At 44.3% G+C, this 48,266-nt stretch carries 34 protein-coding genes and 1 riboswitch; of the genes, 22 read left to right on the top strand and 12 right to left on the bottom strand.

The genetic code is table 11. The features are described 5' to 3' along the window. Positions 1-39 precede the first annotated feature (39 nt). Positions 40-1,173 (top strand): cupin domain-containing protein, encoded by a 1,134-nt coding sequence (locus AB4167_RS09060; protein ID WP_017070025.1) that lies wholly within the window; start codon positions 40-42, stop codon positions 1,171-1,173. Positions 1,174-1,285: 112 nt separating this feature from the next. Here AB4167_RS09060 and AB4167_RS09065 read toward each other — a convergent pair whose 3' ends face one another. Next, positions 1,286-3,403 (bottom strand): methyl-accepting chemotaxis protein, encoded by a 2,118-nt coding sequence (locus AB4167_RS09065; RefSeq protein WP_372136423.1) that lies wholly within the window; start codon positions 3,401-3,403, stop codon positions 1,286-1,288. A 499-nt stretch (positions 3,404-3,902) separates the two neighbouring features. Between AB4167_RS09065 and emrD the strand changes: the two genes are divergently transcribed. The 6 genes from emrD (at position 3,903) to AB4167_RS09095 (ending at position 14,677) form a co-directional block, all read left to right on the top strand. Then, positions 3,903-5,108 (top strand): multidrug efflux MFS transporter EmrD, encoded by a 1,206-nt coding sequence (gene emrD / locus AB4167_RS09070; RefSeq protein WP_372136424.1) that lies wholly within the window; start codon positions 3,903-3,905, stop codon positions 5,106-5,108. A 333-nt stretch (positions 5,109-5,441) separates the two neighbouring features. Further along, the gene (locus tag AB4167_RS09075) at positions 5,442-7,532 is read left to right on the top strand and encodes a S9 family peptidase (RefSeq protein WP_372136432.1); all 2,091 of its coding nucleotides are present in this window, start codon (positions 5,442-5,444) and stop codon (positions 7,530-7,532) included. A gap of 170 nt (positions 7,533-7,702) precedes the next feature. Beyond that, positions 7,703-8,509 carry an exodeoxyribonuclease III gene (gene xthA / locus AB4167_RS09080; protein ID WP_372136425.1) on the top strand — a complete coding sequence of 269 codons (807 nt, stop codon included), beginning with the start codon at positions 7,703-7,705 and terminating at the stop codon, positions 8,507-8,509. Between the two features lie 156 nt (positions 8,510-8,665). After that, positions 8,666-10,351: a type I secretion system permease/ATPase gene (locus AB4167_RS09085; protein ID WP_372136426.1), complete on the top strand. Its 1,686-nt coding sequence runs from the start codon at positions 8,666-8,668 to the stop codon at positions 10,349-10,351. After that, positions 10,344-11,684 (top strand): HlyD family type I secretion periplasmic adaptor subunit, encoded by a 1,341-nt coding sequence (locus AB4167_RS09090; RefSeq protein WP_372136427.1) that lies wholly within the window; start codon positions 10,344-10,346, stop codon positions 11,682-11,684. Before AB4167_RS09085 ends, AB4167_RS09090 begins: the two co-directional genes overlap by 8 nt. 9 nt (positions 11,685-11,693) lie before the next feature. Beyond that, positions 11,694-11,776: riboswitch (cyclic di-GMP riboswitch) on the top strand. A gap of 30 nt (positions 11,777-11,806) precedes the next feature. Further along, entirely contained in the window at positions 11,807-14,677 is a 2,871-nt protein-coding gene (locus AB4167_RS09095) for a hypothetical protein (protein WP_372102512.1), read from the top strand. A 163-nt stretch (positions 14,678-14,840) separates the two neighbouring features. Here the strand turns inward: AB4167_RS09095 and AB4167_RS09100 are convergent, their stop codons facing one another. The 4 genes from AB4167_RS09100 to AB4167_RS09115 all read right to left on the bottom strand — a co-directional run bounded on the left by AB4167_RS09100 (position 14,841) and on the right by AB4167_RS09115 (position 18,019). Beyond that, positions 14,841-15,518 (bottom strand): ABC transporter permease, encoded by a 678-nt coding sequence (locus AB4167_RS09100; RefSeq protein WP_017062123.1) that lies wholly within the window; start codon positions 15,516-15,518, stop codon positions 14,841-14,843. A 2-nt stretch (positions 15,519-15,520) separates the two neighbouring features. Next, positions 15,521-16,261: an ABC transporter permease gene (locus AB4167_RS09105; RefSeq protein WP_017062124.1), complete on the bottom strand. Its 741-nt coding sequence runs from the start codon at positions 16,259-16,261 to the stop codon at positions 15,521-15,523. Positions 16,262-16,340: 79 nt separating this feature from the next. Beyond that, positions 16,341-17,111, bottom strand: coding sequence for an ABC transporter substrate-binding protein (locus AB4167_RS09110; protein WP_017062125.1), 771 nt, complete (start codon positions 17,109-17,111; stop codon positions 16,341-16,343). 137 nt (positions 17,112-17,248) lie between these two features. Continuing rightward, positions 17,249-18,019, bottom strand: a complete 771-nt coding sequence (locus AB4167_RS09115) for an ABC transporter ATP-binding protein (RefSeq protein WP_004736532.1) — start codon at positions 18,017-18,019, stop codon at positions 17,249-17,251. Positions 18,020-18,818: 799 nt separating this feature from the next. On the opposite strand from AB4167_RS09115, the gene AB4167_RS09120 reads away from it, so the two are divergent. From AB4167_RS09120 to AB4167_RS09160, 9 genes are all read left to right on the top strand, one after another. Beyond that, the gene (locus AB4167_RS09120; RefSeq protein ID WP_372051810.1) at positions 18,819-20,360 is read left to right on the top strand and encodes a DUF3360 family protein; all 1,542 of its coding nucleotides are present in this window, start codon (positions 18,819-18,821) and stop codon (positions 20,358-20,360) included. 307 nt (positions 20,361-20,667) lie between these two features. Then, complete coding sequence (pflB, locus tag AB4167_RS09125) at positions 20,668-22,944, top strand: formate C-acetyltransferase (protein ID WP_017063492.1); 2,277 nt, start codon at positions 20,668-20,670, stop codon at positions 22,942-22,944. 200 nt (positions 22,945-23,144) lie between these two features. After that, positions 23,145-24,146, top strand: coding sequence for a lipid A deacylase LpxR family protein (locus AB4167_RS09130; RefSeq protein WP_017063491.1), 1,002 nt, complete (start codon positions 23,145-23,147; stop codon positions 24,144-24,146). Positions 24,147-24,310: 164 nt separating this feature from the next. Beyond that, positions 24,311-25,051: a pyruvate formate lyase 1-activating protein gene (gene pflA, locus AB4167_RS09135; protein ID WP_010437353.1), complete on the top strand. Its 741-nt coding sequence runs from the start codon at positions 24,311-24,313 to the stop codon at positions 25,049-25,051. A 224-nt stretch (positions 25,052-25,275) separates the two neighbouring features. Beyond that, positions 25,276-25,776, top strand: coding sequence for a YfbU family protein (locus tag AB4167_RS09140; RefSeq protein WP_017070032.1), 501 nt, complete (start codon positions 25,276-25,278; stop codon positions 25,774-25,776). Between the two features lie 57 nt (positions 25,777-25,833). Beyond that, complete coding sequence (locus AB4167_RS09145; RefSeq protein ID WP_372122641.1) at positions 25,834-26,112, top strand: hypothetical protein; 279 nt, start codon at positions 25,834-25,836, stop codon at positions 26,110-26,112. A gap of 322 nt (positions 26,113-26,434) precedes the next feature. After that, positions 26,435-28,369 (top strand): PrkA family serine protein kinase, encoded by a 1,935-nt coding sequence (locus AB4167_RS09150; protein WP_017062132.1) that lies wholly within the window; start codon positions 26,435-26,437, stop codon positions 28,367-28,369. A 143-nt stretch (positions 28,370-28,512) separates the two neighbouring features. Further along, a complete protein-coding gene (locus AB4167_RS09155) occupies positions 28,513-29,784 on the top strand; it encodes a YeaH/YhbH family protein (RefSeq protein ID WP_017062133.1) in 1,272 nt (423 codons plus the stop codon). Positions 29,785-29,795: 11 nt separating this feature from the next. Continuing rightward, the gene (locus AB4167_RS09160; RefSeq protein ID WP_372136428.1) at positions 29,796-31,358 is read left to right on the top strand and encodes a SpoVR family protein; all 1,563 of its coding nucleotides are present in this window, start codon (positions 29,796-29,798) and stop codon (positions 31,356-31,358) included. Between the two features lie 221 nt (positions 31,359-31,579). Here the strand turns inward: AB4167_RS09160 and sohB are convergent, their stop codons facing one another. After that, positions 31,580-32,641, bottom strand: a complete 1,062-nt coding sequence (gene sohB, locus AB4167_RS09165; protein ID WP_009849001.1) for a protease SohB — start codon at positions 32,639-32,641, stop codon at positions 31,580-31,582. A gap of 143 nt (positions 32,642-32,784) precedes the next feature. Here sohB and AB4167_RS09170 point away from each other — a divergent pair, with 143 nt between their 5' ends. The 4 genes from AB4167_RS09170 (at position 32,785) to AB4167_RS09185 (ending at position 39,063) form a co-directional block, all read left to right on the top strand. Next, a complete protein-coding gene (locus tag AB4167_RS09170; RefSeq protein WP_017062135.1) occupies positions 32,785-33,525 on the top strand; it encodes a YciK family oxidoreductase in 741 nt (246 codons plus the stop codon). Between the two features lie 151 nt (positions 33,526-33,676). Beyond that, a complete protein-coding gene (gene imuA, locus AB4167_RS09175; protein WP_017063488.1) occupies positions 33,677-34,384 on the top strand; it encodes a translesion DNA synthesis-associated protein ImuA in 708 nt (235 codons plus the stop codon). Between the two features lie 3 nt (positions 34,385-34,387). Beyond that, entirely contained in the window at positions 34,388-35,857 is a 1,470-nt protein-coding gene (locus AB4167_RS09180) for a DNA polymerase Y family protein (RefSeq protein WP_372136429.1), read from the top strand. Positions 35,858-35,970: 113 nt separating this feature from the next. Continuing rightward, positions 35,971-39,063 carry an error-prone DNA polymerase gene (locus AB4167_RS09185; protein ID WP_372136430.1) on the top strand — a complete coding sequence of 1,031 codons (3,093 nt, stop codon included), beginning with the start codon at positions 35,971-35,973 and terminating at the stop codon, positions 39,061-39,063. Between the two features lie 333 nt (positions 39,064-39,396). Here AB4167_RS09185 and AB4167_RS09190 read toward each other — a convergent pair whose 3' ends face one another. Further along, the gene (locus AB4167_RS09190) at positions 39,397-40,338 is read right to left on the bottom strand and encodes a chemotaxis protein CheV (RefSeq protein ID WP_372136431.1); all 942 of its coding nucleotides are present in this window, start codon (positions 40,336-40,338) and stop codon (positions 39,397-39,399) included. A gap of 168 nt (positions 40,339-40,506) precedes the next feature. Then, entirely contained in the window at positions 40,507-41,724 is a 1,218-nt protein-coding gene (locus AB4167_RS09195; protein ID WP_017062140.1) for an ROK family protein, read from the bottom strand. 319 nt (positions 41,725-42,043) lie between these two features. Between AB4167_RS09195 and pyk the strand changes: the two genes are divergently transcribed. After that, entirely contained in the window at positions 42,044-43,492 is a 1,449-nt protein-coding gene (gene pyk, locus AB4167_RS09200; protein WP_017067208.1) for a pyruvate kinase, read from the top strand. Positions 43,493-43,651: 159 nt separating this feature from the next. Here pyk and AB4167_RS09205 read toward each other — a convergent pair whose 3' ends face one another. Both AB4167_RS09205 and AB4167_RS09210 read right to left on the bottom strand, forming a co-directional pair. Then, positions 43,652-44,866: a patatin family protein gene (locus AB4167_RS09205; RefSeq protein WP_017063485.1), complete on the bottom strand. Its 1,215-nt coding sequence runs from the start codon at positions 44,864-44,866 to the stop codon at positions 43,652-43,654. 41 nt (positions 44,867-44,907) lie between these two features. Continuing rightward, complete coding sequence (locus AB4167_RS09210) at positions 44,908-44,997, bottom strand: YnhF family membrane protein (RefSeq protein ID WP_100214626.1); 90 nt, start codon at positions 44,995-44,997, stop codon at positions 44,908-44,910. 145 nt (positions 44,998-45,142) lie between these two features. Between AB4167_RS09210 and AB4167_RS09215 the strand changes: the two genes are divergently transcribed. After that, positions 45,143-45,736 (top strand): outer membrane beta-barrel protein, encoded by a 594-nt coding sequence (locus tag AB4167_RS09215; protein ID WP_017062143.1) that lies wholly within the window; start codon positions 45,143-45,145, stop codon positions 45,734-45,736. A gap of 92 nt (positions 45,737-45,828) precedes the next feature. Here the strand turns inward: AB4167_RS09215 and AB4167_RS09220 are convergent, their stop codons facing one another. Both AB4167_RS09220 and ptsG read right to left on the bottom strand, forming a co-directional pair. Continuing rightward, the gene (locus AB4167_RS09220; protein WP_017070535.1) at positions 45,829-46,233 is read right to left on the bottom strand and encodes a hypothetical protein; all 405 of its coding nucleotides are present in this window, start codon (positions 46,231-46,233) and stop codon (positions 45,829-45,831) included. 228 nt (positions 46,234-46,461) lie between these two features. After that, entirely contained in the window at positions 46,462-47,892 is a 1,431-nt protein-coding gene (ptsG, locus tag AB4167_RS09225) for a PTS glucose transporter subunit IIBC (RefSeq protein ID WP_017062145.1), read from the bottom strand. Between the last annotated feature and the right edge of the window lie 374 nt (positions 47,893-48,266).

Consider the following 48,266-nt stretch of genomic DNA (forward strand, 5'->3'; position numbering starts at 1 on the left):
TAGCATCTAGCATCTAGCATAAAAATATACAGGATTCACATGTACCAACTCAGCTTTTCTATGCCCGAGTTTCTTGAAAACTACTGGCATAAAAAACCAACCATCTTAAAGGGTGGCTTCCAAAACTTCGTCGACCCAATTTCGCCGGAAGAACTTGCTGGTTTATCGATGGAAGAAGAAGTGGATTCTCGCTTTGTCTCTAACCTCGACAATCAGTGGACTGCTGAACACGGCCCATTCTCTGAAGAAAAGTTTGGCGAATTAACCGAAACTCATTGGCAACTGATCGTTCAAGCAGCGAACCACTGGCACCAAGGCGCAAATCAGCTGACTGAGGCGTTCCAAGCGTTACCAAACTGGTTATTCGACGATCTCATGATCTGCTACTCAGCACCTGAAGGCGGCGTAGGCCCACATATTGATCAATACGATGTCTTCATCATTCAAGGTCAAGGCAAACGTCAATGGAAGGTTGGCGCTAAAGATGTTGGCCAATACAAAGAGACTGTTCAAGCGTCTGCACTTCGTCAAATTGAAGGTTTTGACCCAATCATTGATGAAACTTTAGAGCCGGGCGATATCCTTTATATCCCACCAGGTTTCCCACATGAAGGGAGCACGTTAGAGCCGTCAATGAGCTACTCTATTGGCTACCGCTCGCCTAAAGAACAAGAACTGATCAGCAACTTTGCCGATTTTGTGCTTGCTCATGATATGGGTGACGTACACCTGCACGATCCAGAATTCAAAATGCAAGAAGGCTACGGAAAAATTCGTTCATCGGATTTAAGCAATCTCACAGACATGTTGAAATCTGCACTAGAGCAACCTGAAACCATCAGTGAATTCATGGGTTGTCTGCTAAGCCAATCACGCCACCAGCTTGATATCGTTGCTCCAGAGCCACTATGGACTCAAGAAGAGATCGCTCAACACTTAGAGTCTGAAGGTGAGATTCACCGAGTATCAGGCTTAAAAGCGCTCTACCACGAAAATGAAAGCAACACAGCTTACATTAATGGTGAGGTGGTTAAGGTTGATGAAGCGGATTCTTCGTTACTCAACATACTTTGCGATGAGACCATGATTACCTCGGCTACTGCCCTATCTCCTTCGGGCATAACTGTCGTGACTGAATTGGTCAACAAAGGCTACTGGTTTATCGAAGAGTAAGCAGCGTCAACCGCTGGTTATTGCATAGCCTCTAAATAAACAATTAAAAAAGGGACAAATGAAATCTTCATTTGTCCCTTTTTCTATTCAAGAACTGGTTAAGGCTTAATGCTTATACCTTGAACTGATTGACCAACTTCTGTTGTTGTTGAGACAGTTGGTCAATTTCATTGCCGACTTGCTCAGAAGCCGCGGCTTGCTCCAAGATCTTCGCACTCAAATCGCGAATATTAACCACGCTTTGATTTACTTCACCGGAAACCGATTGTTGCTCTTCGGCTGCTCGAACGATCTGACTGTTCATATCACTGATCGCCTCAATAGAAGTAAAGATCGACCCCAGATCTTCAACTGCTTTCTGAACGTGTAGTGCTGTATCGTTAGCTAGGATATTGCCTTCTTGTATTGCTTCAACGACATCTTGAGTTCCAGCATGAACCTTGTCGATCACCGCTCTGATCTCACCAACCGATGACTGGGTGCGACTTGCGAGGTTTCTTACCTCATCCGCAACAACAGCAAAACCTCGACCTTGTTCGCCAGCACGAGCCGCTTCAATCGCCGCGTTCAATGCCAGTAAGTTAGTTTGCTCAGAGATCCCTTCAATCACACTTAAGATCTCGGTGATGTTTCCGTTATTTTTTGCCAATTCTTCAACAATAGGAACAGCACTCGACATACGCTCCACCAGCTTTCTCATTTCACCTGCTGAAAGTTCGATGACTTGTTGCCCTTGTTGAGCAGAACGATTCGCTTCGCACGCTGCATCAACGGCCACTTCTGCATTTTGTACCACTAAGCCCGCAGTTTGAGTCATCTCTTCGGCCGCTGTCGCGACTAGATCTACTTCTTTAAATTGAGACTCGCTGCTTTCACGAGTACTTGATGCTGATGCTTTCGCTTGGCTGGTAGTATTTGCCACTTGTTCTGTGGTGTGAATGACTTCTTTGATTGTGTGTTGCAGCTTATCTAGGAACAGGTTAAATCCTTTTGACAACTGACCGATTTCATCTTGAGACTTCACTTCCAAGCGCTGCGTCAAATCACCTTCACCTGAAGCGATGTCATTCAACCTTTCCACAACCTGACGAATCGGCTTCACAATAGACAACGAGGCAAACGCGATAATGGCTAAGCCAAAGATAATAAACACTGTACCGGCGATCACTTCTGTTTTGATGCCTTCACTTAGCTTAGTGCTAATGATGGAATCCAATTTATTTGCGTCAGCGACGACACTGTCTCTTGGGATCTCAAACAACACCCCCCAAGTTTGGTTAGCTGCAACAACAGGTGCAAAGGCAAGTAACCACTCACCGTTCTCGCTCCATTGCGTTGTCACTTCACCACCAAAGATAAAGTCGGTCATTAAATCACTGTTTGTATTGCCACTTTGGAAAGTTGAACCGACTGCAATGCTTGAATCATCAGAAGCGATGACCGAACCATCTAGACTAACCACGTAAGCTTTACCCGCACCGTTAAACAAGCTCTGGTCAGATTGAGTAATCACACTGGTTAAACCATCAAGTCTTAGATCAATACCAAGAAAACCAATAGCAACGTCGTCAACCAAAATAGGGACTGAAATAGAGGACGTAAGTAGTGCTACACCACCGCTGTTCACGACTCTCGGCGTACTAATACACGTTTGCCCTGAAGACAAAGGACAGTAAAAACGTTCGCTATTGCTGTCATCATTCAAGATAGATTCTGAAAGAACGTCTGCTAGAACATTTTCACCGTTATCTGCCACCTTCCAGTAAGGAGCAAAACGACCTTTTTCGTTAGAACCAACATAATCAGCATCGACATAATTCGCATCTTCACTATCGAGCAAGTCAGGCTTGAAAACTAGATACGCTCCTTGAATAGAGTCGAAGTTTAAAACCGAGCGACGAACCATTTCATCCAAGGCGGTACGAAGCTCTTCACTTGGTGTAAAGTTTTCGTCTGCATTGTTTTTTAGAAACTGAGCACTGGCCGCAAGCATCTCTGCGCGGTAAATAGCTTCGTCTACATAACGTTGAGTTTCTTGAGCGTTTAGCTGAGAAACAGACGCCAGCAACTGCTGAGTTTTATTGATAACTGATTCTGAACTTTGAGATTTGATGACTTGTTGATTGCTCGTCGCGTTGTAGATCGAGAAACCAATAAGAGACAGTGACGTAATGATTAAACAACAACCTGCTAAGAGGGTTATTTTCCACTGTACCGATAGAGAGCGCATTTAATATCCTTATTTAAGCCAAAAGACTTCCATAACCATAACTATCACATCGACAACGAATTGCTGTACACAATGTAAATGAGTTAGACGAATAGCTTAGCGGATAATTACAGCACAAATTGCTTACATATAAAACGAAAGTTTATACAAATGTTAATAGAGCGTGTTTTCTTCCTTTTTTCTGTGATTTCAAATGATGTACTCATATAATCATTAGCTGTGTTGCTTAGGTTTTAGCGCTTTGGACATAGCCAGAACATCGATATTTAAAGGAAGCCCACTCCACCCTCTCCCTCTTTAAAATGCAGTAACTTCGGATTAGTTTTTATAATCCAAGTTATAGATTTTTATCTTGCTCAACTTCACACTTTTTGATTGCTAAGCCCGCAATCAAGATCTAATATCTCGCGCCTAGATTCCCTGAACACTTTATTCATTTGGCTCTCCTTTAATGGAGCGCTAAGGCTTTTTACGTCTTAATTTTTGGAGAGATACGCAAATGTCCGCCTCGTTTCCATTAGCGAAACTTACCTTTTTAATCGCTATTCTGACTGCCGTAGGTCAAATGACTCAAACGATGTACGTGCCTTCTATCGGTCATATGGCAGGTGAGTTCTTAGTTTCGGCATCTTCACTGCAGGCAGTGATGGCGTGTTACTTGATCCCTTATGGTCTGTCGCAATTTGTTTACGGCCCACTTTCAGATCGCCTAGGTCGTAAACCGATCATCGTGATTGGTTTGATCATCTACATCATCGGTACTTTGGTAGCATTGTTCGCTCACGAATATGAATGGTTCTTAGCGGGCAGCTTTATCCAAGGTTTGGGCATCGGTTGTGGTGGTGCGATGTCTCGTACATTGACTCGCGACTGTTTTGAAGGCGCAGAGCTGCACCGTGCAAACAGCTTGATTAGCATGTGTGTGATTTTCTCACCATTGATGGCTCCTGTACTGGGTGGTTACCTAACAGAAGTTTTCGGCTGGCGTTCTAGCTACTTATTCCTTGCGCTGTTTGGTATTGCTGTTGTGATCACTATGATGACGAGCATGATGGAAACACTGCCGAAAGAACGACGCAAGCATGAATCGGTTGCCAACAGCTACAAGTTCGTTCTGTCTGATAAACGTTTCCAAGGTTTCTTATTGGTATTAGTCGCAACCTTTGCTGGTGTAGCCGTATTTGAAGCAGCGGCAGGTGTGTTGCTTGGTGGCGTACTTGGCTTACCGGCAACCACAGTAAGCTTGCTGTTTGTCTTGCCTATTCCAGGTTACTTAGTCGGTGCAGGCTTATCTAGTTACATCGCACAACGTCGCTCTGAGCGCCGTGCATTGAATGTTGGTCTGGTTGCGATATTGGTAGGCTCAACAGTGGTATTGATACCGGGTCTGTTTGGTCAAACAACAACATTAACTTTGATTGGCGGTGCCACAATTTACTTCTTGGGCGCTGGCATATTATTCCCAGCAGCAACAACAGGGGCACTTTCGCCATTCCCGTACCACGCTGGTACTGGAGGTGCGATTTTAGGTGGTATGCAAAACCTAGGTGCTGGCATCGCAACACTATTGGCATCGTTCTTCCCAGCTCAAGACCAACTGCCACTCGGTTGCCTGATGATTGCTATGTCATTCATCGCTATGCTTGGTTTACGTTGGGTTAATCGTAAACCTGACCACTCAAACGAAATGCCATTGGCTATTTAACGTAAAACTCGAATCTTGCTAAACAAAGGAAAGGGACATACTGAAAAGTGTGTCCCTTTTTGTTGCACATTTATTCCTTCCACTCTCACGTATCAGTAATTTCATTTAACATTACTTTGATTTTTTGAAAACAATAACAGACACTTACGATGAAGGTGCATATCCAGAATCCAATTATAAATAATATCACTGGAAGATACCCAACCAACAAAGGATGCTGGCATCAAAAAGAGTAAGGTGCACACTAGGGATATATAGATGCGTATCGCTTTAACCACATTAGTCGTATCAATAGCGCTTGTCGCCGGATGCAGCAATCAAGGAATATCAACCATGAACCACTACTCTCAATCACAGCTCGTCGCTCAGCAAACCCAAGCACCCGTTGCTAAGAAAGTCCCTCACGCAATGACGATTCATGGTGACTCCCGAATCGATGATTACTACTGGATGCGCGATGATGCACGCCAAGATCCAGAGATTTTGCAACAGCTTGAGCAAGAGAATCAGTACGCAGATACAGTGTTAAAACATACAGAAGCAGCACAAAAACAATTATTTCAAGAGATCAAAGGCCGAATCGCAAAAGACGACAATTCGGTACCGGTTCGCAAAGGCAGTTACTACTACTCGAATAAGGTCACAGGCGACAACGAATACCCAGTTCACCTGCGTGAAAAAAACTTTTTAGGCACAGACAAGCAAGTCATCTTAGATGTTAACGAGCTAGCAAAAGAGCATGAATTCTTCAGTATTGGTGGCTTAACGATCAGCCCAGACGAAAACTTGTTGGCCTATGGCGAAGATACGCTGAGCCGACGAATTTACACCATCAAGATCAAAGACCTCACAACAGGTGAATACCTAAAAGATGAAATTGAAGGCGCTTCAAGTGCAATCGCGTGGCAAAACGACAACCAAGCCTTCTACTACATCAAAAAAGATCCACAAACATTGCTGGGTTATCAAGTTTACCGCCACGTTTTAGGCAGCGCTCAAGCAAGCGATCAGTTAATCTACGAAGAAGCCGATAGCGCTTACTACACCTCTTTGAGTAAAAGCAAAGATGGTGAACAGGTCTACATTTGGCATTCGAGCACAGAAACCAGCGGTGTCTCAGTCATCGATGCCAACAACCCAAAGGCTACAGCTGAGGCTTTCTACCCAAAAGAGACCGGCATAGAGTACAGCATCGCTAAGCTAGGTGATTTGTATTACATCTACACCAACTACCAAGCGGTCAACTTCCGTTTAATGAAAGTCACAACCAAAGATATGCACGACCGTTCAAAATGGGTCGATGTCATTCCAGCTGATGATAATACTCAACTTGTCGATTTCGAGTTGTTTGATGACCATCTTGTTTACGAGCAACGTGCAAATGGCTTATCTACAGTGAAAGTTCGTCAACTCTCCACGAGCAAAGAGTTCCCACTCGAGTTCAATGACGCCGCTTTTGCCGCTTACCTGACTGGTAACTATGAATTAGACAATTCAAAAGTTCGTGTCTACTACAGCAGCTTAACCACGCCAGGCACTTACTATGATTTCGACCTAAATACAGGCGAATCCGAGCTAATGAAGCAAACACCTGTATTGGGTGATTTCGAAGCGGACAACTACCAATCAGAGCGAATCATGGTAACGGCTCGAGATGGTAAGCAAGTACCTGTCTCTTTGGTTTATCGTAAAGACTTATTCAAGAAAAACGGTACTAACCCAATCTACCAATATGGCTATGGATCTTACGGCTCGACGATTGAACCTACCTTCCGCTCAGCTCGCCTAAGCCTACTTGATCGAGGCTTCGTTTATGCAATCGCTCATATTCGCGGTTCAGAAATGCTTGGTCGCCCTTGGTATGAAGACGGCAAGAAACTGACCAAACAAAACACATTTAACGATTTTGTCGATGTAACCAAAGGACTTGTTGACGAAGGTTACGGCGCTCAAGATAAAGTATTTGCGGTGGGCGGCTCTGCTGGCGGTCTATTGATGGGCGCAATCATCAACCAAGCACCAGAACTGTACCGTGGTATTGGTGCACATGTTCCGTTTGTAGACGTGGTGACGACAATGCTTGATGAATCGATTCCTCTCACCACAAACGAGTATGACGAATGGGGCAACCCCAACGATAAAACCTACTACGATTACATGCTAGGTTACTCGCCATATGACAATGTGAAAGTTCAAAGCTACCCGAACATGTTAGTAACAACAGGCCTGCATGACTCACAAGTACAGTACTTTGAACCAATGAAGTGGGTGGCGAAACTGCGTGAAATGAAAACAGACAATAATGTATTGTTGTTCAAAACCGATATGGAAGCTGGTCACGGCGGGGCTTCTGGTCGATTTAAACGACTCAAAGAAGACGCACTTGAATACGCCTTCTTTTTAGACTTGCTAAAAACTCAGTAGGCTCAACGTAACTGTAGGTATTCACACCATTTAACGTCGCCATTTTGTCTTTATAAAGTGGCGACAGAAATTATTAAGCATGGTTAAATACGATGAACCATGAAATCAACCAAATCAAAAAATCTTTGAAAGCTCGTAGTGACAAAGATTTCTGAGAGGTATAAAAACAAATGAAAGTTATTAGCTTCAACATCAATGGCCTTAGAGCCCGCCTTCACCAACTGCAAGCGATTATCGACAAACACCAACCCGACGTGATTGGTCTTCAAGAAATTAAAGTGCACGATGAAGCCTTCCCGCTCGCTGATGTTGAAGCGATGGGCTACAAGGTTTACTTCCACGGCCAAAAAGCACACTACGGTGTGGCAATGTTGTGTAAGCAAGAGCCTATCTCTGTGCAGAAAGGTTTTCCTACAGACAATGAAGACCATCAAAAGCGTATGATCATGGCTACGTTTGAAGATGAAAACGGTGAAAAGGTAACGGTACTAAACGGTTACTTCCCTCAAGGGGATAACATCAAGCACGAGACTAAATACCCATACAAGCGTCAGTTCTACAAAGACTTGATGACTTACCTAAATGACTACCACAACAAAGATGAACAAGTCATTGTGATGGGCGACATTAACATCAGCCCTACCGATATTGATATCGGTATTGGTGAACCTAATGCGAAACGTTGGTTGAAAACAGGTAAGTGTTCTTTCCAACCAGAAGAGCGCGAATGGTTGAAAACACTGATGGATTGGGGTTTTGTGGATAGCTTCCGCTTACTGCACCCTGAAGTGAACGATCAATACTCGTGGTTTGATTACCGCTCAAAAGGCTTCGTGGACAACCGCGGCCTACGCATTGATGTAGTACTTGCGACTCAGAAGCTTGCTGATAAGTGTTTTGAAGCTGGCATCGATTACGAGCTACGCGGCATTGAAAAACCGTCAGATCACGCTCCGATTTGGTCAACGTTTAAATAAAATCCAAATTAAATTTCAAATCAAAAATGCACAAGCTTTTGTTTAGCTTGTGCATTTTTTTTACGTAGCTCAAATCCACTCAAAAAGCTTGAGATAGTTCACATTCTCGCCTCTGCCCATCTATACTATTTGGACAACCAATGGAGAGAGTTTTGTATGGACGCAAAGCCTTGGGCCGGTATAAATCCAATTAATCTGCGTAGTTTACTTCCGATGATGGTGGTCAGCGGAGCGATCAGCGTATTGATGTTAGTCGTTCCCTTATTCAGCCTTCAAGTGTTTGATCGAGTCCTCTCAAGTCAAAGTTTAGATACGCTTCTATTCTTGGCTTTCATTGCTGTGTTCCTACTTACAGCCCAAGCGTTCCTTGACGCGTCTAGAGCCAAGTATGCACAAAAGAAAGCGATCAAATTTGAATTTATCGCGTCTCAGCAGCTATTTGAACAAACCTCCTTCTCATCGAAATCAAAAGAAAAACATCTGTTCAACGATATAAGTGAGGTAAAGAGCCTACTCTCTTCTCCAGCCTACTTTGTCATGTTTGATCTGCCATTCACTCCCCTTTTTCTTATTATTATGTTTGCGATTCATCCATATATAGGATTAGTCGGTGTGGGTGCCGTTGTTTTTATTCTCATGACAACATTGCTTTCTCATTGGGTTAAATCTAAGCACTTTAAAACCACTTACTTAAGCCAGCTCGCAACACAAAGAAAAAACGACGAGTGCTTTCAAAAACACGCCACGATCTTTAGCCAACATCAACAACAAGGTTTAAGTCAGACCTACCAAGAAATATTGGCGGAGAAGAGCTGGTCTCGAAGCCATTTAGATCAAGCCACCTGTTCACTGAGTGCATTTTCTCGTTACATACGTATGGTCCTTCAACTCATCATCATGGCTGTCGGAGCAAGTCTAGTCATTCAAAATGCCATGTCTGCTGGTGGAATGATTGCGGGTTCAATCCTAATGGCGAGAGCACTCCAGCCAATTGAGATGCTCTCTAGTGGTATTCAAGCATGGAAAACTGGTTTGGATGCAAACAAACGCTTAGCTAAGGAATTTGCTTCTCATACTAAACATACCGAGCGAACCGAGTTGGAAACAATTAAAGGTGATCTGGTCATCGACAACGTCACATGGTTCGCGTCTGAAAAACTTAACAAGCCGACTCTTAATGGTTTGAAGCTAAGACTGGAATCAGGAAATCGAGTCGCATTGATAGGCCCTAGCGGGTCAGGTAAGTCTTCCCTCTGCAAAATGATCACTAACGGCATATCGCCCTCAAAAGGTGGCATTTCTATCGATGGACTCAATGTTGAGTTGTGGAATCTGAATCAGTTCAAACACACCGTCGGTTATGTTCCTCAGCACATCGACTTTTTACATGGCACTGTAAAACAAAATATCGCCCGATTTGATTCCAACGTTACGGATAGCCAAATCGTCAGATCCGCTATTCAAGCCGGTGTGCATGACGCTGTTGTCGCCTTACCGAATGGATATGAAACGATTATCGGTTCTTTTGGTCATCAGTTATCTGGTGGACAAGCCCAGAAACTTGCCATCGCAAGAGCATTAGTTTTCTCACCTAAGCTACTCGTGCTTGATGAGCCCGATTCACATCTCGACAAAGAAGGCGAAGAGTTTCTTGTTTCGCTATTACAATTGGCGAAAGAGAAATCCATTTCTGTCGTGATGGTAACGCATAACCCAAGCTTACTCAGACATGTCGATTGGGTTGTTGAATTGAAAAACGGCCAGATAACACAAGCAGGCGAAGCGAGTAAAGTGGTTCGGTCGCTCTTCAATGTCGCTTCTCCGGAGGTGTCGAATGGCTAGTATTCATCATGACGACAAAGGTATTCACTTCGACGATGGTAGAAAACTGATCTTTTCTACATTCAAAATACAGGTGTTCATCTGGTTAGTTCTTGTGACTACTCTAGGAGGCTTTTCCGCTTGGGCATACCTAGCCCCGCTTTCTTCTGCTGCCATCGCGCCTGGCGTGATTATCGTAGAATCAAAGCGAAAACCCATTCAACATTTAGAGGGCGGGATTGTAGAAATCGTCCATGTTTCTGACGGCGATCATGTTCAAAAAGGCGAACTACTCATCACGTTAAGTCACACACAAGCTCAAGCATCGCTTCTAAGGCTAAGAGCTCAGTGGCAAAGTGATTTAGCGCGGCTGAACCGCTTACAATCAGAGTTAGCGAGCCATCAAGAAATTAAATTTGATATGAGATTACTCTCCCTCATGAGCGACCCAAACGTATCAAGCTTACTTGATACGCAGAGTAAGCTTTTCAGCAAAAGACAATCGTTAAAATCAGGTGAATCCGATGTGTTACAGCAAAAAGTCGAGCAATCAAAACTTGATCTGCAAGGCTTCCAACAACGATTCTTAGCCGGAAACCGAAGCCTGAAGTATTTAGAAGAACAGGTACAAATGCACCAAGATTTGCTTGTTTCCGGTAACACATCCAAATCTCGGTTATTGGATTTACAGCGAGAACGCTCTCAATTACAAGGTAACGTTGCTGACCTCAAAGCTAGGATTGGCCACGCCAAACGCACCATCGCCGAAGCGAAATTAGAGCTGATTAACGCCGATTATACTTACGCCAAAACGCTCGGCGAAGAGATACAAGATTTAGAAAGAAAGCTGAATGAAACCAGAGAGGCTATGGTCAATGCTCAAGATATTCTTACCCGGGTTGAAATAAGAGCACCTCAAAGTGGTGTGGTGGTTGGACTTAATGTGGTCTCCGAAAATGCCATCGTTCCACCCGGTGAAACCTTGATGGAATTGGTTCCGCAAAATGACGAGTTGATTGTAGAAGCGTTAGTGAAGCCAGAAGACATCGAAGCCTTACGAATTGGCTTGGATACCCAAGTAAGACTGACTGCATACAGTTTCCGTAAAACACCACCGATTCGTGGAAAGTTAGTCCATATTTCGGCTGACCGCATTAGCGATCAAGCCACAGGATCTTCTGCTTACTTAGCGAGAGTATCGTTAGATAAGTCTGAGCTAGAAGCATTAGAAAACATCTCATTGTATCCGGGCATGCCCGCAGAAGTGATGATTTTACTTGAGCAACAAACACCGCTCGAGTATCTACTCAATCCACTCTCTGTGAGCGCCTATAAGGCAATGAGAGAAATTTAACCAAGCGCGAGAAGAAAAAGCCAAACTCATCGTGAGGTGAGGACGGAAAGCCGCAGATCTCAAGGATGAAGCGAGATGGCTGGGCTGCCTCTATGTATCGAATGATATGTGAGGAAAAAACGATGGCAGAAGTAACCAATACAGCAGCAGGACTGAAAAGTAATGGTAGCAATGATACCAATATACTAGTAGATGGTCCTAACCTCCCCACCCCAGAATCTAGAGATGTCAACAATGACCTTTCTAACCTCAGCGGCGATAACCTCGAAGTACGAGCCGGTAAAGGCGACGACATTGTGCATGCCGGCAGCGGCGATGACTTTATCGCTGCTGGACGTGGATCGGACACAATTAAAGCAGGTGCCGGAAACGATGTGGTTGAAGCTTGGAATCATTCGCTCAATGCTGGTGATGAAGCCGGCGTTAACCGCGATTTAAGCGCGGCACGCGATAAAGATTTAGAAGCGCTAGGAGAAGAGTGTGTTGACGACATTGTGGTTGCAGGTGCCGGTGATGATTATGTTGAAGGCGGTGCGAACAATGACATTATTTATGGTGACAGAGGCGCTGGTGCAGAATTTGGCGAAAACCTAATCAGCGATGGTGATTTTGAAGCTTTTGACCTTGGCAATACATGGGGAACAGCGCCAAGCGCCGGTGCATGGAACGCCGAGGTTGGCAGTATCGAGATTCAAGAACAACTGCATGGCGGTGTCCCAGCTGATGGTTACGGGACTGATATCGCCAGTGGTCACTTCCTAGAATTAGACTCGCATGGCGCGAATTCAAATTCAACCGTCTCCCAAACATTTACGGTCGATGACGACGGTATATATCAACTCGATTTTTCCTACGCTTTCCGTAATAAAGGAGGCGATAGCACCACCGCTCCTTTCACAGTCCAAATAATGGCGGGCACCGACGTTGTATTCGAGAAGTCTTTCCAAGACATTGACGGCGTCGATGATGATTGGGATCTGTTTAGCGAAGATGTCGATCTCTCTTCAGGAAATTACTCACTCAATTTTATTGCCGACGGCGCAGAAGACACCTTTGGGGCTCTGATTGATAATGTGTCATTGAAGCAGGTACTGCATAACGATGTGCTCATTGGTGATAACGGGCCAGACGCTGCAAATGAAGGCGCCGCTGGGAACGACTTGATTCGAGGCGGTAAAGGGAATGACGTAATTATCGGCGATAACTTTGAAGCGCTGTCGTTTAACGAAGGAACCGGCGAGTTTGAATTAGCGGAGCCAACGACATCCGTCGACCTATCAGCAAATTCAACCGCCTACAACGCTGATGGATCTGTCGGTACCGTTGATACAGGTAATGCAAGTTCTGGCGGTACAGGTTATGGGGTAGATGGCGCAGCAGAGGCTGGCGTGCTTGCTCAAATTGGCTTCAGCTACGACGGCGTTACCGGTGAAGGTGCATCAGAGATGTTTTCCGTCAGCTTAGACGAACATACAATGATTGCTAAAGTCGGCATTTCCAACCTCTACTTAAATGAAGGCGACAATGGCGTAGATGAGGCAGGCCATTGGGCAGCATATCGGGAAGGTATTCTGGTCGCTGAGGGCGATTTCATTGCGAGCGATTTAGCGGATGGCAATAACAACAGCGGTTATCTAAACATCGGTCCTGATGACACTGGCTTTAAAGCCTTTGATGAACTTCAGTTTACTGCCGTTGGTCCTGCATTTGACAAAAACGGAGACGCTAATGCCGATTCAAGTGACTACTACGTCACTTCTGTTACCACCGATGGCCTAACGGGTGACGGAACCGATATATTGCGCGGTGGTCGTGGGGACGATGTCATTCTTGGTGGTGACAACGCCAAAGGTGGCATACCTGAACTCGATCCTGAGACGGGTTACTACGATGTAAGTAGCTTCAGAGGGACTATTGACGTCACTATGGAAGGCACCGAAGCGGGCTTCGAAAATTCGTTTGGTTACTTCACAAAAGACAGTGAAGGCAATGTAAACGCTGAAGTCATTTGGGGGAATGTGAAAGATCACCTTCCAAACTCTGAAGCTGGCAACAGCTTTAGTCTCGATTTGGGGCACTGTGATGATTGCGTTGATACGCTCGGGTTCTTCATTATCCCAGATGGCGGGAATGACGGTTTCGTCTCAGGCGAAAGTATCGCAATTGACTTAAACACTCAACAAGCGACCAGCTCTAACAATAGTGACCACCCCTTCTTGCTGGGCGTACAAAATTTAGTCGGTAGTAACGGCAACCTTACCTTAGATGTTAGCGGCATTAACAACTTCAATCCGGGTACAGAACTCGGAAATCAGTTCTGGAATGACAACCCTGGCGGTGATGGTGACTTCGATGATGTGGTAACCACCGTTGAAATCGACGACCAACCAGAGCAATTGTTTGGTGGTAAAGGCGATGATTGGCTTGATGGCGGAGACGGAATCGACCATATCAAAGGCGGTAAAGGCGATGACATCATCATTGGTGGTGGTGGTGCAGACGAAATCCGTGGGGGTAAAGGCAACGATACAGTAGCCTTTGATGCAGAGGATACTCTAATTCATGGTGGTAAAGGGTTCGATGTACTGGTCGCCAATGACCCTGGTGGTGTCGATATCGACATGTCGAAGGGGTCAAACATCAATGGGTTTGAAGCAGTCATAGGGGGAGACTCAGCTAATGACAAACTGACTATTTCTCTAGGTAAAACCTTCAATCAAAACCATGACCTTGATGGTAATAGAGCAAAGAACGACGACCAAGTTGCTGAATTCTTTGCTTTAGGAATTGAAGATATCGACGCAAGTCATCTTCAAGGATTCCAATACCAAACCGCAACATCAGTGACGCTAGACCAAGATATGCAAGATAAACTTGGACTCGATGGAACTGAAACGATTACCGCTTATAGCTTCACCAAAGGAGGCAAAGAAGTCATCATCTACACTGATGCATCCTTTGATGGTGATTTCATTGGCGTTAATGAAGTTTAATTGCTTTTTGAACTAGTAAATCAGAAGCAAAGTTAAAGGACTTATTGCTTGTGTAATAAGTCCTTTTTGCTTCAAAGAGCTACTCAACTAATTCCTATACAAACCCTAAATAAGAACGGCGCTCAATGAGCGCCGTTTTGTTAACTGTGTGAATACCGTGCAATTAGCTAAGGGGTCTTAGATAAGCAAGGAAACGCTTCTCTGCGAATTTGAAAATCGCGATGATGATGAACGTTAGTGCCATGTAGAACAGACCTGCCGTTAGGAAAGACTCGAATGGGGCATAGTAACGAGAGTTAACCAAACGAGCTGCACCGGTTAGATCCATAATGGTTACGATACCCGCTACCGCAGAGCCGTGAAGCATGAAGATAACTTCGTTACTGTAAGCCGGTAATGCACGACGTAGAGCACTTGGCAAAATGATGCGGCGGTAAGTCTTTGGTGTGCTCATGCCGTACGCTTTTGCTGCTTCAACTTCACCTTTAGGTAAGCCGTTAATGGCACCGCGAATGATCTCTGCCGTATATGCTGATGTGTTAAGAATGAATGCTACTAGAGCACAGAACCAAGCGTTTTCCCATAGCGTGTCTTTTACTGGGAAGAACTGATCCATACCGTAGTAAATCAGATACAACTGAACCAATAACGGTGTACCACGGAAGAAATAAATGAACGACCAAGCCGGAGCGTTAATCAGCATATTTGGGCTGTTACGAGCAATCGCTAATGGTATGGCTACGAATAAGCCAATAATCAAAGCGACACAAACCATCCAAGCCGTTGTCCATAAACCACCAAGGTAAATCGGTAGGCTTTCAATTATCAATGAAAAGTCCATAACTACCTCGCGTGGATACTGAATTTACGTTCAACCAGCTTAAGCAGGCCCGTTGAAACACTGGTGAAGAATAAGAAGATAATCGCCACTGTCATATAGAAGGTAAATGGCATTTTGGTTGAACCCGCTGCCAGTGCGCTAACACGCACCATATCTTCTAGGCCAATAATGGAAACCAACGCAGTGGTTTTAAGTAATACCAGCCAGTTGTTCCCAAAACCCGGTAATGCGTGACGAATCATCTGCGGTAGCAGTATGCGGTGAAACGCCTTTACAGGGCTCATACCATAAGCTTTTGCCGCTTCCATTTCACCGCTGTCGACAGCCATGATGGCACCACGGAACGTTTCTGCCATATAGGCACCGAAAATAAAGCCTATGGTTAAGACACCAGCAACAAATGGGCTGACATCAATATAATCAGGTAAGTAAGCGGTCCATTCGTGGTTAGGATCACTGGATGCAAACCACTCGTTGAGCCACTCGTTGATGGAATACAAACTGTTGTTTAAAAGGATTTGTCCACCAAAGAAAATCAGCATCATCAGTACGAGATCTGGAATGCCTCGAATGACGGTTGTGTAGAGGGTTGCAATAGCACGAGCCCAGCGATAAGGCGCGAGTTTTGCTAAGGCACCTAGCATACCAAGAACCATAGCTAAAATTAGCGACAGCAAGGCAACTTCGATTGTGAGCACCGCCCCTTTCAGGATCGACGCTTCATATCCTTGTAAATCAAACATAATGGATTCCAACAGAACTGCGAAAAAGTTGGTAAGACAGGGAGAGGAGAACCTCTCCCTTAAGAATTGACGCTAAAGATTACTGACCGTATACGTCGTAGTTGAAGTATTTAGCCGCGATATCTTGGTAGATGCCTTTTTCACGTAGTGAAAGGATTGCCGCATCTAATTGCTTAGTCAGATCTTTGTCTTGCTTACGAACAGCAATACCCATACCTTCACCGAACCACTTAGGATCCGTTAGAGAGGGGCCAACAAACTCGTAGTCTTCACCACCAGCTTTGTTCAGCACGCCTTCTTCTAGAGCAGATGCATCACCTAGTACAGCAGCAACACGACCGTTTGCTAGATCAAGGTAAGCTTCGTCGAATGAACCGTAACGAACGATCTCTACTGTATCGCCGTAGTTGTCTGTTAGGTATTTATCGTGAGTTGTTGCACGTTGAACTGCAATCTTTTGACCGCTTAGATCATCAAAGTTAAGGCCTGCACCTTTCTTAGCGATGAACTTGTTTGGGATAAGTGCGTATTTACCAGTGAAGTCGATTTTTTTCTTACGCTCTTCCGTGATAGACATTGCCGCGATGATCGCATCATATTTACGAGCAAGTAGAGAAGGAATGATACCATCCCAGTCTTGTGCAACGATCTTACACTGCACCTGCATTTCAGTACAAAGTGCGTTAGCCATATCGACATCGAAGCCTTTCAGTGACCCGTCAGCTTCTGTCCAGCTAAATGGAGGGTAAGCACCTTCAATACCAAAGCGTACTGTTTTCCATTCTTTTGCTTGAGCTACGCCCGTTGCAGCAGTTGCAGCAAGTGCCGCGACTAATAACCACTTTTTCATATCCCTACTCCTGTGATTTAGGTTTTTATGTTTTGCTAGTTTTAATATTGTGTTTGTTGTTGCTTATTAACTTACTTGTTGTGTTTTATTGTTCACACCGTCGCTGTTTACCGTTGGCAACGGCGTTTCAATTCTGATTAGTAAATCGATGAGATAAATTGTTGTAAACGTTCAGATTCAGGTTCCGTAAACAGTTTAGCTGGATCGCCCTGTTCTTCCACTAGACCTTGATGCAGGAACATCACATGGTTTGATACGTCACGAGCAAAAGCCATTTCATGTGTTACCACAAGCATGGTTCTTCCTTCTTCTGCTAGATCTCGCATTACACCGAGTACTTCCCCTACTAACTCAGGGTCAAGTGCTGATGTTGGCTCATCAAACAGCATCACTTCCGGATCAACCGCTAACGCTCGAGCAATTGCCGCTCGTTGTTGTTGTCCACCGGATAAATGACCTGGGTAGTAATCTTTGCGCTCATACAAGCCTACTTTTTTAAGTAGTAGTTCTGCATTTTCAATCGCTTGAGCTTTAGGTACACCTAATACGTGAACGGGTGCTTCGATAACATTTTCGAGAACGGTCAGGTGAGACCAAAGATTGAAGCCTTGAAAAACCATCGCTAAGCGTGAACGGATACGCTGTACTTGTTTTTCGTTGGCAGGAACAGATACGCCTTGGCGGTTGTTTTTCATTTGAATTAATTCGCCATTAACCCAAATCTCGCCTGCAGTTGGTGTCTCTAAAAGGTTGATACATCTAAGGAAAGTACTTTTACCCGACCCTGAAGATCCGATAATCGATACAACATCGCCTTTATGCGCAGAAAGTGAAATTCCCTTTAAAACTTCATTTTGACCAAACGTTTTGTGTAGATCCTTTATGTCCAGCGCTGGTACATCTTTCATGCGCTTTCTCTCCCAAGTTTGTGAAAATGCAAGGTACTCCGACCTTTTCATGCGATACAAACTAGCACCACACGAAACAACATGCAACAAATTATTAACCTGATAAATTGGAATAAATAGCGATTCACTCTGACTTATTATGCAAAAGGTAGCGTTTTCGCCTCAATTTAATGAATGAGTTCTATCAATAAGCTGCAATTACACCCCTTACATTGTTTAAATAAAGTTAATCAAAATGAGATTCACGTAGCTTGATGTCTCACAAGAAAAACAAGTTTTGTGAACTTAGATACGCCGAGATCTGCAAAATATAATCTGCACGCTCAACACTACATACACACCGTAAGGCACAATTATTTTAAGGTTATTACATTGTAAACATTTCACTCGGAACAGTTGGGAAGCAAGTAATAGTGAAATAACTCAGTAAGAATTGAGTATTGAACTCGAGCCATGACGACAAAGGCTCGAAGAAGATAGGTAAACGTCAATTTGTGAAAACTAATTACACGATTCATCAATGGGAAGTTAATGAATCGCTGCGTTTTGTAGCTTTCTTTCACATATACTCATAAAGTGATCAAGATCAATCACCCTAAAGGGTAAGCTTGTTAGACTCCTCAGCAAAGAATAAGGCATTAAAAATGCCAAACATTTCTTTTAACTTAGCTGCATAAAGCACAGCAAAACCGTGCAACATAATGTTAATGAGTTATAACTAAGAAATAACGCAATTACGCAATTACGCGAACTTATAGAATTCAATTTTAGAATTACTAACAAAAAATATGAGGAATCTATGTCAGACGTTGTCAATAATGCGAACTCTGAAGTAGAAGAGAAAAGCTATAAAGAGCTACACCGTCCTGCTTCTGAATTTGAGAGCCGCTCAGATTATCTAGATCACGAACTTCAAATCATGAAGCCTCGCCGCTTCGGTTTAAACCTTCCAGGTCGTGACTTCCGCTTTGAACTTGAAGATCTTGTTCCTGCACTTGCTGGTACTATTGGTATCATTGCGATGTACTCTGCAGTAATGATGTCGTGGGCTGATGGCCTAACTCAAGCTTGGGATCACGTAAACCTAGGTAAAGACTTCGCAATTGAAGTCGCTCGTGTAGAAATGCTTATTCCTGCACTACTGTTTTGTATCCTTGCTTCTGGTTTCTTTAACCCTAAAGCAAACCTTGCCGGCAACCACGGCCCAATGATCCCTCTTATCGGTACCATCGCTCTCGCTGGTGCTCACCCTCTTGCATTGGCCATCCTGATCGGTGTGTTCGGTCTCATCCTAAGTTTCCTAAAAGGCGGATCTAAACTTGTTAACCTAACTTCTGAAGGTACAGCAGGTGGCTTGCTCATATTCTTAGGCTTAACCGGTACCATGAGCCAAATCAACTCAATTCAAGAGTGGGCGGTTGGTCTTCAATCTTCTACCGTTGAAGCGGGCAGCATGGGTTACGTTGGTTTAATCGTTCTTGCTATTACTATTGCTATCTACGCTTTCTTAGCAAAAGTGAACAAGCGTTGGTTAGCTATCCCTGTTTGTGCATTCACAGGCCTTGCTATTGCATTAGTTCTAGGTGCTGGTTTCGACATCGTATTCGAAACTGAAATGGGTATTCCAAACCTAAACCCAGTTTACTGGTGGGGTTCTACTTCTGAAGGTTGGATGCTTGGCTTGCCAAACGTTGAACACTTCATCGCATCTCTACCATTTGCAATCCTTGCTGTAGCAATGTGGTCTCCTGACTTCCTAGGTCACCGTATCTTCCAAGAACTGAACTACCCTAAACGCTCTGAAAAAGTTCTGATGGATGTTGATGACACAATGACTATGTGTTCTGTTCGTCAAATGGTAGGTACTGCAGTTGGTGGTGGTAACATCACATCTTCTTGGGGTACTTACATGATCCCAGCAGCAATCGCGAAACGTCCAATTCCTGGCGGCGCAATCTTGCTTGGTTCTCTATGTATTATTGTTGCGATTCTTGGTTTCCCGATGGACGTAGCAGTATGGCCACCAGTGATGCGTGTTGCGCTACTTGTAGGTGTATCTCTACCTCTACTTGAAGCAGGTATGCAAATGGTTAAGGATTCAAAAGATTCTCAAGCGGCTGGTATCTGTATCTTTGGTTCAGCGGTTGTTAACCCAGTATTAGCATGGGCACTAACTATGCTTCTTGATAATAATGGTCTAATTGGTGATAAAGAGCGTGCAAAGCGTCTATCATTTGTAGATAAGATTGTTATCCCTGTTGGCGTTTTAGTTATCTGTCTAGTGGCAATGCTTGCAGTTGGTATGCTAGAAGGTCAGTATGGTCTAAAAGCTTGGCTATAATAGTCCTTACTACACAAAAGTAGTATTAGGATTAAAAAAAAGTTTGGGTGGCAACCCCTGCCACTCAAATTTTTTCAACTTTTTTTGGCATTTATTGATTTAGTTTAAGGTTTGCAGAAATTTTTTAGCGTAGTCTTGAATACATAGAGTAAAGACAACATATAAAAGGTAGTGACAATATATATAACCATATGATGCTTATATGCTCATATATATTGTTATTAATAAGAGTGTACTACCCTTACGAGGGGCGCTGGCTCAACAGTGTTAATGTACGTATTTTTTCTACTAAAAAGGTAGGTATGTCATGGCAGAGCAATTTGCTAAAGCTTGGGAAGATTTTGCTGCAGGTGAGTGGCAAAGCGAAGTAAACGTTCGTGATTTCATTCAAAAGAACTACACGCCGTATGAAGGCGACGAGTCTTTCCTAGTTTCTGAGGGTACTGAAGCAACTAACAAGCTTTGGTCTTCGGTAATGGAAGGTATCAAACAGGAAAACGCAACTAAAGCACCTGTAGATTTCGATACTTCTGTTATCTCTACCATTACTGCTCACGATGCAGGTTACATTGAGAAAGATCTTGAGACTATCGTTGGTCTACAAACTGAGAAGCCACTAAAACGTGCAATCATCCCTAACGGTGGTGTGCGTATGGTTGAAGGTTCTTGTAAAGCATACGGTGAAACTCTTGACCCAATGGTTTCAAAAATCTACTCAGAATACCGCAAAACACACAATGCTGGCGTTTTCGATATCTACACTCCTGATATCCTAAAATGTCGTAAGTCTGGTGTTCTGACTGGTCTTCCTGATGCTTACGGCCGTGGTCGTATCATTGGTGACTACCGTCGTGTTGCACTTTACGGTATTGATTTCCTAATGAAAGACAAGCAAGCTCAATTTGCTTCTCTTCAAGAGCAATTCGAAAACGGTGAAAACCTAGCAGAAACAATGCAACTGCGTGAAGAGATCTCTGAGCAACATCGTGCTCTAGGTCAAATCAAGCAAATGGCTGAGAAATACGGTTTCGATATCTCTGAGCCAGCTCAAACAGCTCAAGAAGCTATCCAGTGGACTTACTTCGGCTACCTAGCTGCTGTTAAATCTCAAAACGGTGCTGCAATGTCTCTAGGTCGTACTTCGACTTTCCTAGACATCTACATCGAGCGTGATATCGCTGCTGGCAAGATCACTGAAGAACAAGCACAAGAAATGATCGACCACTTCGTAATGAAACTGCGTATGGTTCGTTTCCTACGTACTCCTGAGTACGATGAGCTGTTCTCTGGCGACCCAATCTGGGCAACAGAGTCTATGGGTGGTATGGGTATCGACGGTCGTACGCTAGTAACGCGTTCGAACTTCCGTTTCCTAAACTCTCTATACACTATGGGTCCTTCTCCAGAGCCAAACATCACTGTTCTTTGGTCTGAGCAACTACCTGACGGCTTCAAGCGTTTCTGTGCGAAGGTATCTATCGATACTTCTTCTATCCAGTACGAAAATGATGACCTAATGCGTCCTGACCTAGAGTCTGATGATTACGCTATCGCTTGTTGTGTATCTCCAATGATCGTTGGTAAGCAAATGCAGTTCTTCGGTGCTCGTGCTAACCTTGCGAAAACAATGCTTTACGCAATCAACGGCGGTGTGGACGAGAAACTTAAGATGCAAGTTGGTCCTGTTTCAGACAAGATCACTGACGAAGTTCTTAACTACGATGACGTAATGGGTCGCCTAGACACATTCATGGACTGGTTAGCTAAGCAATACGTGACTGCACTAAACAGCATTCACTACATGCACGACAAGTACAGCTACGAAGCGTCTCTAATGGCTCTTCATGACCGTGATGTTCGTCGTACTATGGCTTGTGGTATCGCTGGTCTATCTGTTGCAGCTGACTCACTGTCTGCAATTAAGTTTGCTAAAGTGAAGCCAATCCGTGACGAAGACGGTATCGCAACTGACTTCGAAATCGAAGGCGATTACCCTAAATACGGTAACAACGACTCTCGTGTAGATGATATTGCTTGTGAACTAGTTTCTACGTTCATGAACAAGATCCGTAAGCTTAAGACTTACCGTAACTCTATCCCTACACAGTCAGTTCTTACTATCACGTCTAACGTGGTTTACGGTAAGAAAACAGGTAACACTCCAGACGGTCGTCGTGCTGGCGCTCCTTTCGCTCCTGGTGCAAACCCAATGCACGGTCGTGATGAGAAAGGCGCTGTAGCTTCACTAACGTCTGTAGGTAAACTACCGTTTGCTGACGCACAAGATGGTATCTCTTACACGTTCTCTATCGTGCCAAACGCACTAGGTAAAGAACAAGACAGCCAACGTGCTAACCTTGCAGGCCTAATGGATGGTTACTTCCACCACGAAGCTGGCATTGAAGGTGGTCAACACCTTAACGTTAACGTTCTTAACCGCGAAACTCTTGAAGACGCAGTTAAGCACCCTGAGAAATACCCTCAGCTAACAATCCGTGTATCTGGTTACGCTGTTCGCTTTAACTCTCTAACTGCAGAGCAACAAGCTGACGTAATCGCACGTACATTTACTGAGTCTCTATAAGCTCACGCTCAATAGACAGTAAATAATATTAGCCTCGCCAATGTGCGGGGCTTTTTTATATCTGAAATAAATCGCACTACACTCACCTATCCCGCGAAATGTTAGGTTGAGCAAAAAAGCACCCTGCCATTCACTTTTTTTCCACAAATTCTGTCAAATTACGGTAATATCGCGGTTCATAATTTAAGAGTAACTGCTCCATGAAATACCTGCGTTGTTTACCCCTGATTCTTCTCTCTTTCTCATCTTTAGCCTCTGAGCGTTCTACGTTAACTTTTGCTTTAGATAATGATGGTATTTTTGGTGTCGACCAAGACTATACCAACGGCTTATTTCTGGGTTACACATCATCAAGTATTACGCCATATAACTGGGTAAAACCATTGAGTCTTTCCTACTGGGGCGCAAGCTCTCTAGACAAGTGGGAAATCACCATTGGCCACAAGATGTATACGCCTTCTGACATTGAGTTAGAAACGCCATCGCCTAATGATCGCCCATACGCAGGTTACCTTCACACTGAATTCAATTACATCAGCTTAAACCCACAGCAAGCCCAGCGTTTTAATATCACGTTTGGTACTACGGGCGAACGTGCACTGTCTGAAGATGCTCAAAAGCTGGTTCACTCAATCACTAAGTCGGATGAGCCGATGGGTTGGGAATACCAAGTCGATGATGAATGGGCGGGAAGCGTTGGTTACCTAAGCCATTTCAACCTAATGCGTAATCAAGCTCTTGCGAATACTGACTACGAAATCTCTAACGTTTCTGAAATCAACGTCGGTAACTTTAGAAGTGACATTTCAACGGGCTTCATGTTTCGTTGGGGTACAGACTTAGGCGGTAACTTTGGTGCAGCTAACATCACCACAGAAAACCCATTCAAACCGGGCATGATCGGCGCATCAAACGCTGGTTGGTTTACCTATGCAGGCCTCGAAGGTCGCTACCGATTCAACGACCTGACTATCGAAGGCGATCGCTCAGGTGTTGATGAGTACGCTAATAAAAACAACGAAGATCCAGCGATCTACGATGTGACTTTAGAGAACATTCAAGCAACTGCTGTATTGGGTGTCGCTTGGTATAACCGATACGTTGGTGCCTCTTTAGCGCTAACCGCAAAAACACCGGATTACGAAGAAGCGAAAGAGTCAGTGTACACCACTGGCGGTATCACAATGTTTGCTTTCTTCTAGCCACCAGTAAGGGCTTTCGTCCTTTACTTTTCAAGTTTAATAAAGGCAATCATCTTCACAGGTGGTTGCCTTTATTTTTAAAGGTCTCGTTACCATTTGACCCTATTTTATGTACCGTTTTTGTAATAAAATAAACGGTATAAATTCCTCTACGAGAATAGCTCATGTCTACAACTGGTCGCATTCACTCATTCGAATCTTGTGGTACTGTCGATGGCCCTGGTATCCGCTTTATTGTGTTTCTTCAAGGCTGCTTAATGCGTTGTATGTACTGTCATAACCGTGATACATGGGATCTTCATGACGGAAAGGAAGTAACGGTCGAAGAGATCATCAACGAAGCAAAATCATACCGTCATTTCATGAAAGCATCGGGCGGTGGTATCACCTGTTCTGGTGGTGAAGCGATGCTACAACCTGAGTTTGTTCGTGACTTTTTCCGCGCAGCTCAAGCTGAAGGCATCCACACTTGTCTTGATACTAATGGCTACATTCGTAAGCACACTGAAGTGGTTGACGAAGTACTAGAAGCCTCTGATCTAGTGATGCTCGATCTTAAGCACATGCGAGATGAGATTCACCACGATTTCATTGGTGTATCAAACAGACGTACTCTGGATTTCGCACGCTACTTACACAAAATCGGTAAGAAGACGTGGATTCGTTATGTGATTGTCCCTGGCTACACGGACACACCTGAAGATGCTCATCTGCTAGGCGAATTCATCAAAGACATGGATAACATCGAGAAAGTAGAACTGCTTCCATACCATAAGCTTGGTGCACATAAGTGGGAAGCACTTGGTTTTGACTACCCTCTTGAAGGTACAAATCCGCCAAGCAAAGAGAAAATGGATGAGATTGTTGCTGTTCTTAGCCAGTATCATTCAAACGTAAAATACTAATACTGCAGACGATGCTCAACCTCTATTTTAAACGCCTCAATTTCGATTGGGGCGTTTTCTTTTCTAGCGCTAACTATCCTTTCACTTTTCTTTACAACTTTTGTTTATCAATTAAAAAAATCATATTAAATCCGTGTTGAGATCATGTTTCCACGCGTAGGAATGCTGTTACTCTTACTGCAACAAAAGAATATAACATTTAGTTTTTTAGTGAGGCTCATCCCATGGAAATGACCAATGCTCAGCGTCTAATTCTATCAAATCAATACTATCTAATGTCTCAAATGAACCCTGAGAACTCGGCGAAATACCAGCGTCTACAAACGATTGTAGAACGTGGTTACGAACTCCAAATGCGTGAACTTAACAAAGAGTTTGGTTGTTTGACTGAAGCAGAATGTCGCGAAATTATCGACATCATGGAGATGTACCATGCAATGCAAGAGTCGAACAAAATGCTTGCAGAACAAGAGCGTGCTGAAGTAGACCAACGTCGCCTGCAGTTCTTAGGTTTTGATATCGCTTCTGAAGCGCAGATCGTACACTACGTGCGTTTCCTTGTTGATTCTGAAGGTCTTTACCCTCAATTCGACAAAGCCGATCACCACTTCAATAGCCAGATGCCAATGCTAGAGAAGTACCGTCGCATGCTAACAACATGGCGCAACTGCCCTCGTCAGTACCACCTATGTGCGACAGAGCTATCTCAAATCTTTAGCGCTTAATTCGTTAATAGATCAGCGATAACTTTTAAAAAGTTTCAAGAAAAAGGGTTACTCATCATGAGTAACCCTTTTTTTAATGTTCGCACACAAAGAGAAAAACCAAAGCAACTAGAAAACGTAAGCAACACCAACGTTCGCGGCCATGTTGATACCACTTTCAAGTATTGGGCTATTCTCTATATCACCTTCAAGTATTGGGCTATTCTCTATATCACCTTCAAGGTTGGTATAACGAACGCCACCAGTTACTCGAACATTTGGCGTAACATGCAGATAGCCACTATTTTGAACCCATTATTCTTCACTACATCTACCTATTTATTGAGCAATTTTTGATAACTTCGCGCATTATATGGTACTCCATTCCAAAAATCAATAGAGCCCAGTTATACATCTAATGCACATAAATCCATTGTGAGTATTGTTAAGCGACCTAAAATCTCAAAACAAACGGCCAGATCCCCTCGAATGTAAAATAATTTGATTCTACGCGCCTCAAGTTGCCTATTGCGCTCGCCACGTTTTTCACACGCAAAATTGTAAATAAATACATAATTGTTAAGCAAAATTGTGGAAGCGGGTCTAACCTTAAAATGTAGGGAGAGCCTATTTTTCAATCGCTCGTCAGTTTTGACTGGTTAACAAGGGGAATGTGACTATGAGTATCTTTGACCACTATCAATCACGTTATGAAGCAGCCAAGGAAGAAGAGCTGACATTGCAGGAGTTCTTAGGGCTGTGTAAAGACGATAAAAGTGCTTACGCTAATGCTGCCGAGCGCTTATTACTAGCCATTGGCGAACCAGAGGTTATTGACACTGCTCAAGACCCTCAACTGAGTCGTATTTTCTCAAACCGTGTCATCTCACGCTACAGCGAATTTAAAGATTTCTACGGTATGGAAGATGCGATTGAACAGATTGTTTCTTACTTAAAACATGCTGCGCAAGGTTTAGAAGAACGTAAACAAATCCTTTACCTACTTGGCCCTGTGGGCGGTGGTAAATCTTCTCTCGCTGAAAAACTCAAAGCCCTGATGCAGAAACTACCAATCTATGTATTGTCTGCTGACGGTGAACGAAGCCCAGTAAACGATCACCCATTCTGTCTATTCGACGTTAACGAAGACGGCGACTTATTGAAGAATGAATATGGCATTGAGAAACGCTATCTTCGCTCAATTATGTCTCCGTGGGCAGCGAAACGTCTGCACGATTTTGGCGGTGATATTTCCAAATTCAAAGTCATCAAACTGCGCCCTTCTATTCTCGATCAAGTTGCGATCGCGAAAACGGAGCCAGGTGATGAAAACAACCAAGATATCTCGTCTCTGGTTGGTAAAGTTGATATTCGTAAACTTGAACACTTCTCTCAAGATGATCCTGATGCCTACAGCTACTCTGGTGCGCTTTGTAAAGCCAACCAAGGTGTGATGGAATTCGTGGAGATGTTCAAAGCGCCAATCAAAGTATTACACCCTCTACTTACGGCAACACAAGAAGGTAACTTCAACGGTACCGAAGGGCTTTCTGCACTGCCATTTGACGGTATGATTCTCGCTCACTCGAACGAATCTGAGTGGCAGACCTTCCGTAACAACAAAAACAACGAAGCATTCCTCGACCGTGTGTACATTGTAAAAGTCCCTTACTGTCTGCGTGTGTCTGAAGAAGTTAAGATCTACAAGAAACTGCTTGAGCACAGTGAGCTATCCCAAGCGCCTTGCTCACCAAGCACACTCGATCTGCTATCGCAATTCAGCATTCTTTCGAGACTAAAAGAGCCTGAAAACTCATCTCTATTCTCTAAGATGCGTGTTTACGATGGTGAGACTCTAAAAGACACCGATCCAAAAGCGAAGAGCTACCAAGAGTACCGAGATTATGCTGGCGTTGACGAAGGCATGTCTGGGCTATCAACGCGTTTCGCCTTTAAGATCCTGTCTCGTGTGTTTAACTTCGACCAAGCCGAAGTGGCCGCGAACCCAGTGCACCTGTTCTACGTTATTGAGCAGCAAATCGAACGGGAGCAGTTCCCTCAAGAGACCGCCGAGAAGTACCTAGAGTTCTTGAAAGGATACCTAGTGCCACGCTACGTAGAGTTCATCGGTAAAGAAATTCAAACCGCTTATCTAGAGTCTTACTCTGAGTACGGTCAGAATATCTTCGACCGCTATGTCACCTACGCAGATTTCTGGATTCAAGACCAAGAGTACCGCGACCCAGAAACAGGCCAACTATTTGACCGTGCTTCTCTGAATGGTGAACTAGAGAAAATCGAGAAGACAGCCGGTATCAGTAACCCTAAAGACTTCCGAAATGAGATTGTGAACTTTGTGCTTCGTGCCAAAGCCAACAATAACGGTCAAAACCCAGTGTGGACGAGCTACGAGAAACTGCGCACTGTGATTGAGAAGAAAATGTTCTCTAACACAGAAGAGCTACTTCCTGTTATTTCGTTCAATGCTAAGACCTCAACGGATGATCAGAAAAAACATGACGACTTCGTTGCTCGTATGATGGAAAAAGGCTACACCGAGAAGCAAGTGAGACTGCTATCCGAGTGGTACCTAAGAGTTCGTAAATCCTCATAACCAAACCGTACTGAGCTGCTCAAGTGAGCAGCTCGTACAAACCAATAACTTTATACCCTAATAAACGAATAGCTCTAGTAAACCAATAACTCTTATACCCGTATAAAAAGTAGGATCGCGACATCAGCTGAGAGGGAGTTCTTATGGCACAATTTATCGATCGGAGGCTCAATGGCAAAAATAAGAGTGCTGTGAATAGACAGCGTTTCTTACGACGCCATAAAGAGCAAATCAAAGAATCTGTGGCCGATGCAGTTAACCGACGCTCAATCACCAATACAGAAACAGGTGAAGACGTCACTATTCCCCATAAAGACATCAAAGAGCCGAACTTTCACCAAGGTCAAGGCGGCGTAAGAGAGCGCGTTCACCCAGGTAATGATCAGTTCATCACTGGCGATAAAATCGAACGCCCTAAAGGTGGTGGTCAAGGTGGTGGCTCAGGCCAAGGCGACGCAAGCCCTGATGGCGAAGGCCAAGATGAATTTACCTTCCAAATTTCAAAAGATGAGTATCTTGATATTCTCTTTGAAGATTTAGCTCTACCTAATCTAGAGAAAAATCAGGTCAACAAAATCACCGAATGGAAAACTCACCGCTCTGGTTACCAAAGCGCGGGGATTCCATCCAACATCGCTATCGTTCGTTCACTACAGCAATCTCTGGCTCGTAGAACCGCGATGACAGCAGGTAAAAAGCGCGAGCTTAACCTACTGATGGAACAGCTTGACCAAGTTAAAATGACGGAGCCGGCACAACCTTTTGAGGAAGGTCGCCTCAAAGAAGAGATTGCCGAGTTACGTAAAAAGATTGAAAGCGTGCCGTTCATTGACACCTTCGACTTACGTTTTAAAAACTACGAGAAGCGCCCTATTCCATCTAGCCAAGCCGTGATGTTCTGTCTAATGGATGTATCGGGCTCTATGGATCAGGCCACAAAAGATATTGCGAAGCGCTTTTATGTTCTTCTGTATCTGTTCTTAAATCGCACCTACGAAAACGTCGATGTTGTGTTTATTCGTCACCATACTCAGGCTAAAGAGGTCGACGAACATGAGTTTTTCTACTCACAAGAAACGGGTGGCACCATTGTTTCAAGCGCACTGAAACTGATGAAGGAAATTGTCGCAGACCGCTACCCTGCTAATGAGTGGAACATCTATGCAGCACAAGCCTCTGATGGCGATAACTGGGCTGATGACTCTCCTCGCTGTAAAGAGTTACTGGTCAATACGCTTCTGCCAACTTGCCAATATTACTCTTACATCGAAATAACACGCCGCTCTCATCAAACACTTTGGCACGAATACGAAAAACTCGAGAGTAGCTTTGACAACTTCGCCATGAAAAACATTAAAACGGTGGATGATATTTTTCCTGTGTTTAGAGAACTGTTCCAGAAAGAGACAGCGTAAGGGAGTTTGCCATGACAGCGAAATCAAACGTTGCAGAGAAAAACAAAGCTGCAAAAAAGAAAAACGACAAGATGCTGCCTGACGGTCCAGATTGGACGTTCAACCTCTTGGAGAAATACCACGTAGAAATCAAACGTGTTGCGCAGCATTACCGTTTAGATACTTACCCAAACCAGATTGAAGTGATTACTTCAGAACAGATGATGGATGCCTACTCGAGCATTGGTATGCCTATCAATTACAACCACTGGTCTTTTGGTAAGAAATTCATTCAAACCGAGCAAAACTACAAGCATGGCCAAATGGGCTTGGCATACGAAATCGTAATCAACTCCGATCCGTGTATCGCTTACCTGATGGAAGAGAACACGGTCACAATGCAGGCGCTGGTAATGGCTCACGCTTGTTATGGCCACAACTCTTTCTTTAAAGGCAACTACCTGTTCCAAACATGGACCGATGCCAGTTCCATCATCGATTACTTGTTGTTTGCTAAGAAGTACATCAGTGGTTGTGAAGAGAAATATGGTGTTGCTGAAGTCGAGCAGCTCCTTGATTCTTGTCACGCACTGATGAATTACGGCGTAGACCGATACAAACGCCCTGAGAAGATTTCCATTGCAGAAGAGACAGCAAGACAAGAAGAACGCGAAGCTTATCTGCAATCTCAAGTGAATGAGCTATGGCGAACCGTTCCTCAAAATAAAAGTAAGGAAGAAGAGACCAAGATCCGCTTTCCTAGCGAGCCTCAAGAAAACATTCTCTACTTTATCGAGAAGAACGCACCACTGCTTGAACCTTGGCAACGAGAGTGTGTTCGCATCGTTCGCAAAGTGAGCCAATACTTCTACCCTCAAAAACAAACTCAAGTGATGAACGAAGGCTGGGCAACCTTCTGGCATTACACCATTCTTAACCACCTTTACGACGAAGGCTTGGTGAGTGATAAGTTCATCTTAGAATTCCTACACAGCCATACCAGTGTCGTCGCACAACCCGCCTACAACAGCCCTTATTTCAGCGGAATAAACCCTTATGCGCTTGGCTTTGCGATGTTTAGAGACATCCGACGCATCTGTGAAGAGCCAACCGATGAAGATAGAGAGTGGTTCCCTGAGTTAGCCGGAAGTGATTGGTTAGAAGCGGTGCACTTTGCGATGCACAACTTCAAAGATGAAAGTTTCATCAGCCAATACCTTTCTCCAAAAATCATTCGAGACTTTAAGCTGTTCTCTGTACTCGACGACGACCGTAAAAATACCATTGAGGTGAGTGCTATTCATGATGATCCGGGCTATCGCCTGATTCGTGAGAAGCTTGCGGCGCAATACAACCTAAGTAACCTTGAACCAAACATTCAGGTGCTTAATGTCGATGTTCGTGGTGACCGCTCAATGACACTGCAATATGTGCCTCACGACCGCATCCCGCTTGATAAAGGCTACGACGAAGTGATGAAGCATCTCTATCGCTTGTGGGGCTTTGATGTGATTTTGGAAGAGCTCAAAGATACGGGTCATAGAGAGATTCTGACTACTTGTCCAAAACGTAATGATTATGGAGCCAAGATTTAATATCAATCACAGTAAGTCAGTGTTTGGTATAAAACTCCGCTCCCCCTACAACATAGTGGTCACCCGCTCGGAAGTGGAGCAATAAAAAAACGCATAAGTCTGATGACTTATGCGCTTTCTTTTTAAGGCTCAAACGTCTGTAAATGAACGTAAGGCACCAAGCCTAGAACTAGAACTAGAACTAGAACTAGAACTAGAACTAGAACTAGAACTCAATAAGCTTAAACAATCGGCTTTTGACCGCGTTCAATCAGCTTCATCAACACGCTGTCTGCAGATTTACCTGCCACGCCCGCTAGTTTGTCTGAAAGCTTTTTCTTCTGTACGTAGTGGATCGCTAGAACCGTTTTGTCCTTACATGCCGCTACGACTAAGTCATCAGAAGTGCTGATCTCATCCACCAGTCCAAGTTCATGTGCTTGTGTACCAAACCAGTGTTCACCCGTTGCTACTTTTTCAAGATCTAACGCAGGACGATGGTCACGGATGAAGTCTTTGAATAGGCCATGTGTCTCTTCTAGCTCTTCTTTAAACTTCTCACGTGCTTTATCGCTGTTCTCACCAAACATAGTAAGCGTGCGTTTGTACTCACCCGCCGTTAGCTGCTCGAACTCAATATCGTGCTTTTTAAGTAGTTTGTTGAAGTTTGGCAGTTGAGCGATAACACCAATAGAGCCAACAATAGCAAACGGTGCAGATACAATTTTGTCTGCGATACATGCCATCATGTAACCGCCGCTTGCCGCCACTTTGTCTACCGAGATAGTCAGAGGCAAACCTGCCGCTTTGATACGATCAAGTTGAGAAGACGCTAAACCATAGCCGTGAACCATGCCACCGCCAGACTCAAGTTTCAGCAATACTTCATCACCTTCACGAGCCACAGCCAGAACCGCCGTTACCTCTTCACGTAATGAAGCCACTTCTTTCGCATCAATGCTGCCGTTAAAATCAAGAACGAATAGATGTGGTTCACGCTTACTATCAAGCTCACCCTCTTTCGCTGCTTTCTTCACTTCTTTACCGCGTGATTTTACTTTCTCTTTTTCCGCTTTCTTTTCTGCTTTATCACGGGCTTTGATGAAAGCATCATCATGTAGATGGTGCTCTAGTTGTTCAATCGTCTGTTTATGATGTTCAGATAGGTTCGTGATTTCCAGCTCACCTTTAATCGCGCTTGATTTCCCACCTACAGATTTAGCAATCACTAAAATTGCAATGATGGCGATTACAACGGTCGCAATCTTGGCTAAAAACAAGCCGTAGTCCAACAAAAATTCCAATGTCATATCCCCTATTGTATGAATTAGTGTATTGTAACCATCTTGTCACGATTACCAAGAATTTCTCATCATTCCTGCGGTTATCTGTGTGATTAAACATCAATGGAATGACGAACATAATAAAAGAAAGAAGGATAAGCACAGTGGATTACCCAATCTCTACAGATGCCCTCAAAGATAAAGTAATTTTGGTTACAGGTGCCGGTGCTGGCATTGGTCGCCAAGCTGCACTAAGCTTCGCTCAACATGGCGCAACTGTCATTCTGTTAGGCCGCAATGTTAAAAACCTAGAATTCATTTACGATGAAATCGAAAGCGCTGGTTACCCGCAGCCTGCAATTATCCCATTGGATTTAAAAGGTGCGACAAAGCAGAACTACGTTGATATGGCTGAAACCATTCAATCACAGTTCGGTCGTTTAGACGGCCTACTTCATAATGCTGGCGTTCTTGGCACTCTGAGCCCGTTTGAGCAGATTGATGAAGAAACCTTTGATGATGTTATGCAGATCAATGTGAAGTCTGAGTTCTTGATGACTCAAGCTCTGCTACCTGCACTTAAAAAAGCAGAAGCAGGTCGTATCGTATTCACCTCTTCTACCGTTGGTCACTCTGGCCGTGCATTCTGGGGCACTTACGCGATTTCTAAGTTTGCTACCGAAGGGATGATGCAGATCTTAGCGGATGAGCTTGAAGACACAAACATCCGTGTTAATGCGATCAACCCAGGCGGTACTCAAACACGTATGCGTGCAAAAGCGTACCCAGGTGAAGATGCGAACAAGCTGAAAACGCCACTCGACATCATCCCACTGTACCTACACTTAATGAACCCAAGTGTGACAGACATTAATGGCCAATGTATCGATGCTCAACCTAAGTAACTGATATCATTGACCAATAGTAAAAAGTCGCTTCCATAGCGGCTTTTTTTGTATCTAAATCAATCAACTATTACTGCCGTTAATTTTCATCATTTCTCTTTGCATCTTTTTCATTGTTAAATATACTGTATAAATATACAGGTATTTAATTATGCATGAACTAATAAAAAACTTACAAGACCGCCAGCTAATCTGGAAAGGGTTACAATCAACAACGCAAGGAAGCACCACTTCAACAGGCTATCCTCAACTGGATAAACAGCTTGATGGCGGCTTCCCGACGCACGGCGTTATTGAAGTTGAATCACAACAAGGGATCGGCGAGCTTCGCCTACTGACGCCCTATTTATCTCAACAAAACTCGCAAAAACTGGCCATATTCATTAACCCGCCAGGGAAGATCTGTGCTGAGTTTTTTAACAGCCAAGGCATTGAATTAGAAAACATTCTCGTTATCCAGCCTCAACGCGATCTCGATGCGTTGTGGGCAGCTGAGCAGTGCCTCAAAAGCGGCGCTTGTCACTCTGTATTGCTATGGGGAGCCGATCTAGAAATACACCAAACAAAGCGCCTACAAGCAGCCAGTGAAACCGGTAAGTGCCTGCAGTTTCACTTTAAAGCCACCAGCCATAATCAATTATCCCTGCCCGTTTCCTTAAGCATGAAACTCTCTTCTCACGCGCAGGGATTAAAGGTTGAAGTGACTAAGAGAAAAGGCAGCTGGTCGTATGGCAGCTTTATTCTAGACATGACACACTACTGGCCGTTACTCACAGAGAAAGTCGTTTATGAAGACAATTCAGACCGCGCTTTGTCTGGTAACACTGTGCTGGCTTTTCCTATTGCGAAGCAAGGCTAACGTATGTTGTGGCTTTATCTGCACTTTCCATCTCTGCAGTTGGATACCTTGTTTAACTCTAATGAATTGGGTTCGAGCGAAGACTCACGCGAACAACCTATTATCATCGTGGATGAAAAAGATCACCATGTACTGCAAGCAAACCCAGCTGCGCTGCAATCGGGAATTTCGCTTGGTATGGGCTTAGGGTCTGCAGCAGCTTTGTGCCACAACTTACACGTCCACCCTTACAGTATTGAACTGGAGAAAAGTAAGCTTAAAGAGATCGCTCAATGGGCGTATCTGGTCACTTCCGACATGGCGTTATTGCCACCTAATGGTTTGTTGATTAAAGCCTCTAACATGCTGTCACTTTACGACGGGCTAGATAACTACTGGCATGAGCTCAAAAGCCACTTAGAAACGCTCAATATCCAGTTCAGCTTCGCTACGGGTTATTCGCCGCTTTCTGCGATCCTTTTGGGTAAGCAAGCGATCAACCAAGCAACAAAAAATATTGAGCAGATGAAAACTTGGGTCAATCAACAAGCATTAATTTCCAGTGAGCTACCGACCAAGCAAGTGGAACGCCTGAACCGTGTCGGTATCAATACCGTTGAAGACTTATTAAAGCTGCCTTTGCAAGAGGTCGCACGCCGCTTTGATATCGACTTGGTCAATTATGTCGGTCGCCTAAACGGCCAGTTCAAGCACCCAATTGATTTCTATCACCCACCAGAGAATTTCCAGCAATATTTGGAGCTGTTGTTTGATATTGAAAACATCCTATTTATCGAAAAGCCGTTGCTGAAATTACTGAATCAACTCGAGTGTTTTTTGAAGCTACGTGACAGAGTCGCGTTTGAGCTAACACTGACTCTGCACCTTAGAGATAAAGACGATCACCCTGTCTCTTTCTATTCAGCACAGGGCGACTACCTTGCTGAAAAGTGGGCTAACCTTACTCATCTCACCTTAGAGTCACTAAAGCTCACCGCACCGGTTCAAGGGCTGACCCTCAGCTTGGTTCGTCATGGAGAACCGCAAATGGCCTACCATGATCTTTTTGATGGTAATACCGGAACACTTGCCGCGCTAGATTTGCTCTCACTGTTGCAAGCAAAGCTTGGGCAAGCCTGTATTCAAACACCGAAAATACAGCATGACCCAAGGCCAGAAAAGGCCAATCAGTATTCGCTCCCAACACTGAGTAAATCTGTGGCAAAAAGGCAAACGCCCCCAGAGAGCGAGCAACAAACCATAGCTCTTAGCGTCGATCAACAACGACTCCGGCCCAGTATTTTACTGCCAGAGCCCGAAGCCTTAACCGAAAGCGTCACCTTGTCTCAAGGCCCTGAACGTATTGTGTCTGGCTGGTGGGACGGAGAGAAGATCATTCGTGACTACTTTATTGCTCACAGTGAAAACGGTCGGTGGTTATGGGTCTTTAGAACGCCAGATAAGCAGTGGTTTTTGCACGGCTTATTTAGCTAGTCGGTAAGAACGTAAGTCAGCAAGAAACTTTGTTAGCTCCTCCGTTCTACTTATTCAATTTCAGCGTCCCTTTTCAATCATGTTCACTCGCAATGGTTAAGTGAGATTACGTTATGTCTCAGCAATACTCAGAGCTATTTTGCCAAAGCAATTACTCCTTCCTTAAGGGAGCCTCACACGCAGAGGAGCTTGTTTTACAGGCCGATTTCTTGCGTTACAAAGCACTCGCGGTTACTGATGAGTGCTCAGTCGCGGGCATCGTTAAGGTTCACTCTGCGATCAAGCAACATAAACTGTCGCTCAAGCAAATTGTCGGGAGCATGTTTTGGCTAAATGAAGAGTGCCAAGTGGTCTTGATATGCCCAAACAGACAAGCCTACGCCGAGCTGTGCCGTATAATTACCAACGCGAGACGTCGTAGCAGCAAGGGACATTATCAGCTCTCTGAGTGGGACATCATGTCAGCTAAGCACTGCTTTATTCTTTGGCTTCCTCAACAGAAAAATGAAGACGCACACTGGGGGCAATGGCTCTCCCAGCATCATTCAGGTCGGTTGTGGATTGGCTTACAAAGACACCTAAAGCAAACCGACCAGCAATACACAGATTACTGCGTTGAGCTGTCACAACATCATCAACTGCCGATAACAGCTTGTGGTGGCGTGCTAATGCACAATGCTAACCGCTTACCCTTACAGCACTCACTCACTGCGATAAAGTACCAAAAGCCCATTACCGAAGTGGGCAGTCACTTACTCGCTAATGCCGAGCGCTGTTTACGGAGTATCAATAAGCTCTCTCATATCTTCAAAGCGGAGTGGCTAGAAGAGAGCAACCGTATCGCTGAGCTGTGTGAATTTGATTTAAATAGCTTGCGATACGAATATCCCAGTGAGCTGATTCCTCAAGGGGAGACACCCATGAGTTATCTGCGCATGTTGGTCGAAAAAGGAAAACGAGCTCGCTTCCCACAAGGTGTACCTGACGACATCCAACAAATCATAGATAAAGAATTGGGATTAATTGACGAGCTTGACTACCCTTTCTTTTTTCTCACCATTCACGACATCGTGATGTTTGCCAAAAGCCAAGGCATTCTTTACCAAGGTCGAGGTTCAGCGGCCAATTCCGTGGTCTGTTACTGCTTAGAAATCACCTCTGTCGACCCAAGACAGATCTCGGTGCTGTTTGAGCGTTTCATCAGTAAAGAGCGCGATGAGCCGCCTGATATTGATGTCGATTTTGAACACGAACGTCGTGAAGAAGTCATCCAATACATCTATAAAAAATACGGTAGAGAAAGGGCTGCACTTGCTGCAACAGTCATCTCTTATCGCTTCAAAAGTGCGGTGAGAGATGTGGGGAAAGCATTAGGGCTACAAGAAACTCAGCTCGACTACTTCATCAAGAACACCAATCGCAGGGACAAAAGCTTAGGTTGGCAGGCTCAGCTCACTCAATTAGGGCTACAACCTGATTCTTTGAAGGGGCAGCAGTTTATCCACTTGGTGAATGAGATTATCGGCTTCCCACGTCACTTATCTCAACATGTCGGTGGCTTTGTCATATCCTCAGGGCCTTTGTATGAGCTGGTTCCCGTCGAAAATGCAGCGATGCACGATCGAACCATTATCCAATGGGATAAGGATGATCTAGAAACCTTAGGCTTGCTGAAAGTTGATGTGCTCGCGTTGGGTATGCTCTCTGCGATTCGTAAATGTTTCGACCTGATCAAACGTATTCACGGGCGATCACTGACCATTGCTGAGATCACTCGCCTTAAGGACGATCCTCAGGTTTACGGCATGATTCAGCGAGCAGACACAGTCGGGATATTCCAAATTGAGTCACGCGCACAAATGAGCATGCTGCCAAGGCTTAAACCGAAGACTTATTACGACTTGGTGATTCAAATCGCTATCGTACGCCCAGGCCCTATTCAGGGTGATATGGTGCATCCGTTTCTCAAGCGTCGAGATGGCATTGAGCCAATCAGTTATCCATCTAAAGACGTGGAATCAGTACTGTCGCGCACCTTAGGTGTACCGATATTCCAAGAGCAAGTGATCAAACTCGCGATGGTCGCTGCAGGGTTCACAGGCGGAGAAGCAGATCAACTCAGACGGGCAATGGCCGCTTGGAAGAAAAATGGCAACGTCTTTAAGTTTAAAAACAAACTCATCGAAGGAATGCAAAAGCGCGGCTATGAGACAGAGTTTGCTGAGCAGATCTTTAAACAGATATGCGGCTTTGGCGAGTACGGTTTTCCTGAAAGCCACTCCGCTTCGTTTGCGGTGTTAGCGTATTGCTCCGCTTGGTTGAAGTGCTACTACCCTGAATGTTTCTACGCTTCTCTGTTGAATAGCCAACCCATGGGCTTTTATAGCCCCTCACAATTGGTACAAGACGCACAACGACACAATGTGGTGATACTTCCGATATGTGTGAACGCTTCTCAAAACGACCACACGGTTGTCTCTCATCAGAATGGTCTAGCGATTCGCTTAGGACTGCGACAAATCAAAGGATTCAGCGAACATGGAATTCAAAGCGTGCTCGCCAATCGCCCACAATCCGGTTATCGCCACCCTAGTCAGGTCAAACAGTTATCGATGAATAAGAAAGATATCGAGCTACTGGCATCAGCCAATGCGCTACATAACGTTTCTGGAGACCGCTTCCAGACTCGCTGGGCGATCATGGACTCGGCGTCGGATTTACCTCTGTTTAGCCAAGCCTATGACGATGCTGAGGCAGGACATGACGAACATGTACTGCACAAGCCCAATGAGATGCAAGATCTACTCGAAGACTTCACCAGTGTCGGAATTTCATTGAACAAGCACCCCATCACTTTGCTCGAAGAAGCAGGACGATTAGGTCGATTCACACACATGAAAGATTTAATACAGCAAAGACACAAATCTATGGTCACCGTTGTCGGATTAGTCACAGGTAAACAATCTCCCGGCACCGCGGCAGGTGTCACCTTTGTTACGCTGGAAGATAGCACTGGCAATATTAATGTCGTGGTATGGGGAGCAACCGCACGCGCTCAACAGCAAGCTTATCTCACAGCCAAGGCGTTAAAAGTACAAGGGATATTAGAAAAAGAAGGTGAAGTCGTGCATGTTATCGCGGGAAAACTTATCGATATTACCGATGAAATTGTTGGCTTGAAAACCAAATCTCGGGATTTTCATTAGCGAAGTACCAACTGTTCTCAATCGATCATTGGCTAAAGAAAAGAGAGAAAGAAAAACGAAAAAGGGAAGCATCCGCTTCCCTTCAATTCCAGTTGTTGAGTTATAACTCAACTTCAGCTTCCGTACGTCTTTTCTTAAATTCCCTATACAGTAATAAGCTCAAAGTCATGACGACTTTAGACGTTAACCATATCATTAAGAGGAACTACCTTAGATTGTGTGTGAAAAATTACGCTAGTAGTTGAGCATATTTCGTTAAGAAAAATATGCCACGTGAATATTAGCAAGCGTTTTCTATAAGGCCACTCAAAACAAACCGTACAGCAGCATTAATTATAAAATCTGACGCATTCGCTCTTGAGTCACTTCAACCAAGAGGTCTGGCTGGAACTTAGAAATAAAGCGGTTACACCCTACTTTCTCAACCATAGCTTCATTAAAACTTCCACTTAATGAAGTATTTAGCGTGATGAATAGGTCATGCATTCTTGGGTCAGTACGTACTTCATGAGTCAGCTTATAGCCATCCATTTCCGGCATTTCGGCATCAGTGATCATCAGCAGGATTTCTTGATTAATGTCTTTACCTTCATCACACCATCCTTTAAGTAAGGTTAGCGCTTCTAAGCCATCACAGCACTCGATAATGTTCAAACCCAGTTGTGACAAGGTACCTTTAATCTGATTACGAGCGGTTGAAGAATCATCAACGATAAGCACGTTACGCCCAACCATTTCATTGGCTAGCTGCTCGTCTAAAACACCTTCAGAGATAGAAACGTCGTAATCAATGATCTCAGCCAACACTTTCTCAACATCGATGATCTCGACGATCTTGTGCTGCTCTTCTTCTTGAATATGTGTGATAGCTGTAAGGTAATTTGCACGACCCGCCGTCTTCGGTGGTGGCTGAATTTCAGTCCAGGTCGTATTCACAATATTACGGACTTGCCCAACCAAGAAACCTTGTACGGTTCGGTTGTATTCCGTAATAATCAGGTTGCTCTCTTGAGACTCCGCACGAGATGGCGGAAAGCCAATAGCACTGCGTAAATCGATAACAGGCACCGATTCACCACGTAAAGACGCAACACCCGTAATATGATGATGAGAGCCCGGTAAGCGAGTGAGTACTGGCACTTTGAGGACTTCTTTCACTTTAAATACGTTAATCGCAAATAGTTGACGACTATTTAAGCTGAATAACAAGAGTTCCAGACGGTTTTCACCGACCAGTTTGGTTCTCTGATCAACCGAATTTAAAACGCCAGACATACAACACCTTAGTGACAAATAATAACTGTGGCTACAATAGCCTACTTCAATAGGTTAAAGCAAAGCGCCAATGCACAGAATGCTTAAACTAAGTACAACAAATGATGTTATACAAAGCTTAAGTACATGGAAAGGTTCAAGGTAAGGCTACAAGACGAGAAAAAGGGGTTAACCTTCAATAACTTTCATTAACAGTTGGCCATCGTATAAGGCCTGCTTGATGAGCGCAGCACCTGGCATGGTTGCCTGCTTATAAAAACGAGATTCCACCAGCTCTAAGTCTTTATGGTAAACCGATAGACTCTGCTCTTCGATACACTTTTGAATCGCCGGGTATAACACGCTCTTCGCCTGATTGATAACACCACCCACCAAGATTTTCTCTGGGTTGAACAGGTTAATCACAATCGCAATCGCAGAACCTAGATAACGGCCTAACTGTTCAATCACTTCGACAGCCAGCGGATCCCCATTAGCAGCGGCAGCACAGATCTGTTCAATAGTGACGTCTTCAAACACCGTTAGCGTTGATTCTTCACCATTTACCAATCGCTCTTTGACTTGCTCACGGATTGCCTGAGAACTCGCCACCGTTTCTAAACAGCCTCGATTACCACAGTGGCAAAGCTTGCCTTCTTTATCGATCTGGATATGCCCCAACTCACCGATGTTACCGTGACGTCCTTGCAGAACGCGACCATCAAGAATGATCCCGGCACCTAAACCGTGGTGAATCGAGATAAGAACAGAGTTGTCGTTGTCTTGTGAGTTACCAAACAGCTTTTCTGCTAATGCCCACGCTCGGGTATCATTGGCAATAAAAACTGGCAAACCGGTTTCTTTGTAGATCTCCGGCCCCAACGCTAAGTTTTCAACGTTATAGTGCGGCATCTGCAACACAATACCTTGCTCTGAATTCACCAGACCTGGCAGTGTGATAGCGATACTCGTCACCCTGTCGAGTTGCTCGGCATAGGTTTGGAAGAACTCATCGATTTCATGGAGAAGACGCGCAAGCACATCGTCTTGATCACGTTCATGGATATCAATCTTGGTATCGATAAGCACGTCGCCGCCCAATTCATGGAGCGCGATCGTCAAGTATCCGCGACCAAGACGCATCGACAAAAATTGCCAACCTTCGTTATTGGTTTGCAGACCGACAGCAGGACGCCCACGAGTCGTGGCTTCTTGAACCGTCGTTTCGTGAATAAGGTGAGCTTCAATGAGTTCACGGGTAATTTTAGTAATACTCGCCGGAGCCAACTCACTTTGCTTGGACAGATCGATACGAGAAATAGGACCTTTAAGGTCAATTAGTTTATATACACGACCAGCATTGACCTGTTTGATATGATCAATATGGCCCGGTTGAGCCATGTACATTTTACGCTCCAGAAATCATCAACGAGGTAATTTTTTTACTTTGCGAAGTAATTGTGAAGTCACTTGGTATATCGCCGTGACCAGTATCACGTATATACATAAATCTTTGTGTATCGAGTCAAATAGTTCGAGGAAAATTAACACCCACATCGATAATTTGCGACTTAATTTTCAGAATAAAACATCGCGTTTGAGCCCTGAATTCAATAATTAAAGGCAAATCAAGAAATATCCTCCTAGCTCCCAATAAATTATCAATTAATGCATATACTTAATTCAGTCTTTTAAAAGATTACTTGGCCTCACTCTAGGAGTATTCATGACAGCCGAATTAAGAAAAACGAAAATCGTCACAACGCTAGGCCCTTCTACTGATAAAGGTAACGTGCTTGAAGAGATCATCAAAGCCGGTGCCAATATAGTCCGTATGAACTTCTCTCACGGCACCAGCGACGACCATATACAACGCGCAGAAAAAGTCAGAGCAATAGCAAAAAGACACGGTACTCAAATCGCCATTCTCGGAGACTTACAAGGTCCCAAGATTCGTGTGTCGACATTCAAAGATGGCAAAATTCAACTTGCCGTAGGTGACCTATTTACTCTCGACAGCAGCCTAGGTTTAGGTGAAGGCAATCAAAAAGCCGTTGGCCTTGATTACAAAGAACTGCCTAACGACGTATCCGCCGGCGATATACTGTTGCTTGACGATGGTCGTGTTCAACTCAAAGTAACCAAAGTGGAAGGCTGTCGCGTTCATACCGAAGTCATCATTGGCGGCCCACTCTCAAATAACAAAGGCATCAACAAAAAAGGGGGTGGCCTTTCCGCAGAAGCGCTAACAGAAAAAGACAAGCGCGACATCGTCACCGCCGCACAAATCAAAGTGGATTACCTAGCGGTGTCTTTCCCTCGTAATGGTGAAGACATGCATTATGCTCGTCAGCTTGCACGAGAAGCCGGCTTAGAAGCTCACCTCGTCGCAAAAGTGGAGCGAGCAGAGACAGTAGCTACAGTTGAGAACATGGATGACATCATAATGGCCTCAGATGTGGTCATGGTGGCTCGTGGTGACCTCGGAGTGGAAATTGGCGACCCTGAGTTAGTCGGAGTACAAAAACAGCTTATACGCCGTGCCAGAGCGCTTAACCGAACTGTCATCACCGCAACTCAGATGATGGAATCAATGATTTCTGCGCCAATGCCAACCCGTGCCGAAGTTATGGATGTTGCCAACGCCGTACTCGATGGCACCGATGCTGTGATGCTGTCTGGTGAAACTGCAGCTGGTGACTACCCAGTCGAGACCGTAAAATCGATGGCTGAAGTCTGTATTGGTGCGGAAAAAATGGCAGGCATTAATAACCAATCCAATTACCGTATTGACCGCACCTTTGTTACTGCCGAAGAAACCGTTTCGATGGCGACCATCTACTCTGCAAACCATATGGAAGGCATTAAAGGCGTTGTCACTCTCACCGAGTCAGGCCGCACCGCATTGATGATGTCTCGCCTGAGTGCCGACATGCCGATCTACGCGCTGTCTCGTAACGAAGGAACGCTTAATCGCTGTACCTTATACCGAGGTGTGACACCAATCTACTTCGAGACAGAAGCCGAAGACAGCTTTGACATTGCACTATCTACACTCACTTGCTTGAAAGAGAAAGGACACCTTAAGTTTGGTGACCTAGTGATCGTCACTCAAGGCGACATTATGGATGTAGCAGGGTCAACCAACTGTATGAGAATCTTGCCTGTCACCTAATATTTGACCTTAAGGCGAAACGATTCGCCTAATCTCAAAAACTTAAAAGGGTTATCGAACCAAGTTCAATAACCCTTTTTCATTTCAGAACACGACTCACTAAAATCTGCTTAAACAGCATAACGAGCTCACAGCATGCTAGCTCATCAACTTCGGGAATTAGTTACCCGCAGCAATAGTGGCTAACTGTGGCATATGCGAGTTGCGAGCGTTTTCCGTTGAGGTATAGGTCTCCACAAATCGGTAACCGGCTTCTAAACCCAATTCGTAATCATGCAGTAAATCATCTTTATGACTCATTAATGAGCTCGATTTAAGCGTTTGACTAGGTGCTATCTGAACCACAAACGCGTCGTCTGGTGGCGAATTCAAAAAATCCTGAGTCAATGAGTAGGTCTGATAATGCACCATCAGCATGTCAGCCAACCCTGAATCAAACTTATCTCCGATTAAATGACTTAAGCGATAAATATCATCTGCACCAAATAGCCAGCGACCACCGTTCAGCAGGTCTAAATGCCCACGGTCACGCTTCTGCTCTTTTGAGCGCATAATTTGTTGTTGGAAGAAAGAGGTCCAGTCGGTTTTCCACTGTTCCACTTTCTGTTGCCAATGACCTTGAACACTGTCGAAAGATTCGCGGAACCATTCCAGTTCTTCGGCAGAGATTGGTTTAGGCGCTTTGACTGAAGATCCCTTGACTGGAGCTTCAACCAAATGGGTATTGCCTTCCTCAACGACTGGCTCAGTACGAATCACCACAATAGAACGGGCTTGTCTTCGCCACGCTTCCTGAACAGGGATACATGCCGATACACCACCGTCCACATAAGCACTGTCACCAATAAAGACTTCGTCATTGTACAAGCGAGGAATAGCACAGGTCGCAATCATCACCTTGTACCAATCTTCGCCCAATAATGGGAAGTAGTGGTCTCGTAAGTCTTTGGAATCCGTTACAGCCGCATAGAAGTGGCGATCGCCTAGCGTTTGTCGCCCTAAATCCAGATCGAGCTTATATGGGTAAGCCATGATTTGTTCTAGCGCCCATTCTAATCCTAGGTTCTTTCTGTGTCGTATATAGGAAAAGAGATTGAAGAACTCTGGTGAGGTTGTGAGGTCGAGAACAAAAGAACGTCCAAGGCCTTTATCACGGCACAGATAAGCACATAAGTTGAGAGCACCTGCTGAGGTACCAAAAAATTCGTCGAAGGGGTCAAAATTTGAGAGAAGAAAGGCATCCAGCACTCCAGAAGTAAAAATACTTCTCTGTCCGCCACCTTGAGCGACCAGTGCTGTTTTTCCAGCAATAAACTTAGCGTAATAATCCAAGTCTATTGCTGTATCAATATTGGTTATAATCCCACTATTCATTATTCCCTGAGTATCAAAACTCAGCCTCGCAATAGATGGTATTAACTACCAATCGCAATAAAGCCAAATGAAAGAATGATCATGTAGATAAACACGGTAATTTGTAGGGCATTTTTCAGATTATGGTCCATAGACACCTCTGGCTTATTATTAATTTGTCGAGTCTCTATTTAAGTACTATCAGGTGTGTGAAGTATCTTCAAGAATCGTCGAAATTAGTCGCACAATATTGATGTAACCATCACAATTAGTAAGTGTATGGATAAGGATATACTCATGAATAACAAAGCAAATATGATGGCACTGATTACGCTTCTCTCCGTTTCAAGCGCGTATGCTTCGCCGGAGATCATCATTACACCTATGGTAGGTTATACCGGCGGTGGCAGTGTCGAAGACCAGGACGGTAAAACCTATGACATGAAAGGCTCTGAAAATTACACCTTTGCCATTGAAACGCCACTTGAAAAAGGACGCATCGGCTTCTTCTACTCCAATCAGAGCTCGGAATTAGAAACGCTTAACCTAAGCTCCTCCACCCAATACCTGCACCTTCAAAGCAGCATCTACTACCCTGCTTCGCCTGTGTTGTCGGGTTATCTAGGGCTAGGCCTGGGTGCTTCTTACGTCGATGTAGACTGGGCAAAAGATAAGTATGGATTCTCAACTTCTATCTTTGGTGGCTTAGAGTACAAATTTAGTGACCGACTAGCGTTGAACACACAAGTACGTTGGTTAGGCACGGTTGTCGACAACGATACCTCCGGTGTTTGTAATATCCCAAATAACGGGCAAGAGTGCATCATTCGCTTTGATACCGACTGGATGAACCAATTCCAAGCCAATGTCGGACTGAGTTTTACTTTCTAAGCGGCTCAATGAAGCAAAAATATAAGATCGGCCCAAACTAAAAAACCAGCTAAATGCTGGTTTTTTCATTATTAAAACGGTTTTAGTTCAGGTTAGAACTTATAGGTAACACCTAAAGCGCCGCCCACTTGCAACTCAACACCTTTATACATATCGAGTTCAGGGTGAACTTGAGCGTAAGCATTCCAACCTTCGTAGAAATTCACTTTCACGCCTAACGGCAAGCGTAAGCCAAAGTCGTCATTCCATTCAGCCCAAGCACCAGCACCGACGTACCAGCTCAACGGAGCTTCAGTCTCGAACTGACCACGCTTCAAAATGTAATCAAAGGCAGCGCCGTCATTGCCAATCGTAGCACGGTATTTCTGATCAAATTCCACAACGACACTCAGGTCTTGGTCAATGGCAAGTCCAACTTCCAAAGCTGGAGCTTCAGAAGCGTGAGCAAACGAGGCTCCGCTGCAGCACATAAGGCCGATCAAGTAACGATGTTTCATAATATTCTCAGACTGTGTTTAAAAGCGGTAGTTTACTGGAATAATAACGAAAGGTGTCATCGCTAGGTAAAAGATAAAAGACACGAAAAATTTAAGAGCAACCATCAACTGATCGAGTTGAATGATAAGTATCTGAGTTAATGGAGATTAAGCACAATAGATCTTTCATAGAGCAGAAAACAAAAAAGGAGGCCTTTCGGCCTCCTTTCAATTTATTGAATCAGAGAATTAACCGTTGTTACGGATCCACTCATCCATGTCTGTCTTAAGGTTGTCAGACTTAGTACCGAAGATAGCTTGTACGCCACCCGCTACTACTACAACACCTGCAGCGCCTAGTTTCTTCAGCTTGTCTTGGTCAACAAGAGCTGTATCAGCTACTGCAACACGTAGACGAGTAATACAAGCGTCAAGACCAGTGATGTTCGCTTTGCCACCGAATGCAGCAACTAGCTCACCAGCAAGTTCAGAACCAGTCGCAACTGACTCTTCTTCAGTCTCGTCTTCACGGCCTGGAGTTTTAAGGTCTAGAGCTTTAATCACAGTGCGGAATACGATGTAGTAAATTGCAGCGTAAGCAATACCACATACAACCATTAGGCCCATCTTAGACGCGTTGCCAGATAGAACTAGGAAGTCGATTAGACCGTGTGAGAAAGATGTACCGTGTACAAAACCTAGAGTGTTCGCAAGAACGTATGCAGAACCAGCTAGTAGAGCGTGGATTGCGTACAGTACTGGAGCAACGAATAGGAAAGAGAATTCGATTGGTTCAGTGATACCCGTTAGGAATGAAGTCAACGCAGCAGAAGCCATGATGCCCATTACTTTAGCGCGGTTTTCAGGCTTAGCTGAGTGTGCAATCGCGATTGCAGCAGCAGGTAGACCGAACATCTTGAACATGTAACCACCAGCTAGCTGACCGAAGCCATTGCCCGCTGCACGAGATGCGTCATCAGCAACTAGGTAACAAGTAAGAACACCGTTTTGAGTTTCGCCAGCAGCGTTTACACAAGTACCAGCTTCAAAGAAGAAAGGTACGTTCCAAACGTGGTGAAGACCAAATGGAATTAGAGAACGCTCAACGATACCGTAGATACCAAACGCCACTTGTGGGTTTTGGTGAGCAGCCCAATCAGAGAACGCAGAGATAGCGCCGCCAACTGGTGGCCATACTACAGATAGTAGGATTGCTAGACCAATCGCAGAGAAACCTGTGATGATTGGCACAGCACGCTTACCAGCGAAGAAGCCAAGGTACTCTGGTAGTTGAATACGGAAGAAACGGTTGAATGCCCAAGCAGCAACACCACCGACTAGGATACCACCTAGTACACCAGTATCGATTTTATCAACGCCCATTACACCAGCCATTACGCCAAGTGTAGCAGTCATGATGCCATAACCAACGATAGCAGCTAGACCCGCTACACCATCGTTGTTAGTAAAGCCAAGTGCAACACCTACTGCGAACAGTAGTGCCATTTGACCGAATACTGAACCACCAGCTTGTTCCATTAAGTTTGAAACGATTTCTGGAATGAAAGGAAGATCTGCTGCACCGACACCTAGCAAAATACCCGCAACTGGTAAAACTGATACTGGAAGCATCAGAGACTTACCAACTTTCTGCAGGCTAGCAAAAAGGTTCTTAAACATGTTTATGCTCCTGATAAAGATAAAATAATTATATTGGGTTCTAACGGCACACCCCCGTAGCCTATATGTTAGCACCCTGCGAAAATGTAACCATGTATTGCATTATATTTTCTGCCGCTAAATATATATTGATGGGGAACTAACTTTCTAGTCACTTACGAAATTTAGTTCCAAAACACGTCTTGGATCACATGTCAAATCTAGAAATGCAATGCTTTACAAGTGTTTAATACATTGAAATATATAAGTATTTTTCAAGAGCCCTATTATTTTACTGGGTAAATAAAATAGGAGCGAATGTTATTTTTAGTAACAAAATTACAAATATTATAATTAGCGCTCTCAAGTTCAACATAATTCGTAAACATTAAAAA

The organism is Vibrio sp. 10N.286.49.E11 (assembly GCF_041469505.1).
Taxonomy (GTDB): Bacteria; Pseudomonadota; Gammaproteobacteria; order Enterobacterales; family Vibrionaceae; genus Vibrio; species Vibrio crassostreae_C.

Bases quoted from the DNA above. Each gene is read 5' to 3' on its own strand.
- AB4167_RS09060 (WP_017070025.1), top strand. From the start codon at position 40: ATGTACCAACTCAGCTTTTCTATGCCCGAGTTTCTTGAAAACTACTGG.
- AB4167_RS09065 (WP_372136423.1), bottom strand. From the start codon at position 3,403: ATGCGCTCTCTATCGGTACAGTGGAAAATAACCCTCTTAGCAGGTTGT.
- emrD (WP_372136424.1), top strand. From the start codon at position 3,903: ATGTCCGCCTCGTTTCCATTAGCGAAACTTACCTTTTTAATCGCTATT.
- AB4167_RS09075 (WP_372136432.1), top strand. From the start codon at position 5,442: ATGAACCACTACTCTCAATCACAGCTCGTCGCTCAGCAAACCCAAGCA.
- xthA (WP_372136425.1), top strand. From the start codon at position 7,703: ATGAAAGTTATTAGCTTCAACATCAATGGCCTTAGAGCCCGCCTTCAC.
- AB4167_RS09085 (WP_372136426.1), top strand. From the start codon at position 8,666: ATGGACGCAAAGCCTTGGGCCGGTATAAATCCAATTAATCTGCGTAGT.
- AB4167_RS09090 (WP_372136427.1), top strand. From the start codon at position 10,344: ATGGCTAGTATTCATCATGACGACAAAGGTATTCACTTCGACGATGGT.
- AB4167_RS09095 (WP_372102512.1), top strand. From the start codon at position 11,807: ATGGCAGAAGTAACCAATACAGCAGCAGGACTGAAAAGTAATGGTAGC.
- AB4167_RS09100 (WP_017062123.1), bottom strand. From the start codon at position 15,518: ATGGACTTTTCATTGATAATTGAAAGCCTACCGATTTACCTTGGTGGT.
- AB4167_RS09105 (WP_017062124.1), bottom strand. From the start codon at position 16,261: ATGTTTGATTTACAAGGATATGAAGCGTCGATCCTGAAAGGGGCGGTG.
- AB4167_RS09110 (WP_017062125.1), bottom strand. From the start codon at position 17,111: ATGAAAAAGTGGTTATTAGTCGCGGCACTTGCTGCAACTGCTGCAACG.
- AB4167_RS09115 (WP_004736532.1), bottom strand. From the start codon at position 18,019: ATGAAAGATGTACCAGCGCTGGACATAAAGGATCTACACAAAACGTTT.
- AB4167_RS09120 (WP_372051810.1), top strand. From the start codon at position 18,819: ATGTCAGACGTTGTCAATAATGCGAACTCTGAAGTAGAAGAGAAAAGC.
- pflB (WP_017063492.1), top strand. From the start codon at position 20,668: ATGGCAGAGCAATTTGCTAAAGCTTGGGAAGATTTTGCTGCAGGTGAG.
- AB4167_RS09130 (WP_017063491.1), top strand. From the start codon at position 23,145: ATGAAATACCTGCGTTGTTTACCCCTGATTCTTCTCTCTTTCTCATCT.
- pflA (WP_010437353.1), top strand. From the start codon at position 24,311: ATGTCTACAACTGGTCGCATTCACTCATTCGAATCTTGTGGTACTGTC.
- AB4167_RS09140 (WP_017070032.1), top strand. From the start codon at position 25,276: ATGGAAATGACCAATGCTCAGCGTCTAATTCTATCAAATCAATACTAT.
- AB4167_RS09145 (WP_372122641.1), top strand. From the start codon at position 25,834: ATGAGTAACCCTTTTTTTAATGTTCGCACACAAAGAGAAAAACCAAAG.
- AB4167_RS09150 (WP_017062132.1), top strand. From the start codon at position 26,435: ATGAGTATCTTTGACCACTATCAATCACGTTATGAAGCAGCCAAGGAA.
- AB4167_RS09155 (WP_017062133.1), top strand. From the start codon at position 28,513: ATGGCACAATTTATCGATCGGAGGCTCAATGGCAAAAATAAGAGTGCT.
- AB4167_RS09160 (WP_372136428.1), top strand. From the start codon at position 29,796: ATGACAGCGAAATCAAACGTTGCAGAGAAAAACAAAGCTGCAAAAAAG.
- imuA (WP_017063488.1), top strand. From the start codon at position 33,677: ATGCATGAACTAATAAAAAACTTACAAGACCGCCAGCTAATCTGGAAA.
- AB4167_RS09180 (WP_372136429.1), top strand. From the start codon at position 34,388: ATGTTGTGGCTTTATCTGCACTTTCCATCTCTGCAGTTGGATACCTTG.
- AB4167_RS09185 (WP_372136430.1), top strand. From the start codon at position 35,971: ATGTCTCAGCAATACTCAGAGCTATTTTGCCAAAGCAATTACTCCTTC.
- AB4167_RS09190 (WP_372136431.1), bottom strand. From the start codon at position 40,338: ATGTCTGGCGTTTTAAATTCGGTTGATCAGAGAACCAAACTGGTCGGT.
- AB4167_RS09195 (WP_017062140.1), bottom strand. From the start codon at position 41,724: ATGTACATGGCTCAACCGGGCCATATTGATCATATCAAACAGGTCAAT.
- pyk (WP_017067208.1), top strand. From the start codon at position 42,044: ATGACAGCCGAATTAAGAAAAACGAAAATCGTCACAACGCTAGGCCCT.
- AB4167_RS09205 (WP_017063485.1), bottom strand. From the start codon at position 44,866: ATGAATAGTGGGATTATAACCAATATTGATACAGCAATAGACTTGGAT.
- AB4167_RS09210 (WP_100214626.1), bottom strand. From the start codon at position 44,997: ATGGACCATAATCTGAAAAATGCCCTACAAATTACCGTGTTTATCTAC.
- AB4167_RS09215 (WP_017062143.1), top strand. From the start codon at position 45,143: ATGAATAACAAAGCAAATATGATGGCACTGATTACGCTTCTCTCCGTT.
- AB4167_RS09220 (WP_017070535.1), bottom strand. From the start codon at position 46,233: ATGAAACATCGTTACTTGATCGGCCTTATGTGCTGCAGCGGAGCCTCG.
- ptsG (WP_017062145.1), bottom strand. From the start codon at position 47,892: ATGTTTAAGAACCTTTTTGCTAGCCTGCAGAAAGTTGGTAAGTCTCTG.